The following is a 55,671-nucleotide window of genomic DNA, read 5'->3' as shown; positions in this document are numbered from 1 at the left end:
GGGCAGGCCGGCATCGGCCGCACCGCCGAGCTCCTGCTCGAGGGAATCGCCGGCAGCGTGCCCACCGCCTGGGGCACGGTCGAGCCGGCCACGCTCGCGTGGCGCGTCGACGCCGTCACGGACTTCGCCCGTGGGCGCGCGCCCCGTCCGACCCGGCTCGTCGCCGTCGCCCCGGTCGACGGCGGCGTCGCGGCGGTGCAGCTCCGCATCGAGCGGTCCGCGACGGGCGTCACCGAGGAGACACGACTGGCACTGCCACGGCCAGGGCCCACGCCGCCGGTTCCTGGGCGACGCGTCAGCGGCGGGCCGGCCGTGCCGGTGGGGAGAGGCGCGGTGCCGGTCCCCGGCAACGACGCGCCTCCGGTGGACGGTCCGGTCGTCGACGTCCTGGCCGACCTCGCACGGCGGCAACGGGTGCTGCTCGGCACCGCGTGGCGGTCAGGTGGGCACCCGGACGCGACCCTCGCCGCTCGGCAGCGCGGCATGCCCGTCCCCCTCGGAGCGGTCGTCGGTGCCGCCGCCGTGCGGGACCTCGGCGTCGACACCGGTTCGTTGCCGGTGGGTGCCATGCCGGTCGGGACGCCGCGCGTGCCGTCGCTGCTGCTCGACTTCTCGCCGCCGACCGCAGGGCTGACCGGGGGCGCCGAGGTGGAGGCCCGCTGGCGGGGGCTCGCCGAGCTCGGCACCGTGCTCGGCCCCCGTGCCGTCGAACTGCTCGGGTTCGGGGCGGACCGATGAGCGCCGAGTGGACGATCCTCAGCGCCGAGCACGTGGATGCCGCTGCCGTGCTGACCGGGGCTGCTGCGGTCGACCCGACGCTCGGCATCCGCCAGCTCTGGCTGGGCGATGCGCTACAGCTCGTGTCGGACGACGGAGTGGTGCTCCTCACGCTCTTCCAGTCCCGCCGGCTCGACAGCGTCACCGACGCGGAGCGGCTGCTCGCCGGACCCTTGTCGGTGGCGGGTGATCGGCTATGGTGGACCGAGATCCACACGGCCGCGCAACCCCCGTTCCGGGGGACGGCCGAGCGGATCGTGCACAGCATCGCGGACGCCGCCGGGGGAACGGCTGCGTCCCGAGCCGTGCACTGACCACGCGATCGCTCTGACCGAGCGGGACGACGACCAGGGGGAGCCATGGGGAACGGCTGGCAGATCGAGCCCGCGGGCGTGCAGACGACGCTCACCGACACCGAGACCGCGGCGACGAACCTCTCGACCGCGTTCGACGGTCTCGCCGACGCGCACGCGGCGCTCACGACCGCCGTCGGCGACGACCAGGCGGTTGCCGGCGCCGTCGCGGCACTCATCGAGAGCCACTCGGCCCTCCTGACCCGCGTGGGCAACCACATCACCGCCGGTCTGGCCGGCGCTGCCACCGCGACCCTCGCCTACTACCACGGTGACGAGGAGATGGCCGCGACGGCGCAGACAAACGCGATCCGGGCCTCCAGTACCGGTGATTTGTCGGCCTTCGACCTGGGTGGTGACCAGTGAGCGGCCAGTGCCGCGCCGACGGCCTGATCGACCCGGACGCGATCCCCGGCGCGAACATCGACGCGGCGAAGGTCGAGACCGCCGGCACGGCGTTCTCGACGTCGGCCACCGACGTCGAGACGCGCGGCGGCGAGGTGAAGACCGCCTGGGCGAAGCTCGGCAGCAGCTACACCACGCCGGACTCCACCGAACTGCTCGCGGTCATGGACGGCGTCGAGACCGACACCGCCGCACTCGCCGCGACCCTGCAGAAGGCGTCGACGTTCATCGGCGACTACGCGACGGCGGTCGCGCCCATCGCGAAGCGGCTCGTCGAGCTGAAGGCCGAGGCCGAGAAGTTCGTCGAGAAGGCGCTGAAGGGCAAGACCGTCGGCCCGTGGGACCCGGAGCACCCCGCCAACCAGGGCATCGTCGGGCTCGTCCAGAACTTCGGCGAGGTGCTCGACGACGTGCACCTGCCGTGGGACCAGTACACGCCGTACGTCGACGAGAACAACGAGCTGCTCACCAAGGTCGCCGAGCAGGAGACCAAGCTCTCCGCGGCTTCCGCCGAGTGTGTCAACGCGATCAACGGGCTGCGCACCGACATGTGCCTGGCCCCGGTGCAGGCCGTCGACTACACGGCGGCCGTCAAGGCGAACGAACCGATGCCGTGGGGGAGCACCGGGCGCGGTGACCAGTCGTGCCAGGAATCGTTCGACTCCGGCGTGTACGACGCCGCGAAGGGCACGGTCGAGGGACTCGGCGGACTGATCGGGTACAACTCGCAGACCGGCGAGTGGGGCGACGGCGACTGGGCGGCGCAGTCCTGGAAGGGCTTCGCGGAGTCCCTCGGACTGATCGTCCTGTTGGGCAGCCCGCCGCTGCTGATCGCCGCGGCGCTCCCCAAGGGCGTCCTGCCGGATGTCGTCGGCGACACCGCGCGGAACATCATGGACCAGCAGAAGACCCTCGTCGAGGGCTTCGTCGGGTCGCCAGAGGACTGGCGGGACGACCCCGCACACGCCGCCGGTGGTGCCGCGTTCAACATCGGCACGCTGTTCATCCCCGGCGCGGGCGAGATCGGCGCGGGCGCGAAGATCGCGGCGCTCGGGTCGCGGCTCGCGGTGCTCGGGGCCGACGGCAGCAAGCTCGCGCTCATCGGGTCCAAGGTCGCTGCCGCCGGCACCACGATCGTGCGGGTCGGGGATGCGCTGTCGAGCCTGCCGGGCAAGGCGTTGTCGGGGGTCTCGGACCTGCTGGCGCGCGGGCGTGGCGGGTTCGCGGATGCGCTCCGGGGGCTCGGGGACAAGATCCCGACCGTGAAGGTCAGCGTCGAGCACGCCATGGCGACGCCGGACGGGTTCGGGGTGGGGCTCGGACGGCCGCACATCGAGGTGGGAAACCCGGGTTCGGGTGGGCACTGGTTGCACTCGGTGGCGGATCACGTTGAGCCGTCGGGGACACACAGGGGTGGACACGGTGATCAGGTGGTCGAACCAGCCGCGCCGCCTGCTCGTGACCCCCACACGGCGATCGCTCCGGGGGACCAGCCGGTCATCGGACGCGTGGAACTCCAGTCTGATCACGCGACTGCGACGTGGGAGCTGCTGAAGCGCAACAAGCCCGGAATGGCCGAGCAGCAGTACTTCACCGGGATTCACCAACCAGGTGACGGAACTGTGCCGGAACTCGTGATCCGGACCGATGACGGGAGAAAGGTAGCCCTGGACGGCTTCCGAGTGGAGGCCGGTGAACGCGTCTTCATGGACACGAAGGGCGATCACTCGTTCTGGTACACGTTCAAGAAGTGGACGCCCGAGCAGTTGTTCGCGAAGGACGGCGCTGAGATCGACAAGGTGGTGTCGAACATCCGCCGGCAGCTTCAAGCGATCGAGGACGTCGGTGGCGGCCGACTAGAATACATCGTGACGGACAGACGCTTCGGCGAACTCCTCGATGACACGCTCGTCGACCAACGGCTCGACGTCGATGTGATCATTCGGTCGATGCCATGACGACGGACGGAAAGAATTGACCTCGATCTGGACCACGCAGCAGCCTTCGATCCGGGTCCAGTGGGGAACCCGGTCGTTCGACGCAACTGGGGTGATTGCGGCGTTGCGAGAGTCATTGAAGGTGTTGGCGCTCTGCGGACCGCCATTCGCTGGCCCTTGGACCCTCCTCGACCCCTCCTCCCAAGACGCGGACGGCTCGCGTGTCGACGAGCTCGCCGACTCCGATGTCGAGCTCCTCATCGAACGAGGAGTTGCGCGTAACCATGATGGTCAGCCATTTCCTCAAGACGGTTACGGTGTGACGTTGGTGAGCATGCCGAGCGAGGGTGTCGGGGCCTCCTTGCGACTGCATGTCGGCGCGTCGGTGACTCGGCACATCGTGAACGAAGTTGCAGTGTCACTTCGGGCGCTCGAACCAGGAGCGTCAGTAGACCTCCGGGACTCCTTCGGTAAGCATCAGGCCGAAGTCGTCCGGAGACTCGTCGAACTCTGGCACGCCGATCTCGCGCAGGTCTCCGTGCGCGACGCCAACCGGAGTCAGAAACGATTTGCAACCCTCATCGGTCTGACCAACTTCTTCCGCGGAGACCACAGTCCCGTTTTGTCCGCGATCGACCTGCCGACGGCAGCCAAGACGACGGTCGCGGACGGGGGCACGTGGCTCATGATCGATGACGACTCCGACGACTTGGTGACAACAGTGGCGAGCATCGTGGCGACCGCCGATGTCATCGAGGATGCCGGCGGCCTCATCATCTCTTCTTGATCGCAGTCGTGGACTCGCATGACGGCGCGTAGCGGTGGCCAGACCATTCGGCAGATCGTGTTTCGAGGGACAACGGCCGGCGAGCCGCGGGCGATGATCACCCCGGACCCACGTGCCTGGAATGCGGCGACTCTCCGTCGCACATCCTCGTCGCTGGGCGGTCTGCTCACAGCAGCGTTCTACCCGTCGTGGGGATGAACTACGACGATGCGCCTGCCCCTCTGCGGGACGCACTCGAAGGCTTCTCGGAGGCTTCCGCGATCACAATCCGATCCGAAATCCGGAATATCCTCGATTCCGGTAGCAGCGCATGATCATCGGCGGGAAGATCCGAACACCTCGGTGTACCTGAGCCTGGAGATACAGCATGTTGGTCGCGCTGATCGTGGGTCGATATTCTTGATCCACTGGGGACGGGACGGTGTCGAGCACCTGCATCAAGTCCGCGTCACGAACCACGTCTCGCATGAGGCGGCAACAAGGGCCGGAGGCCTCGCCGATTGAGTTCTGTATCTGACGTCATCGACCAACAGAATGCGCTCGCGATCCTCACGTTCGACCGGCTGGGATCAGGGTGGCAACGTTCGACGAGTGTCTTCGTCAGTCTCGGCGTGACCGCGCGGATCGAGCGGGCCGTCGACACTGGCGTTGCAGTCATTCACACCCCTCCCGCTGACCTCGCGGAATTCGAGGCGTGGAGTCGTCTGCGCGAAGTCATGGCCGAACCAGAACAGGGTGCCTGGTTCACAGGGCGGCTGCGCCTCGATTCAAGTGGTGCTTACCAGTTCGAGTTCTCCTGGGACGACGAGCCCCGATGGCCACTGCTGATCGACATCGATGGACAGCTCGTGGACTCATTGCCGGTGGAGAATTCGGAATTGCGAGAAGACATGGTGATGCATCCGCGGCCTGCGGCTACGACACCACCATGGCTCATCGAGCGTCTCGGCGCATCTCCGCTGCACTTCTCTGACAGGTGGGACGCGCGACTCGAGCCGCTCGGAAGCAGCCCGAACTGGTCGATTGTCCGGGAAATGGTCCGTGACACGATCCAGCTGCTCGGCGATGATCGAGATGCCGTACTGGAACGTGATGTGATCACCGAAGCGGTTTACAGTGAATTGCTGGCATCGACACGGGTGAGTCAGATGATGCGCTTACTCCGAGATGCGGCGGCAGCTGGTGTGGTCGACGAGCCGGCGCAGCTGAATTCGGACGAGGGTGGCCCGTCGCGAGACGCGATCAGCAACGACCAAGCGTTCCATCGCAACGTCGTCGTGCTGCTGTCGCTCATCGACCAGCTCGCGGACCAGGAGATCGCGAACGTCGTGAAGTCTTGAGAAGCGCTCCGGGACCACTCCTCCTGGTACGACTTCAGGAATTGGTCGCTTGAGAAACCTGCTGTCAAGGACCGCGGCGAGATCCTGAGCACTGTCAAGCAAAGACGTCGGCAAATCGAGGCCATCGATCAACTCGGAGGCGGTGAGCCTGACTGCATTGTGACGGACGAGCGCTTTGCCGCACTTCTCGACGATGCCGTCGATCATGCGAACCCCGACCCGGATGTAGGAGATCAAATCGCTGCCCGACGGGCGGACCCGCGAGTACGAGGTGCCGAATCAAGCACATCCGACTCACCCGCTGAAGCTCGATGACTTCAGCAATGTCGATGGGTGCCCGACTGCACCGAGGTGAAGGGCAACTACGGGTGGTTGCAAAGCCTGTCGCCGGCCCGGAAGGCAGAGATGATCGAGGGATGGGCCAAGTCGGCCATGGCCAAACTCACCGCGCTTGAGGACCCAAACGTGCAGTTGGGATGGGTATTCACTCGGGATCCGGATATCGCAGCAGCATTCGCCCACGCGATTCGACGACTGAGGAATGTATCGGTAGAATACATCGAGATGCCTCGCGATTTCAAGGGATGGTGAGCGTGCAGACCAATGTCACCGACTGGTACCTCGTGGCAGACTGGGATGCAAGGCCCGAGTCTGCGGACGTGATCGCTCCGCGTCTGGTTGAGACTTCCGCCGCGATCAAAGTTGCGCTGCGTGTGTTCGATGGAATATGGACGTTCCACGAACGGAACGTCGATAGTGCAGATGAGAGGTCATGGTCGGGACTCGTCGCTTCGTCGCCGTACAAAGTCGACGGCGTTGCGGAACCGGCGCGGGGATTCACGCTTTCATTGGCTTCAGCGATTCCGGGTGGGTCAATGCTGCATGCATCGGTAACGGCTGGTGCGGCGTTCCAGACCATCATCAACAAACCGAACGAGTTCGCCGTAGACTTTCGTGCTCGCCGCTCCGGTGAGGCGGCAGAAATCGATCTGCCGATCCCCGCGGACGAACGGTTCCGAGACCTTGGCTTGAGGATCAAAGACATCTGGGATGCCTCGGATCTCCGCGTCGAGTTCGACTGAAGTAGACGGTGCTGGGACGACTGCTCGTCCGCGGCCGACCACGTCGACGGTTTCAGCGCGGAACAGTTCAACCTGCGACGTTCCGGGATCCGATTGGCGGGTACTACCTTCATGTAGTCGTCGATAGCCACACGGTCACAGTGATCCTCAGACGCGACACCTCTGCACCGCAGGGCTTCTTCATCAAGACCGCATTCCCAACGCCTCCGGAGGTGTGATGCATGCCTGACATCGAAGATCTGGGTGCAGTAGAACTTCGTCGAACCTTTCCTGCGCTTTCGTCTCTTCTCCCTGCGATTTTCTACCCCACCTGGGAGATGGACTATCGTGATGCTTATGAAGCATTCGATGATGCTCTTGAAGGATTTTCTGTGCAGTCCGCAACTGATGTACGAGCAGAGATCGACTCAGTACTCAGTACCGACATGGACGATGCGGCTGTGTCGGCTCTCATCCTCAAGCTGAACGCCAGCGTCGACCCGATGACCCACACCGGATTGGGTGGGCGGGCGTTCCTCGAGGAATTCGCGAACGCAGTCGTAACTCACGTGTTCCGGCCGTCGGCCTAGCGACATCCGCTTCAGCCGCGGTGACAACAACTGCTTGCGTTCACTCCCGGGGACCAGCCGGTGATCGGACACGTCGAACTGCAGTCTGACCACGCCACAGCTCTTGCCAGTCAAGAACTCCTCGATGCGCAGTCGATGATCTGATCATGACCTCGGTCAGCGACCACGTCGAGCGTCGCTGGGGCTCGGTCGACGCGTACCTGCGCGCCTTCGGCCTGCAGGACGACGAGATCGCGCGCCTCTGATGGCGACGCTGGTCGGATTCTGGACGTGACCACGCACTGGAGGCGCGGTGCGGGTCCGACCCGCACCGCGCCTCCAGGCAGATGGTCGCGTCAGCGACCCGCTGGTTCCGTCGGGGACGTCACCAGGCGTAGTCCTCCGGCGAGGTCTCGTGCCCCGGGAAGATCTCGTCGAGCCGGTCCAGCGCACGCTGGTCGAGGCGGATGTCGACGGCGCGGACCGCGGACTCCCACTGCTCCATCGTGCGCGGGCCGGTGATCGGCGCGGTGACGCCGGGCTGGTGCAGCAGCCAGGCGAGGGCCAGCTCGCCCGGCGTGTGGCCGAGCTCCTTCGCGAACGACTCGTACGACTGCAGCTGGTCGCGGTGCGCTTCGACGTACTCGGCGCTGCGGCCGGACAGCCGACGGGAGCCGTTCTCGGTCTTCTCGATGACGCCGCCGAGCAGGCCGCCCTGCAGCGGCGACCAGGGGATCACGCCGAGCCCGTACGCGCGGGCGGCCGGCAGGACCTCGCGCTCGACGTCGCGGACCACGAGGTTGTAGATCGACTGCTCGCTCACCAGGCCGAAGGTGTTCCGGCGCTTCGCGGCCTCCTGCGCCTGGGCGATGTGCCACCCGGCGAAGTTCGACGAGCCGACGTACAGGACCTTGCCCTGCTGCACGGCGACGTCGATCGCCTGCCAGATCTCGTCCCACGGCGTCGCGCGGTCGACGTGGTGGAACTGGTACAGGTCGATGTGGTCGGTCTGCAGTCGCTGCAGGCTCGCGTCGAGCGACTGCCGGATGTTCAGGGCACTGAGCTTGCCGCCGTTCGGCCAGTCGGTCATCTCGCCGTAGACCTTCGTGGCGAGGACCGTCTTCTCGCGGCGACCGCCACCCTTGGCGAACCACCGTCCGATGATCTCCTCGGTGGCACCCTTGCCCACCGAGCCGCCGTAGCCGTTGGCGGTGTCGAAGAAGTTGACGCCGAGCTCGTGCGCCCGGTCCATGATCGCGTGCGAGTCGTCCTCGCTGGTCTCCGGGCCGAAGTTCATCGTGCCGAGCACGGCGCGGGAGACGGACAGACCGGTGCGACCGAGGTGTGTGTAGTCCATGAGACGGGTCTACTCGTGACGCGCTGTCGGCGCCAGGCCCTGTGAGTACCGGTCGGGGCTCGGAGCTGGTTGGTGCTTGGCGCTCGTTGTGCTGGTCGGAGTAGTCAGGGGGGACCACTCGAGAGGAGCAGCCATGCCAGCCAAGGACGAGGTCCCGAGCACCCTGCAGCGGTCTCCGGAGCACGCGCAGGAGATCTTCGAGAAGACTCTGGACTCGGCGAACGAGACGTACGGCCCGGGCGAGCGGGCGCACCGCACGGCCTTCGCCGCCGTGAAGCACGAGTACGAGAAGGTCGGCGACCACTGGGAGGAGAAGGAGTCCTCCGGGCCGTCCGACACCGGTGCCGCCGGCTCCCGCGGTTCCGGGAAGACCGAGGGCGGTGTCGACGCGAACGCCTCGAAGGCGCATCTGATGGACGTCGCGAAGCGGCTCGACGTCAGCGGCCGCTCGAAGATGACCAAGGACGAGCTGGTCGAGGCGATCGGCAAGGCGAACGACCGCGCTACTGCAGCGGCGCGGAAGTGACCGTGGGTGCGGTGCTCCCCATTCCCCGGTCGGCATGCGGCGGTGGAGTGAGGGGGTAACGTGCCGACGATGAACATCCCAGCACTCCGCGGCAGCCGGATCCTCGGATTCGGACACCACCAGCCCGAACGCGTCCTGACCAACGATGAGCTCTCGACGATGGTCGACACGAACGACGAGTGGATCCGCACCCGCACCGGGATCCAGACGCGTCGGATCGCCGGGCCCGACGACACCGTGACGTCGATGGCGATCGAGGCCGGACGTCGTGCCCTCGCCGACGCCGGGGTGTCACCCTCGGCCGTCGGACTCGTCATCGTCGCCTCCACCACCCACCAGGACCGCGCGCCGTACACGGCAGGGCGGGTCGCCGCCGCACTCGGCATGACGAACGGCCCGGCACCGATCGACATCAACACCGCGTGCAGCGGGTTCGAGTACGCGCTCGGGCTCGCCGACCAGTCCATCCGCACCGGTTCGGCCGACGTCGCGCTCGTCATCGGGTCCGAGGTGCTGTCCGGCATCGCCGACTGGACCGACCGGTCGACGTGCGTGCTCGTGGGCGACGGGGCCGGTGCCGCAGTGCTCGGGGTAGCCGAGACGCCCGAGATCGGCCCGGTGTCTTGGGGGAGCGTGCCGCACCTGCTCGACGCCGTCCGTGTCGAGGGGTCGCCGGGGCGCTTCAACCAGGAGGGTCGCTCGATCTACCGGTGGGCCATCACCGAGGCCGAGGGGCACGCCCGCAAGGTCGTCGAGGCCGCCGGGCTCTCGATGGACGACATCGAGGTGTTCGCGTTCCACCAGGCGAACCTGCGGATCATCGAGCCGCTCGTGACCGCGCTCGGCGGGGAGTCGAAGTTCGTCATCCGCGACGTCGTGGAGTCCGGGAACACCTCGGCCGCGAGTGTGCCGCTCGGGCTGTCGAAGGCGTGGGAGCGTGGCGACCTGCCGGAGGGGGTGCCGGCGCTGCTGTTCGGCTTCGGTGGTGGGTTCGCCCACGCCGGGCAGGTCGTGACGACGCCGGTGCGGTCCTTCTAGGGCAATTGCACGAACGGCCCGGGCCCGGCTGCTCAGTCTCCGTGCCCGGGCCCCTCTTCGTCGTCGTGCCGGGACCTTCTCGGTCGTCGCGGTCAGCGCTTCGAGCGGGGGTCGTCCTGTCCCGGCTCGGTCCAGAGGTCCTGGTCCTTGCCCGCGCCGCGCTTCCACGGCAGGGCGCGCCGGGTCTTCTCGGCAGGCGGCGTGACCGTCAACACGATCGGGAACTCCGCCGGCGGCATGCCGAACCCCGTCCGCGACGCCTGGATCACCTTGCGCCCCAGGGCGTGGTTCCCCAGACCGCCGACGGCCGCTCCGATGCCGAACGGGAGCGCGCGGCCGAGGACCGAACCACCCTGCCGGATGGCGAAGCGCTTGATGAACTGGTCACGCACCTGTCCGCCGATGCCGTTGACGACCTGCTTCGGCAGCGAGGATGTCACCATCTCGCCCCAGAACGCCGTCCGGGCCTGACCGCCGGCGGCCTGTCCGGCGAGCTGCTTGATGAGCTGCGTGCCCGGCGCGCCGAGGATCATCGCCATCACCAGCGTGCGGGCGCGCTCCGGGTCGTCCAGTGCGATGCCGTGCACCTCGGTCACCGACTGTGCGAACAGCGCGGTGGTCTCGAGGAACCCGACCGTCTCGGCGCCGCTCAGTCCGAGTGCAGCGGCCATCCCGACTCCGGGGATCACCGCACTCGCACCGACCGCGGCGCCGCCGGTCGTGACGGCGGCCAGGTACTGCCGCTCGAGGATCTGGATCACCTCGGCGGGGGTCGCGTCCGGCTTGCGGCGACGGATCGCGTTGACGTGCGCGACCACGACGGGGCGCTGCACACTGATGACCCGATCGAGCCACTTGGCCCAGCCCGTGGGCTGGACCTGCTGCGTTCGGGGGTCGGAAGAGGTGGGGGAGACCGGTGCGGTCGGCAGGGGCACGATCGACTGGTCCTTCGGGGCACGGGCCATGCGTTCACCGTACGCCGGGCACGTGAGAGGCTCGCTGGGTGGACACCGACCCCGCGCAGCGAGCACTCGACGACGCCCGTCGTGCGGCCGGGTTCCTGACCGTCCGGCAGGTGGCCGCCCTCGCGCCCGAGGTCCGGGTGCTCGATCCCGCGTCCGTCCTGATCGGGGTGGGCGTGTCGGTCCTGCCCGGGGTGGAGCTGTACCCGTCGACGACGCTCGAGACCCGTCACGGTGGGGTGATCACGCTGGCCGCCGGTGCCCGCCTGGGCCCCGGACCCGTGACCGTCGTCGCGTCGGCGGCGACCGTGCACATCGGCGAGGGTGCCGAACTCGGCCCGGGCCCGGTGACCATCGTGGCCGACGGGTCCGACGTCGTGATCGGTGGTCGGGCTCGCCTGATGGCCGGGTGTCTCGTCGAGGGGCCGGCGCGGATCGGCGCGGGCGCGCAGGTGCTCGGGCCGGTGTCCGTGCGCGACGTCGAGCTCGAGGCCGGCGGCGACCACCGCGAACCCGACCCGGACCACCGCGGCGGCGTGGTCAAGGGCACCGGGCAGGTCCGGCGCGTGCGCGTGGGACTCGGCGAGGTCGTGGTCGGTGGGGTGGTGCACGCCGGTGGGCCGTCCGGTCGGCCGAGGATCGAGCGGCAGCGCACGTACCACCCGGATGCGCCGCGTCGTCCGCGCTGATCGTCGAACAGGCACCCTCAGCACCGGACACCAGCGCGCCGGAGGGCAGCCCGCACCCGGTCGGGCTGCATCAGGTCGGCCCAGGAGAGCCGCACGACCGCTCGGACCTCGGGGAACGACCGGATGAAGTCCTCACGCCGCTTCTCGCGCCAGTGCGCGTCCGCCGTCGATCGCCCGTCGAGCAACACCGGGTCCTCGTACTTCGCACGGCCGTCGACCTCGACCACGACGCCCTGGTCGGGGAACCAGAAGTCCACGACCGCCGTGGCTGATCCGGCCCGGGCGAACACGTGCTGCTGCATCGGCTCCGGCACACCGAGTTCGCGGAAGCGCACGCGGCACACCGACTCCGCCGGCGACCCCGACAGCGCCGACCCCATCCCCACGGCGATCCCCGCCTTGGTCCGGGCGAAGGCCAGCGATGCGTGTTCCGCGTCCAACGCCGCACGGTCGGCGAGCCGACGGGAGAGCACGGCATCGACGACGGGGAGTGCTTCGAGCAAGGAGCGTGTCGCAGCGACGTCGATGGCGGTCCTCGCGGCCGTCGTCGTGGGTGTCGCCTGCTGATCGACGAGGACCGCGGGCGGCCGCCCCTGTGCACCGTGCCGGACGAACCACGCCGTGACACGGGTGTGTGTCGTGGTCGGATCGGTGACGTGCACCTTGGGCGGTGCCGCCCCGATCAACGGGAGTCCGAGGACCGCGCACGCAGACTGGTGTGAGACGACATCGGTCGCTCGGAGTCGGTGCGCCGAGGCACGGACGAGCACGTGGTGCTGCTCACCGGGATGCATCCCGTCGAGTGCGTCCGGGCGGACGAGGACGCCGGGGCGGAGGCGTGCGTACCGTCCGCGGTGGACATCGCGCTCGAGTGCGCGGCGTTCGGCGGAGGTCGTACCCGTCGTGCGGATCAGTTCGACGTCGTTCGCTCTGGACATGGCACCAGGCTCGCCGAACCTCGTGGTCCAGCTCGCGCCATCGCCCGATCTGTGGAGAGCCGGGCGGCGACGACGACCTGTGCAGGACTGACCAGCTGCAATGCGTGTGCATCTTGCGACGATCCACGCGTCGAACGACTCGCGTCCTGTCGCTACATGCACACGCAACCTCTGCGTGTACATCTTCCGACGATCCACGCCGGGAACGACTGGTGGAAGGTCGCAGAACCGGTGCGAAGCCGCGCCGCGTAGCCGCGAAGCCGCGCCGCGAAGCCGCGAAGCCGCGAAGCCGCGCCTACACCCGCGCGAGCTCCGCCCGCAGCGGCAGGTCCTGCTCCTCGAGGATGACCTGCGCGCCCACGGCGGTCCGGGCGTTCACGACGATCGGCGCGAGCAGGTTCACCGTGGTGCCGGACGCTCCGGGGTTCGCGACCACGAGCAGCATCGCGTCGGTGGGGTCGGTCAGCCCGAGCCCGGCGGCCTGCTCGTCGGTGAGCTCCGGCGCGTACGACGGCAGGTGCACCGCGGCATCGAGCAGGAACAGCCGCGCGTCGTCGCCGACGAGCGTGAACAGCCCTTCGGCGCCGTCGACCGGCGAGAGCTCGAAGGCCGCGGCGGGAGCGAGCCCGAACGGCGGGACGGCGAAGGTCAGGGAGATGCTCATCGGAGGTAATCCATCAGGGTCGGCTGCAGGACCTTCGCGGTGACGGCGAGGGCTGCCTGGTAGTTGGTCTGCTGCACCTGCAGGTCGAGGACGGCCTTCGCGAGGTCGACGTCCTCGATGCCGGCGCGGCGGCTCTCGAGCGAGACGGTCGCGGACTTCAGCGAGTCCTGTGCCGCGAGGGCGGCTGCGTGCCGGACGCCGACGTCGGCCTGGGCGCCGCGGACGGTCCCGAGCGCCGTGTCGACGTCCCCGATGCGAGCGTTCACGTTCACCCCGTTCTGCAGGTCACTGACGATGGAGTCGATCATGCCGAACACCGAGTCGTCGCCGGATCCGAAGACCGCGGTGCCGGTGGTGTCGACCCGCACCGTGGTGCCGTCGCCGACCCGACGGGACACGTCGGTGCCCGATGCCGCCCAACCCGTCGCGGGGTCGTAGGCGACAGCGGCGGTCGACGATCCCGCGAACACCGAACGGGTGCCGTAGGTGGTGTTCGCACGGGCCTCGAGGTCGGCTTTGAGCGACCGGAACTGCGTGACGAACGCGTCGCGGTCGGTGTCGCTCATGGTGCCGGAGTTCGCGGCCCGCACCGTGAGGTCGCGGACGTTGTTGAGCACCGAGTACACGCCGGACAGCGCACTGTCGGTGGTCGCGAGCCACGCCGCGGCGTCGTTCGCGTTCCGCGAGTACTGCGAGGCTGCGGCCTGCTCCTTGCGCACCTGCATCGACGACGCGGTGCCGACCGGGTCGTCCGAGGGCTTCTGGATCGCACGCAGCGTCGTGGCCTGGTCGGTGAGCTCGGCGACCCGCGCGGCACCGGCCTGCAGCCGGGCCGAGGCGGCCGCCATCGACATCTGGGTGGTCACACGGGTGATCACGATCAGCCCCTCCCGACGAGTCCGACGCGGTTGATGATGGTGTCGAGCATCTCGTCGACCGCGGTCAGGACGCGCGCCGCGCCCTGGTACGCGTGCTGGTAGCTCAGCAGGTTGACGTTCTCCTCGTCGAGGTCGACGCCGGCGCTCGACTGCTGCTGGTTGCGCGCGTTGGTGAGCGCGAGTCCGGTCATCGTCGATTCCGACGTGGCCGACCTGGAGGCGGTGCCCACCCCCGCCACGAACGTCGCCCAGACCTGGTCGGCACCGTCCGACGACGCCCCGAGTCGCGCGAGCGCGTCGGCGAACGAGTCGTCGAGTTCCCCCGCCGCGTTCCGCGTCGCCAGCCCACTGGCGTCCGTGGGGACGACACCGAGTGCCTGGGCGGCGGGGACGCCGGCCGCCAGGGAGAAGAAGGGTGCGCCGGTGGTGCCGGCCGGGGTGGTCCCGGCGGCGTGCAGGGTGTTCACGGTCGTGGCGAGCCGCGTGGCCACGGCGTCGTAGGACGCGGAGGCCTCGGCGAGTGCGCCGCCGGTGCCGGTGCCGGACGCGGGTGCGAGGACCGTGAGGGCGCCACCGATCGAACCGCCGCTCAGTCCGACCGCCCCGGCCGTGCCGGTGGTCCAGGTCAGGGTGACCGCGGTGCCGTCGGCGAGACGTTCGCCGCCGCCGAGGGCGACCGAGCGTGCGTCGGTGCCCTGCACGAGCGGGTTGCCGCCGAGGAGCACGTCGACCGTGCCGTCGGCGTTCGTCCGGGTGGTGCCGCCGGCGAGCGTGGCGATCTGCTGCGTGAGCTGGTCGCGCTGGTCGAGCAGCTCGTTGGCGTTGCCGCCCGAGGCGAGCGCGGTGCGGATCCGGCCGTTCAGGTCGGCGACCTGCTCCGCGGCGCCGTTCAGCTGGGCGACCTGCCCGGTCAGGGTGCCGCGCACCGAGGACCACTGCGCGTCGACGGCCTTCGAGCCGGCGGCCAGGGCGGCGACGACGGTGCCGGCGGCCCCGAGCACGGCACTGGCGGCACCCGGGTCGTCGGGGTGGCTGGCGAGCTCGCTCCAGGACGACCAGAACGCGTCGAGCTTGGCGCTCAGGCCGTCCTTGCCGGGCTCGTGCAACCCGGTCTCGAGGGCGGAGAGCGCCGTGGCGCGGGCATCGGCGTAGGCCGACGAACCGGCGGCGACGCGGACACCGGCGTCGAGCGTCAGGGACGCCAGGCGGGCGATGCCGTCGACCGAGACGCCCTGGCCGGCGAGGGCCGCGGTGCCCCGCATGAACCCGGTCTGGGTCGCGGGGATCGAGTTCTGCGTGACGCGCTGGCGGGTGTAGCCCGCGGTGCCGGCGTTCGCGATGTTCTGGCCGGTGACGTCGATGCCGGCACGGGCGGCTGCGAGGCCGGAGTAGGCGGTCGCGAGGGATCCGAAGGTGCTGACCACGGTGCTACAGCGTCCCCTCGAACAGGCGGGCGCCGTCCTGGCCTGCGCCGGACGTCCCACTGGCGTCGTAGGTGGCGGCGCCGGTGACGGTCCCCGCCAGGGTCTCCTCGGTGGCCTGGGCGGCGACACGCAGGAACCGGTCGTTCTCGTCGCGCAGGGCGCCGATCTGGGTGGTCAGCTCGACCATCGCGGTGAGGTGCGACGACAGGATCTCGCCCCACGGCCCGTTCGGTGCCGCGGCGACGACGTCGCGCAGGGGAGCGTCGGCGGCCACGCCCCACTCCTCGGCGACCTCGGCGCTCTGCGCGGCGCGCTCGAGCCCGGTGCTGCGGAGCCGGTCGAGGACCTGCTCGACCTCGCGGCTGGCGTGCGACACCCAGCGGGAGCGGCCCGCGGTGAGCAGGAGCTGTTCCTCCTCGAGCTTGAAGGTGAGCAGTTCGAGCAGCTCGCGTTCGCGCCAGAGCACGGCGGACAGGTCGTTCACGCTCATCAGCTCCTCCCAGGTGGTGGTTCGTCGGGGTGGTCCCCGGTCCGTCATCCTGCGGACACCGGGACCTATCGACTCGGTGACCGCGACCGTAAGCCCCGGCGGCCGAGTGCCGTCCCCCGTACTCGTCGACTCTGTGACCCGATGACCCCCGTCGGGGGACAAGAACGAGCGTTCCCAACCCTGAGTCCCCCCAAATGCCGACCGGAAAGGGGGCCTGACACCCCCGCACTGGGGACGGTTGAGCACCTGTTCAGCGCATTGCCAGCCGATACATTCAGAACGCACCCCGGGGGACACCCGGAACCGCTCGGCAACGATGCGGGGTGCACCGCTCGGAGGGACCCGGGCGGGTCTTCGGCGTACGCACCGGCCATCCGAGGCCGGCGTCCGTCGCGCCCACGGACGGGTGAGCCGACACACGTCAGGTCGACCAGGGGAACAGCATGGACCGCACCGAACGCAACGCGATGATCGTGGAGCACCTCCCGCTCGTGGGCTACATCGTGGCCGACGTCCGCTCCCGGGCGACGCACCTGGACCGCGACGACCTCGCCGCCGTCGGATCGCTCGCACTCGTCGCAGCCGCCGAGGCCTTCGACCCCACCCTCGGCGTGCCGTTCGGCGCCTACGCACGCACCCGGGTCGCCGGTGCGCTGGCCGACGACATGCGCTCGGCCGACTGGGCCTCCCGCGGCACCCGGAAGCGGATCCGCGAGACCCTGGCCACGCAGGAGGCCCTGTCCGCACGCCTCGGCCGGAGCGTCGGTGCGCAGGAGATCGCCGATGCCATGGGCGTCGACAAGCAGACCGCCGTCGACGCGATGAGCGACGCCGCCCGAACCGTCGCGCCGCTCGACGAGACCGTGCACGACCTCGTCGCCGCGGACCTGCCGCTCCCCGGGGACGACCTGCTCGAGACCGAGAAGCGCCGGTACCTCCGCGCCGCGGTCGAGGCCCTGCCGGAACGGATGCGCTTCATCGTCGAGGCCGTGTACTTCGGCGACCGCTCGGTCACCGACGTCGCCGCCGAGCTCGGCATCACGCACTCGGCCGTCTCGCAGCAGCGCTCCGAGGCGATGCGCCTGCTCCACGACGGTCTCGCCGCCCACTACGGCGACGGCACGACCGTCGAGCCCGCGAGCCGCACCACCGCGGCCCGCCGCAGCGCCTACCTCGCCCGTGTCGCCACGAACGCCGCCGCCGGTGTCGCCCGTGCCGTGCACGACGCCGCGTCCGGCCCGGCCGTCGCGGCGAGTTGAGACGTCGGCGGAAACTTCTCCGCCGATCCCCTAACGACTCCCGGCAACCGGTCGAGAGTCATCCATGTCAGCCCACGGACGGGCCGACGCACGACCCACATTCACGGAGGAAACCACCATGGGTATGTCCATCAACACCAACCTCTCGGCACTCAACACGTACCGGAACCTCAACGCGACGCAGAACGACCTGTCGAAGTCCCTCGAGAAGCTCTCGTCGGGTCTCCGCATCAACCGTGCTGCCGACGACGCTGCCGGTCTGTCGATCTCCGAGGGGCTGAAGTCCCAGGTCGGTGGCCTCACGGTCGCCGCCCGCAACGCGCAGGACGGCATCTCCGTCGTGCAGACCGCTGAAGGTGGCCTCACCGAGACCCACTCGATCCTCCAGCGCATGCGCGACCTGGCAGTGCAGGCCGGCAACGACTCGAACAACGAGGACTCCCGCAAGGCGATCACCACCGAGGTCGGCGAGCTCACCAAGGAGCTCACCCGCATCTCGGAGTCGACCAACTTCAACGGCATCAACCTGCTCGACGGCTCCGCCGGCACCGCAGGCGTCCTGAAGTTCCAGGTCGGCGCGAACGGCGACGCGGCGAGCCAGATCGACGTGGACCTGTCGAAGTCGAACGTGGAGTCCGTGTCGACCGCGGTCGGCGCGCTCACCTTCGACTCGGCGACGAACGCTCAGGCCGCCATCACCGCGATCGACGAGCAGATCAAGTACGTCTCCTCGGCTCGTTCGAGCATCGGTGCCGTCCAGAACCGCTTCGACCACGCCATCAACGTGACGAACGTGGCCAAGGAGAACCTCACCGCTGCCTCCTCGCGCATCACCGACGTCGACATGGCGGAGGAGATGGTCAAGTACACGCGCGACAACATCCTCAGCCAGGCCGGCACCTCGATGCTCGCACAGGCGAACCAGAGCACCCAGGGCGTGCTCTCGCTCCTGCGCTAGCCATCACGACGTCCGTCCTCCGGGCCCGATCGGGTGTCCCGGAGGACGGACGTCGCCATCCTGACCACCTCCACGACGCCAGGGAGTGTCGACGATGTCCTCGTCCGTGTCCTCGAGCACCAGCCTCGCGATCGACGGTCTGGTCAGCGGTCTCAAGACGACCGACCTCATCAACTCGCTGATGAGCGTCGAGGGGGTCCCGCAGACCCTGCTCAAGAACAAGCTCACCACCACCAACTCGTTCATCTCGTCACTGCAGACGCTCAACGGGTTGATCCAGGGGCTCGCCACGAAGGCCGCGGACGCCGCGAAGGCCTCGTCGCTCGACCTCTTCGCCGCGACGAGCACCGCGCCGAGTGTCACCGCCGTGACCGGTACCGGCGCGACCGCGGGCTCCATCAGTTTCACCGTCGGTTCGACCGCCTCGGCCCAGGTCGGGGTCACGGCCGCGATGTCGACGTGGGCGACCGGTGCGCAGCCGATCACGATCGTCGGTGCGGACGGCAAGTCGACCACCGTGACGCCGGCGTCCGGTTCGCTCGACGACGCCGTGTCCGCCCTGAACAAGTCCGGTGCGGGTGTCACCGCGACGAAGGTCTCCGCCGGCACCGACGCCGACGGAAGCAAGCTCTACCGCCTGCAACTCACGTCCGCCAAGACCGGAGCGGCCGGCGGCTTCCAGGTGTACCGGGGCGGCGCCGACGACGTGGCAGCGGGCACCGCGACGAACGTCCTCACCGAGACCGGTGCCGCCGTCGTCACCGCGGCGACCGACGCCAGCGTCACCCTCTGGGCCGGCACCGCCGCCGCGCATACGGTCACGAGCGCCACGAACACCTTCACCGGGCTCGTTCCCGGGCTCGACGTCACCGTGTCGAAGGCCACCACCGAACCCGTCACGGTGACGGTCGCGCAGGACACCACGAAGGCCCAGTCCGTGGCCTCCGGGCTCGTCGACGCGATGAACGCGATCGCCGCCTACTACAAGACGAACACCGCGGTGTCGAGCTCGACCAGTGCGACGTCCGGCACCACGACGACGAAGGCCGGCGTCCTGCTCGGCGACGGTGCGTCCCGCGACGCCGTGCAGCGGCTCACGAGCACGATGTCCGCCCCGGTCGACGGCAGGTCGCCGTCGACGATCGGCATCGTGATCACGAAGGACGGCAGCTTCACCTTCGACCCCGAGGTCTTCCAGAAGGCACTCGCCGCGGACCCGAAGGCCACCCAGGCAATGCTCTCCGGGGTCGCCGCGAACGTCGGCGCCGCGGCCACCGCCGCGTCCGACAAGTACGACGGCTCGGTCACCACGTCCATCACCGGGCAGCAGGCCGTCGCCAAGGACCTCAACACCCAGATCGACAGCTGGACCGACCGTTTGACGATGCGCCGGGCCGCCCTGCAGACCCTCTACTCATCCCTCGAGACCAGCCTCAGCAAGCTCCAGTCGCAGTCGAGCTGGCTCGCCAGCCAGCTGGCCTCGACGTCGAGCTGACGGGAACGACCATGACCTTCGACTTCCAGGCAGCCGCCTTCCGCCAGGCCGCCCAGCCGCGCACCGTCACCGACCAGCGTCGTGCCCAGTACACGAACGAGGCGGTGCTGTCGGCGACGCCGGCCCAGCTCGTGACGATGCTCTACGACCGGCTGCTGCTCGACCTGCACCGTGCCGAGGCAGCGCAGGTCGCCGCCGACTGGGAGGCGGCCCGCGAGCAGCTCCTGCACGCCCAGGCGATCGTCGGCGAGCTCTCGAGCACCCTCCGGATCGACGTCTGGGACGGCGGCGAGGGCCTCCTCGCCGTCTACAACTACGCCTCCACCTCGCTCATCACGGCGAACGTGCACCGCGACGTGCAGGCCACCCGGGACTGCATCCGGATCCTCGAGCCGCTGCGTCAGTCGTGGCACGAGGCGGCCGCGTCGCTGCCCGCGACGCCCGCCGCGCAAGCGCCGACCGGGGGAGCCCTCGGTGTCGCCTGAGCAGACGGCGGAGCGGCTCGCCTGGGAGGCCCTGCTCACGTCCCTGGAGCACGACGCCGCCGGGCAGGCGGCCGACGCCAAGGCCGTGGCGGGGTGGTCGGAGCCGACCGGGCTGGGACCGCTGCCGCGTGACCTGGTGGGACGGGCCTCCCGGCTGCTCGCCGCGCAGCGGGACCGCATGACGGTGCTCGAGGCGGACCGCCGCTCGACGCTGGAGCACCTCGGTGCCCTGCGCGCCGTCGACGCCACGCGCGAGCCCCGCGGCTCCGTGTACCTCGACGCTTCCGCCTGACCCGCGCCCCAGCACCAGTTCTGCGACAGAGCACCCGTCGATCGACGGGTGCTCTGTCGCGTCTCGGGCGCCCCGCCCCGCCCCCCGTTCGGGGCGACGCCTAACGTGCCGCACGACGGGCACCGATAGCGCCACTCGAGCACGGATCGCTCACCAGTTCGGCCAGGGATCGGCCACCACCGCACGGCGACGTCGCACCGACGACGCCTGACGAGGGGACCCTTCGTGTTCGATTCCGTGACGAGCGTCGCGCTGCAGAGCGCACTCGACGGTCTGTCGATGCGCCAGAAGGTGATCGCGAACAACATCGCGAACATCAACACGACGAACTACCACGCCGAGAAGGTCCAGTTCGAGGACGCCCTGGCGAAGTCGATCGTGGACGGCGACGGTGCCACCACGCCGACGATGGCGCGCAGCCTCGAGCCGACGAACACGAACGGCAACAACGTCAACCTCGACGAGGAGACGCTGTCGAACATCGACACCGTGCTCCGTTACCAGTTCGCCACGCAGGCGATGAACTCCGAGCTCACCAGTGTCCGTGCGGCGATGCGGACGAACTCGTGACGACCTTCGACGCGATCGGCATCGCGAGCACCGGCCTGACCGTGCACCGGAAGTGGCTCGACGCCGTCTCGGACAACATCGCCAACGCGAACACCGTGAAGTCGATGGACGACACCGCGTTCCAGGCGCGCTACGTCGAGGTGCAGGAGGGCAACGGCGTCTCCGGCGCCTACGTCAAGGGCGCAGCGTTCGGCAGCGCCGCCGGCCGTGTGACCTACGACCCGGACAACCCGCTCGCGAACGAGGAGGGCTACGTCCGCATGCCCGACATCGACCTCGGCACGCAGATGGCGGACCTCATCATGGCCCAGCGCGGCTACCAGGCGAACGCCGCCGTGGTCGACCGTGCCAAGACCGCCTACGAGGCGGCACTGCAGATCGGGAAGAACTGATGCCCATCGACGCCGTCAACGGTGTGACCACCAACGCGATGACGAACGCCCTGACGAGTGTGTCGGGGACGTCCAGCGACAGCACGAACGCGACCGCAGCCGCCGGCGCGACCACCGACGGCAGCGGGTTCGCCGCGAGCCTCGGCAACGCCGTCGACGGGCTGCAGTCGCTGCAGAGCGACTCGAAGACCCTCGCGCTCAAGGCCGTGACCGGCAACCTCGACGACATCCACGACGCCACGATCGCCGCCACCCGCGCGCAGGTCACGCTCGAGCTCGTCTCCGCCGTCCGCAACAAGGGCGTCGACGCCTTCAACGAGATCATGAGGATGCAGGCCTGATGCCCGTCGCCGTCAAGAACGTCTTCGCGCGCCTCAGCGCCTACGTGAAGGGCTTCTCCGCCGCTCAGCGCACCATCGCGATCCTGGCGATCGCGGCGCTCGTGCTCGGTGGGATCGCCCTCGCGTCCTGGCTCGGCAAGGCGTCCTACGCCCCGCTCTTCACCGGCCTCGCCGCGGCCGACGCGAGCTCCATCACGGACCAGCTGCAGACCGACGGCGTGCCGTTCCAGCTCACCGACGGCGGCGCGACGATCCTCGTGCCGCAGGCGCAGGTGTACTCGGAGCGGCTCAAGGCGGCGTCGAACGGCCTGCCGTCGTCGAACGAGGGCGGCTACTCGCTGCTCGACGAGATGGGCGTGACGAGCTCGGAGTTCCAGCAGGACGTCACCTACAAGCGCGCGATGGAGGGCGAGCTCGCCAAGACCATCGGCGCGATGGACGGCGTGCAGACCGCCACCGTGCAGCTCGCGATCCCCGAGAAGTCGGTGTTCGTCTCCGAGGAGAAGGACCCGACCGCGTCGGTGTTCATCGCGACCGACAACGGCACGCAGCTGAGCACCGACCAGGTGCAGGCCATCGTGCACCTGACGAGCGCCTCGGTCGAGGGCATGCAGCCCACCGACGTGTCCGTCGTCGACGCGAAGGGCCAGACCCTGTCCGCTGTCGGCACCGGTGCGACCGGGAGCGGCGCGGACCAGGCCGCCGACTACGACGCGGCGACGAGCAAGAAGATCCAGGACCTGCTCGACACCACGCTCGGCGTCGGCAACGCGACCGTCGTGGTCTCCGGGACGATGAACCAGGAGTCCGGCACCCGGACGTCCGAGAGCTACACCAGCCCGACCTCGGGCCCGGTCGCGCTGAACGAGTCGAGCACCACCGAGGAGTACGGCGCCGGCGCCGGTGCGGGGACCGGCGCGACCGGGGTGCTCGGTCCGGACAACATCGCCGTCCCGAACGGCACCGCGACCAGCGGCGCCGGCGACGACGGGTACAAGAACGAGTCGGCGACGAAGAACAACGCCGTCGACCACACCACCGAGACCACGCAGATCCCCTCGGGCGGGCTCGACCGGCAGACCATCTCGGTCGCGCTGAACTCGAAGGCCGACGCCGTGCAGAACGCGAACCTGCAGAGCATCAACGACCTGGTGTCCGCCGCCGCCGGGGTCGACCAGAACCGTGGCGACCAGGTCAAGGTCGCGATGATGGACTTCGACACGAGCGCTTCCGACCAGGCCGCCAAGGCCCTCGAAGCCCAGCAGAAGGCCGACCAGCAGGAAGCACTGTGGTCGTCGATCCGCACCGCCGGCATCGTGATCGGCATCGTCCTCGCCGTCATCGCGATCATGCTCTTCGTCGCCCGTCGCAACCGGAAGCAGGAGCGCGAGGCCGTCGACCTCGGCGAGCTCGACGCCTTCGCCGGTGAGACGTTCCAGCTGCCCCTCGCGATGGACGGTGTCGACGACCGGGCGACGCTCGGTGCCGGCGACGCCCCGACCGCCGTCCTGTCGGCGATGCCCGGCGGCGACGCCCCCACCGAGGTGCTGACGACCGAGGAGATCACGGCCGAACGCCGCCGTCAGGACATCTCCGCCCTGGCCGAGCGCGACCCGAAGCGCACCGCCGAGCTCCTGCGCGGGCTCCTGGACGACCGGGCACCGGTGTGAGCGCCCTGGTGCCGAGCCCCGGCGGTGGGACCGGTCCGAGCGACCGTGCGCTGACCGGCGCGCAGAAGGTCGCGCTCATCCTCATGCAGATGGAGACCGACCGCGCCGCCGAGGTGATGAAGCAGTTCACCGAGATGGAGGCCGAGGAGATCTCCGCCGAGATCGTCCGGATGCGCCGCGTCGAGGACACCGTCGTCGACCAGACGCTGTCGGAGTTCCACCGGATCACGATGAGCGGCCGGCTGCAGAAGCGCGGCGGCAAGGAGACCGCCCTCGGGCTGCTCGAGGCGTCGTTCGGCGCCGAGCGCGCCGCCGGCGTGATGGACCGTCTGGCCTCGAACCTCGCCGGCCAGTCGTTCGACTTCCTCGACGACGCCGAACCCGGCCAGGTCATCTCCCTGCTCGAGGGCGAGCTGCCGCAGACGATCGCCCTCGTGCTCGCCCACCTGGGCCCCGGGCAGGCCAGCGCCGTGCTCGCCGGCATCGACGAGCGGGTCCGCACCGACGTCGCCCAGGCCTTCGCCACCATGGGCAGCGCGACCCCCGAGGCCGTCGGCATCGTCGCCGGTGTGCTGCGCCAGCGCGCCGGGGCCGTCGTGTCGCCGCGCGAGAGCGTCGAGGTCGTTGGTGGCATCGCGCCCCTGGTCGACATCATCAACCGCTCGGACGTCGCGACCGAGAAGGCCGTGCTCGAGGGACTCGAGGCCCGCGACCCGGAGCTCGCCGAGGACATCCGCTCCCGCATGCTCACCTTCGAGGACATCGTGAAGCTCGAGTCCCGCGACATCCAGCAGGTGCTGCGCGGCATCGACTCGAAGATCCTCGCGACCGCCATGAAGGGCGCAGCCGGGCCGGTCGTCGAGACCATCCGCGCGAACGTGTCCGAGCGCAACCGCGAACTGCTCGACGACGAACTGCAGGCCATGGGCCCGGTCCGCGTCTCGCAGGTCGAGGAAGCCCGTGCCGAGGTCGTCCGCTCCGTGCGCGAGCTCGAGGCCCAGGGCGTCGTCACCGTGCACCGTGCCGAGGAGGACGAGCTCGTTGACTGACACCGTCGTGCACCGCGTCGCCTTCCCGGTGCTCGCCGACCCCGCCGGGCGCGAGCGTGCGTCGAGCGCGGACGTCCGCGGGCACGCGGCCGGGTACACCGCCGGCCTGCGGGCGGCGCAGGCCGAGACCGACGCCCTGCGCGCCCGGCTGGAGACCGAGCACGCCGCGCGGATCGCCGCGCTGCAGGCCGACACGGCACGCCGGATCGCGGTCCTCGACGCCGCCACGAACGCCATGCTGTCCACGGTCGCACCCGTCCTGGCGGACGCCGAGGCGTCGGTCGCGAGCGCGGCGGTCGACCTGGCCGAGGCGATCGTCGGGAACGTGGTCCGCGCCTCCAGGCCCGCACACGACGCGACCGTCGTCGACGGTCCGGACGGACAGGGCAGCCGGGAGGCCCGGATCGCGTCCGGCGCCGAGGCCACCGTCCGGCGGGCGCTCGCGTCCGCCGACCGCACGGTCCCGGTGGCCGTCCGGCTGAGCCCGGCGGACGCCGCGCGCGTCGCCGGCCTCGACCTGCCGGTGCCGGTCGTCGCCGACGGCGCCCTGCGCGACGGCGACGCCGTCGTCGACCTGCCGGACGGCATGCTCGACGCGCGCATCGCCACGGCGCTCGACCGCGCCCGCACCGCTCTGGGTGTCGACGCGACGGGAGCCGACCGGTGACCGCCACGCTGCTCCGTCCCCGCGGTCTCGACGAGGCGCTGCTGCGGGCCGCACCCCAGCGGGTCGGTGTCGTCACGAGCGCCGTCGGCCTGGGGCTGACGATCGCCGGGCTCGACGCCCGCGTCGGCGAGGTCGTCACGGTCGGCGCCGAGGACGGCGAACAGACCGCGGTCGAGGTCGTCGCCACCGATGCCTCTGGCGTCCGCTGCATGCCGCTCGGCCGCCTGACCGGCGTGACCGCGGGCACCCCGGCGCGCCCGACCGGCCGCCCGGTGCTCGTGCCGACCGGATCCGGTCTGTTCGGCCGCGTGCTCGACGGGCTCGGCCGACCGATCGACGACCGCGGTCCGCTCGAGGGCCCCGGCGGCGAACCGGTCACCTGGGTCCCGCTCGACCACGACACCCCGAGCGCGATGGCCCGGACCCGCATCGACACCCCGATGCAGCTCGGCGTCCGCGTGCTCGACACCCTGACCACCGTCGGCCGCGGGCAGCGCATGGGCCTGTTCGCCGGGTCCGGCGTGGGCAAGTCGTCGCTCCTGTCGATGATCGCGCGCGGCAGCGACGCGGCCGTCAACGTCATCGCCCTGGTGGGGGAGCGCGGCCGTGAGGTGCGCGAGTTCCTGGAGGACGACCTCGGACCCGAGGGGCTCGCCCGCTCGATCGTCGTCGTGTCGACCTCCGACGAGCCCGCGCTCATGCGCCTGCGCGCCGCGTTCGTGGCCACCCGCATCGCCGAGTCGTTCCGCGACGCCGGTCAGGACGTCGTGCTCATGATGGACTCGCTCACCCGCGTCGCGATGGCGCAGCGCGAGATCGGTCTGTCGGTGGGGGAACCGCCGGCCACCCGGGGCTACCCGCCGTCGACGTTCTCGGTGCTCGCGGGACTGCTCGAGCGCGCCGGGACCGACCGGGTCGGCAGCATCACCGGCATGTACACCGTGCTGGTCGACGGGGACGATCACAACGAGCCGATCGCCGACGCGGCCCGCAGCATCCTCGACGGCCACGTCGTGCTCGACCGCAAGCTCGCGATCACCGGGCACTTCCCGTCGGTCGATGCCCTCGGCTCGGTGTCCCGCGTCGCTTCGAAGGTCACCCGACCCGAGCAGCGTGCCGCCGCCACCGTGCTGCGGAAGGTGATGGCCGCCCGAGCCGGCGCCCAGGACCTGCTCGACGTCGGTGCGTACCAGCGCGGGTCGAACCCGCTCGTGGACGCCGCCGTCGACCACCAGGGATCGATCGACGCGTTCCTGCGCCAGGGCATGGACGAGCGGGCGACCGCCGACGCGTCCTGGCAGCGCCTCGGCGGCCTCGTGCAGCAGCTGGGGGTGTCGTGATGGCCCGCCGTTTCCCGCTCGCCGGACTCCTGCGCCTGCGCCACACCGAACAGGACCGTGCGGCCGCCACGCTGGCCACCGCGAACGAGCGCGTCCGTGACGCGGCCGACGCCCGGATCGCCGCACGACGCAGCCTCGCTGACAGCGAGGACGCCCAGCCCATCCGGGACGCCGCCACCCTGAGCGCCGTCGCCGCGGCCCGTGCCGCGACCCGCGGGATGCTCGAGGAGCTCGACGCCGTGGTGCAGAACCGCCGTGCCGACGCCGACCGGGCACAGCAGGACTACACCGCCGCCCGTCGTGCCGCCGTCGGCCTCGAGAAGCTCGAGGGCAAGCACACCGAGCTGCAGGCGGCCGAGGATCTCCGGACCGAACAGAACGCCCTCGACGAGATCGCGGCACGACGCCGCACGGAAGGTGGTGCCCGATGAGCGTCGAAGCGGTGCTCTCCCGGATCTCGGAGATCCGGTCCCAGATCGACACGCTGCGCGGCGGGACGGCCACGGCTGCCCCGAGCGCGTCCACCACCAGCGGTGCCGCGGGGTCGGCCGCCTTCGCCGACGCCCTCGCCACCGCCGACGGCACGACCGGCGCGGCGACCGCTGCCGGTGCGACCGCCGCAGCGACCCCGACGGCCACCCGTGCGCCCGGGACCTCGGTCGACGCCGGGGCCGGCACCCTCGCCACCGGCAGCGGTGCCACCGGGGCCGACGTCGTGGCCGACGCGAAGAAGTACCTCGGCGTGCCGTACGTGTTCGGCGGGGAGACGACCGCGGGCATGGACTGCTCGGGCCTGGTGCAGACGGTGTTCAAGGACCTCGGGGTCACCATGCCCCGGGTCGTGCCGGACCAGGCGAAGATGGGCGTCGAGGTCGGTTCCCTGAAGGACGCGCAGCCCGGCGACCTGATCATCCCGAAGGGCGAGGGCCACGTCGTCATCTACGTCGGCGACGGCAAGGTGCTGCACGCGCCACGCCCCGGCAAGGACGTCCGGATCGTCGACAACTGGTACTCCGACGCCGACATCGCGACCATCCGCCGGATCGTTCCCGCACACGCGGCACCGGCGGCCATCACCGCGCCGACCGCCTCGGCAGCGCGTTCCGCGACCGACCTGCAGACCGCCGCGCTGCTGTCCATGATGCAGTCCGGGAGCGCCGCATGAGCCTGACCATCGCCACCCAGCCGTCCGTGCCCGCCGCACCGGGCCCCAGCCGGAGTGCGGCGTCCGACCCAGCGGCCGCCGGGTCCTTCGGTGCCGCACTGACCGCCGCCGTCGCGACCGAGCGACGCCCCGGAGACGGTGCCGCCGGGCGGGACGACGCCGACGGCCGCACGGCGGACGGCTCGGCCGCGACGCCGAGCACCGCCGCCACGCCGGCTGCGTCCGTGTCCACGTCGGACCAGTCGGTGCCCGCGAACGATTCCCCGTCGGTCGACGCGCAGGCGCTGCTCGCCGCCGGACTCGTGGCCGTGGCCGCACCCGTCGCGCCGGCGGGCCTCGCGAGCAACACGGGGGACCAGTCGGCCACCAGCGCTGCCGAGACGCCCGCCGGCGACCCACACGTCGTCGTGGCCGCCGCAGGGGCGACCGTCGGAACGACCACGACTCCGCCGTCGGTGGAGGGGGACGCCTCCACGCCGGTCCCGTCGACCCCGGCGCCGACCACCGCCCCCGCCACGGCGACCCCGCAGCAGGCACCCGCGACGAACGCGGCACGGGAGACCGCTGCCGCAGCGACGACGGGCCCGGCGACCACCGCCGCGGCGACCCCCGCCGTGGCGCCCGTCGGCACCGCGTCTCCGGCCACTGCCGCGACGACCGTCGCAGGCGCCACCCCCGCGGCGACCGCTGCCGTGGCGACCGCTGCTGCGACCGACCCGGCGACGACCGCCTCGACGGCCGCTGCGGCGATCGCAGCCCCCGCCGCCGGCCGCACCGCCGACGGTGACACCGCCACCGTGACCCCGGCCCAGGCGCCGGTCGTCGCGACCGTCGCTGCCCCGGCAGCCGGCACCGGCTCCCGAGCCGGCCAGGGGACGGAGCAGCAGGCGTCGACGCCGGGTGATCCGGGCCTCCCGGCCGTCGCCCCCAGCCGCGGTGGCGAGACGCCGTTCGTCATGTCGACGACGCCGACCACCGCGCCCGCCGCGGCGACCGCGCCGGCCCCGGCACCGCTCGCCCAGCAGCTGGCGCGACCGGTGTTCTCGCTCGCCCAGGCCGGGCCAGGCGAGCACGTCGTCACCGTGCAGGTCGTGCCGGACAGCCTCGGCCCGGTCACGGTCCGCGCACACGTCACCGCGCACGGCATGCACGTCGAGCTGTTCGCCGCGTCGGACGCCGGCCGCGAGGCCGTCCGCCAGGTCCTGCCGGACCTGCGACGCGACGCGGCCGGCACCGGTGTGAGCACCACGCTCGACCTGTCGTCCCAGAACCAGCCGCACGACGCGCCGGGTCGCGACGAGCGACCGGCCGCGCGTGCGCTGCCTGGCGACCCCGGCCTGGAGGCGCGGGTCACCCCGCGTACGCAGCCCGCCGCCCACACGCCCTCCATCCGCACCGCGGGACTCGACGTCCTCGCCTGATCCGGCTCACGAACAGGAACTCACCATGCCCATCGACGGCATCACCGGCAGCGTGGACCCGACCGCGCAGGCGGCGGCCCTGGCCGCCAACTCGACGGCCCAGAAGTCCCAGACGATGGACTCCGAGGTCTTCATGAAGCTGCTCGTCACGCAGTTGCGCAACCAGGACCCGTCCTCGCCGATGGACACCAACCAGATGATCAGCCAGCAGACGCAGCTCGCGATGATGGAGCAGATCACCAACCAGACCACGACGGGGAACGAGAACTTCTCGCTCCAGATGCGCATCGCCGCAGCGAACCTCGTCGGCAAGCAGGTCAGCTACACCGACGCCGACTCGGGCAAGTCCGTCACCGGGACCGCCTCGGCCGTGTCGTACGCGAACAGCGTCCCCACGGTCACCGTGAACGGGAAGGAGGTCGCTCTCGACGTGATCTCCGGCATCACCACCACCGCTCCGGCTCCCTGACGCCCAGGCCTGCCTTCCCCGTTCTTCCTCGTTCTTCCTCGTTCTTCCTCGTTCTTCCTCGCTCTTCCTGCCTCTCCGAAAGGACGCACCATGCTCCGCTCGCTCTACTCCGGGATCTCCGGCCTCCGCTCCCACCAGCAGATGCTCGACGTCACCGGCAACAACATCGCCAACGTCAACACCGTGGGCTTCAAGTCGTCGACCACCGTGTTCCAGGACACCCTGTCGCAGATGACCCAGGGTGCCGGCGGACCGCAGACCGGCATCGGCGGCACGAACCCGGCCCAGATCGGCCTCGGCGTGCAGGTCGCCGGGGTCTCCACGAACTTCTCCCAGGGCTCGGCGCAGGCCACCGGCAAGGCGACCGACCTGATGATCTCGGGCGACGGCTTCTTCGTCACCCGCCTGGGCAACGACACCGTCTACACCCGCGCCGGTGCGTTCGACTTCGACGCGGACGGCCGCCTGGTCACCGCCGACGGCAAGATCGTGCAGGGCTACCCGGCCACGAACGGCGTCGTCAACGAGAACGGCCAGCTGTCCGACATCACGCTGCCGCTCGACGCCGCGGCCCCGGCGGTCCGCACCACCGCCGCCACGGTCGCCGGAAACCTGCCGTCCGAGACCGCGGTCGGCCAGACCATCACGCGCGAGGCCACCGTGTACGACGCCTCGGGTGCCAAGCACACGATGTCGCTCGCCTACACGCGCACCGCCGACGGCTGGGACGTCACCGGGCGCAACGGCCAAGGCACCACGGCGACGACCTCGCTGACCTTCGGCACCGACGGCAAGCTGACCGCCGGCGGGACCCTCGCCGTCGGTGGGATCCGGGTCGACATGGGCGACCTGACCGGGTTCGCCTCGCTCAACACCGCGGCGATCGGTTCACAGAACGGCCGCGAGGCCGGCGCACTGCAGGGCTACTCGATCTCGAAGGACGGCACCGTCACCGGCACGTTCTCGAACGGCGCGTCGCTCGCGCTCGGCCGCATCGCCCTGGCCACGTTCGCGAACCCGGCCGGCCTCGAGAAGACCGGGGCGTCGGGCTACCGTGCCACCGCGAACTCGGGCGGTGCGACGGTCGGCGGTCCCGGCTCGGCGGGCGTCGGGTCGCTCGCGGCGGGGACGCTCGAGATGTCGAACGTCGACCTGTCGCAGGAGTTCACGAACCTGATCGTGGCGCAGCGCGGGTTCCAGGCGAACGCCCGCATCATCACCACCTCGGACGAGGTGCTGCAGGAGCTCACGAACCTGAAGCGCTAACGGCGGGCTGCGCTCGCGTCGCTGGCGCTCGCGTCGCTGGCGCTCGCGTCGCGGGCGCTTGCGTCGGCGGGCGCTTGGTGAGCAGGATCGGTCGGGTGCTGAAGGGGGACTCGACCGTTCCTGCTCACCATCGTTCGTGGTGCAGGGAGTTCGGCGCCGGGTCGTGACGAAACGACGCGTCGTGACGTCTCATCGGTGCGATGTGCGAGAACCACGACACCGACCACCAGTCCGACCACCGCTGCCGCAGCGTCTTCGACCGCTGGTGGTGCGATCGACCACGCGGCCACGACGGCGTGCACGAGTCGCGTGGTCCCGGCGGCCGCACGAGCTGGAACGACGCGCTGACCGGGCGGCGGCTCGGGGACGTCTGAGCTCGGGTATGGTCAGTACATGCTGACCATTGCCTCGCGGCACGACGTGTTGAACCGCCTCGGGCGGGCGCTCTCCGACCCCACGCGTGCGCGGATCCTGCTCCGGCTGCTCGACGAACCCGGCTACCCGGCGCGGCTCGCCGAGGAACTCGAGCTGACGCGGACGAACGTGTCGAACCACCTGGCGTGCCTGCGCGGCTGCGGGATCGTCGTCGCCGTGCCCGAGGGGCGTCGGACCCGGTACGAGATCGCGGACCGCAACCTCACCCGCGCGCTCGAGTCCCTGGTCGACGTGGTGCTGGCGGTGGACGTCGCCGATGACGGCTGGGTCGCGGACGCCGGCTGCGAGGTCGAGCGGTGAGCACGGTATCGGTGTCGCTCGCACCGGTCCGTGGCGGCGTGCTCCGGCGACGGATCAGGTGGATCGTCGCAGCGACCATCGCCTACAACGTGATCGAGGCCGTCGTGGCGATCGCCGCCGGCTCGGTTGCTTCCTCCACCGCGCTGATCGGTTTCGGGCTCGACTCGATCGTCGAGGTCCTGTCGGCAGCGGCCGTCGCGTGGCAGTTCGCCGGGCGTGACCCGGAGGCCCGGGAGCGAACGGCACTGCGGGTGATCGCGGTCTCGTTCTTCGGGCTCGCCGTCGTGGTGAGTGTCGATGCCGTCCTGACCTTCACGGGTGTCCGGTCGCCGGAGCACAGTCCGGTCGGCATCGTCCTGGCCGCGGTGAGCCTGGCGGTCATGCCGTTCCTGAGCCTCGTCGAACGGCGGACCGGACGCGAACTCGGTTCGGCGTCGGCGATCGCCGACTCGAAGCAGACGCTGATCTGCAGCTACCTGTCGGCGGCGGTGCTGCTCGGCCTGCTGGCGAACACCCTGTTCGGCTGGTGGTGGGCCGATCCGCTCGCCGGACTCGTCGTGGTGGTGTTCGCCGTACGCGAGGGACTCGAGGCCTGGCGCGGTGACGCGTGCAAGCAGCCGGTGTCGGCGCTGACGGGGGAGCGGGAAGGCGACGGCTGTGACTGCTGCTGACGTGTGTCAGGCGCAGTCGGTGATCAGCCGGCTTCGGCCTCGCGCACGTGGCTGACAGCATCGCCGACGATGTGCGCGATGTGCTCGTCGTGCAGCGAGTACACGGCGTTCCGCCCGATGCGTTCGACCTGCACGATGCCCGCGAGCCGCAGCGTGCGAAGGTGCTGGGACACCAGGGGCTGCGACAGTTCGGTCGCTTCGGCGAGGGAGCCGACGTCGGACGACCGGGAGATCAGCGCGGACAGGATCCGCAGTCGGGCGGGCGAGGACAGCGCCTTGAAGAGGTCCGCCGCTGCTTCGATCCCGTCTGACATGGACTCATGTAAGCGCACGCGCATACGTGCATGCAACACGACGGCCCCGACGCGGTGCGTCGGGGCCGTCGTGTCGGTGCTGGTGATCAGCGCTGTCGATCAGTGCTCGTCGTAGTGGTCGCCGTGCTGGGCGTGCTTGTGTCCGTCGTGGACGAAGTCGACGTGGTCGTCGTGCTGGACCGTCTCGTGGCCGCAGCCGTCCTGGTGTGCGTGCTCGGCGACGGTGTGCTCGGCGCTGTTCTCGTGCTCGGCCATGGTGACCTCCTGCTGATCGTCGGTTGGGATGCCCTCAGCGTAGGTCACACATGCAGAAGTTGCAATACATTTATAGATGAGAACCGATGTCAGCCCGGGAACCGCTGGGTCCCCGCGAGAGCCGACGTCGGCAGCGCGTCCCTGGGGATCGCGACTCCGGCGGTGAGTGCCGACGTCCACTCCGAGGTCGGTGCGACGGCGGCGAGGTTCGACTGCAACAACGCCATCAGCGTCCGGTGCACCGTCTCGGCGGACACGGCCCCGCCGGCGTTGACGATGTTGATCGCGCCCGTCGCGTCGGACAGCACCTCGACCGAGACGCCGAGCGCCTCCGCCTCGGCCGCCGAGGCGATGATGCAGTTGTTCGTCATGAAGCCGACCAGGGTGACCGTGTCGATCGACCGCTCCTGCAGCCAGGCGAGCAGGTCCGTGTGGGCGAAGACGGAGCTGAACTGCTTCGTGACCTGATGCCACTCGGGCGTCCGTCGCCGCTCGATCTCGGGGTGCAGGGCGAACGCCTCCGTCGTCGGGTTGAACACGGGAGCAGCATCGCCGGCGGTGTGCTGGACGACGACGATCGGCGTGTCGGCAGCCGTCGCGGCGTCGATCGCGTTCGTGATCTGCGCGAGCGCGTCGCGGACGGGCGGGAACCGGACCTCGAGTGGACCGCTGAAGTACTCCAGCTGGATGTCGACGAGGACGAGGGCGCGCTGGGGATCGGACACGGGAGCTCCTTGGGTCGGTGGGCGTACTCGACGATCCTCGTCCGTCGATGCCCTCGGTGCGATTGGCACGCGTGCATCGGTACGATGGATCCAGGCCAAACCGGAGGAGTCCCGCGTGCGGATCGCCATCTACGCCTTCGACGGCATCACGATGTTCCACCTGTCGGTCCCGCAGATGGTGTTCGACGAGGTCACCCGACTCGGGCTCGCCGACTGGGAGACTGTCGTCTTCTCCGACCGGCCCGGTTCGGTCCGGACCGCCGAGGGGCTGACGCTCGGTCCGGTTCAGGGGCTCGCCGCCGCGGCGGACGCCGACCTGGTCGTGGTGCCGTCCTGGACCGACGACGGCACCCGCCTGCCGACACCGACCGAGCGGGCGGTCGTCGAAGCACACGCGCGTGGATCGGTCGTGGTCGGTCTGTGCCTCGGGTCGATCGCGGTCGCCGGTGCCGGGCTCCTCGCGGGACGCAGCGCTGTGACGCACTGGCGCGAGGTCGACCGGCTCGCCGCCGCGCACCCCGACGTCACCGTGGACCCCGACGTGCTCTACGTCGACCACGGTGACGTGCTGACGTCGGCGGGCACGGCGTCCGGGCTGGACGCGTGCCTGCACGTCGTGCGGACGCGGCTGGGCGCCGAGGCTGCGAACCGGGTCGCGCGGAGCCTGGTCGTCGCGCCGCACCGCGAAGGCGGCCAGGCCCAGTACATCGAGCGGCCGGTCGTGCAGCGTCGCGACGACGACCCGGTGGCGACGGCATCGGCCTGGGCGGTGGAGCACCTGGACGAGGAGCTCGGCGTCGACCGACTCGCTGCGGCGGCCCACATGAGCCGCCGCAGCTTCGTCCGGGCCTTCAGGGTGTCGACCGGCACCACCCCCGCGGCCTGGGTACGGAGTCGCCGTCTGGACGAGGCCCGTCGACTGCTCGAGACCACCGGCCTGCCCGTCGACCGGATCGCCGCAGCGTGCGGGTTCGGCAACCCGGTCACACTGCGGCAGAACTTCGCCGTGGCGTTCGGCAGCACACCCTCGAGCTACCGCCGACGGTTCGACGCGCGGCCCTGACCAGGCGGCCGGGCGAGTGCGTTCCTTCCCATGACGGCTGTGTTGGGAACTGGAAACGGGCGTACCTGGTCAGAACGACAGACCGGGTACGCCCGGTTCGACCAGGTGTGCCCGGAGCCGCCCTACGACGACGTGGGCGGTGACGCCACCGACTCCATGCCGTCCAGCCGCGCCTCTTCCGCGTCGTACCCGGCGCGGACCTGACGCAGCACCAGGTCGTCGATCTCGTCGGCGTCGCGCAGGCGCAACAGCGTGTTCGCCTTGTGCTGGACGAGCGCCAGCTCGAGGGCGACCGCGTTGTCGTGCCGCTGCAGCGCGGGGTGGTCGTCATCGTCCCCCTCGCGGGCCTCGATCACGTCGAGGTGCGCCTCGTAGTCCTTCCGCAGGCGATCGACGGTGGCACGATCCGCTCCGGTCGACCGTGCCAGACGGGGGAGCGCATCGAGCGCCTCCTCGATCGCGGTGCGTTCGGCGTAGCGACGTTCCTCGCTGACGGACTCGTCCTCGGGCAGCGCGGCGCGACGCAGGACGGCCGGCAGTACGAGGGCCTGCCCGACGATCGTGACGATGACCACCCCGGCGGTGACGAAGACGATGAGGTCGCGCTCGGGGAAGTCGCCGCCGGACTCGAGGGTGCGCGGCACGGCGACGGCCATGGCGAGCGACACCGCGCCCCGGAACCCGGCGAACCCGCTGACGAGCCGGTCGCGGTGCCCCTCGCGCGGTTCCCCGCCGGTGCGTCGGGTGACGAGCCAGATGGTCCCGCCCGCGGCGTTGAGGAAGGCGAACCGCACGATGACGAGCAGCACCGCGACCGCGAAGACGATCCCGGTCCCGCGCAGCAGGTCGGCGGGGTCGAGTGCGCGTGCGGCGACCATCGCCTCGATGCCGACCAGGACGAACAGTGCGCCGTTGAGCAGGAAGGTCAGGAACGACCAGAACGCACGCACCTGCTGGCGGGTCTCGGCGCGGTCGAGCTTGGGGCCGACCTGGCTGACGACGATGCCGGCCGCCACGACGGCGAGCACGCCGGAGGCGCCGATGGCCTCGGCGGCCAGGAAGGCCGCGAAGGGCACGAGCAGGGTGACGAGGTTCTCGAGCACGACGGTGTCCACGCGCCGCAGCACCATCGTCCCGATCCAGGCGGCGACGAGACCGGCGGCGACCCCGCCGATGTACGACAGGACGAGCATGCCCGACACACCCCAGAAGGTGAGCTCCTGCGTACCGACGGTGACGGCCACCGCGATGCCGTAGACGACCAGGGTGGTGCCGTCGTTCACCAGGCTCTCGGCGCGGAGCACCGTGACGTTCCGCCGCGGCAGCATCTTCGTGAGCACGCCGACCGCGGTCGCGTCGGTCGGGGCGACCGCGGCGCCGAGCACCCAGGCCGGCCCCCACGGGATCCCGAGCAGGTGCAGCAGCACGGCGACGGCACCGGCGGTCACCACGACGAGCAGGGTGCCCATCAGGACGATGCCGCGCAGGTTCTTCCGGATCTCGCGGAGCGACGTCGTCAGACTCTCCCAGTAGAGCAGCGCCGGCAGGAACAGCAGCAGCACGGCCTCGGCGGGGAGCTCGACGTCCGCGAACTGGGGCACGAACGCCAGCAGCGCGCCGAAGACCAGGAGCAGCACGGGTGGAGCGATCCGGATCCGATCGGCCACGGCCGCCGTCAGTGCGATGGCGAGGCCGAGCACGACCACCAGTTCCGGTCCCAGCACGTGCACTCCGATCGTCGTCCGACCCGCCAGTCAACGCCGATCCACGGTGGATCCTTCCAGAACAGCCGAACGACGCGCCGCACCACGGCCGAACGACGCGCCGCACCACACCGCACGACGCCTCACGAACCGCCGCTCACACCGCCCGCGGCCGCCGCACCACCCGCCGCCACCACGCACGCCACGGCAGGGAACCCATCAGCGCCGACCCGATCACGACGGTCCTGAAGCACCCCACGACGACGCCCGGGATCGGCACGAGCAGACTCGCCCACAGCAGCACCGACAGGCTGTACACGCCGTCGAGGATCTCGAAGAGCATGAACACCACGAGCCCCCGCTCGACCACGACGGTCGACGCGGAGAGGTGGATCCGCCAGGCACCGCGGCCGACCCCGATCGACGCCGTGTCCGAGGCGCCGCCTCCGGCACCCGGACCAAGTGCCCACGACGCGGTCCGCTTCGACACGAGGTACGCGGCGATGCCGGCCGCCCCGCCGAGCGCGACCGGCAGCAAGGCACCGGCGGCCCACCCGGAACGCGACCCGACGAGCACGGAGGACACCACGACCCCCGTCGCAGCGGTGACCAGCGACCAGACGCGGGGTCGCGCGACGGAGGCGAGCCGCGCCTCCAGGCTGCCCAGCCACGACCTGCGGGACGCGCGGTCGGTGTGGAACAGGTACTCGGCGAAGACCTGCCGGATGAACGCGGCGCCGAAGGCGGCGAGGGCGGGACGCACCTCGGCCAGGTGCGCGGAGAACGAGCCGGCGCGAACACCGCCTGTTCGAAGGAGCTGGCCGGGTCGGTCGCGTCACCGACCGCGACGGCGGCCGGCGGCAGGAGCATCGCGAGCACGCCCGCGACGATCCCGAGCGACAGGAACAGCCGCCGGGCGGGGGAGTGCAGCCGCCGTCAGGGAGGGAGCGCACAACACCGGTGTTCGCGTGCTGAACCGCGGTCTGCACGTGTTCAACCGGCGAACACCGGTGGCTTGCGGGGGCCTTGCTCGCCGGAGCGTCAGTCGTGGAACGTCTCGATGGACGCGCCGAGCGAGTTGAGGCGCTCCTGGAGCTGCTCGTAGCCACGGGCGATGATGCCGACGTTGCGCAGGACGCTCTCGCCCTTCGCCGCGAGCATCGCCAGCAGGATCACCACGGCGGGCCGCAGCGCCGGCGGGCAGCTGATCTCGGCACCGGAGAAGTGCGTCGGGCCGGTGACGTCGAGGCGGTGCGGGTCACGCAGGGTGACGCTCGCGCCCAGGCGGGTGAGGTCGAGCAGGTGGATCGCCCGGCCCTCGTAGACCCAGTCGTGCACGAGCGTGGTGCCCTCGGCCATGGCTGCGATGACGACGAAGAACGGCAGGTTGTCGATGTTCAGGCCGGGGAACGGCATCGCGTGGATCTTGTCGATCGGCGCGTGCAGCTCGGACGGGTGCACCGTGATGTCGACGAGGCGGGTGCGGCCGTTGGCCGCGGCGTACTCCTCGCTGACGTCGAAGCGCAGGCCCATCTCGGCCAGGGTCGCGAGCTCGATCTCGAGGAACTCGATCGGTGCACGGGTCACGGTGAGGGTCGACGCTGTGACGATGCCGGCGGTCAGCAGGCTCATCGCCTCGACCGGGTCCTCGCTCGGCCAGTAGTCCACGACCTCGTCGATGCGGCTCTTGCCGGTGATGCGGAGCGTGGTGGTGCCGATGCCCTCGATCTGCACCCCGAGCAGCTCGAGGAAGAAGCAGAGGTCCTGCACCATGTAGTTGGGGCTGGCGTTCCGGATGACGGTCTCGCCGTCGCGGGCCGCGGCGGCCAGGATCGCGTTCTCGGTCACGGTGTCACCGCGCTCGGTGAGCACGACCGACTTGGTGGGGACGGCCTGGTTCGCGACGTCGACCTCGTACCAGCCGGAGGTCGCCTCGACGTCCACGCCGAACGGACGGAGCGCGATGAGGTGCGGCTCGACCGTGCGGGTGCCGAGGTCGCAGCCGCCGGCGTAGGGCAGGCGGAAGGACTCGTACCGGCCGCTGAGCGGGCCGAGGAACATGAGCACGCTGCGGGTGCGGCGGGCGGCGTCGGCGTCGATCGCGTCGAGGTGCAGGTCGTCGGGGGCGACGATCTCGAGGGTCTCGCCGTCCTCCGACCACGTGACGCTCGCGCCGAGGCTGCGGAGCACGTCGATGATGCGGTCGACCTCGACGATCCGGGCGACCTTGTGCAGACGGGTCACGCCGCGGTTGAGCAGCGAGGCGCAGAGCAGCGCCACGGCGGCGTTCTTGCTCGAGTTCACCGCGATGGAGCCGCTGAGCTTCCGGCCGCCCTGCACGCGCAGGTGGGCGCGCTGCGGCGCACCGCCGATCGAGACGATCTGCTGGTCGAGGGCGTCGCTGATGCGGGTGAGCATCTCGAGGGACAGGTTCTGCCCGCCCTGCTCGATGCGGTTGATCGCGCTCTGGCTGGTGCCGACGCGTTCGGCGAGCTGGGCCTGCGTCATGCTGCGGCCCTTGCGGGCGCCCCGGATCAGGGCGCCGACCTCACGGAGGGGTGCTGCGGTCGCCGGAGATGCCGGCGAGACGACGGTGGTGGTGTCGGTCATGCGCGCCACGCTAACACGCTCATGAGATAAACCGGTGGAAGATGGACACCCATTGCGCGTCCGGAGGTCTCGAATACGTCACAGTTGGGAATTTCGGGGACGAAACTGCTCAGGGATCGGTCAGGGTGCCCCGGACGATCGAGTTGCCGGAGTGCGCCGGATCGCCGTCGTCGGCCTCGGCCGAGACGTCGACGACCGGGAACTCCGCGGTGTCGACGCCGTCGGGCACCGTGAAGCGGCCCTGGTCGCCGTCGAGGTAGCCGACGCTCACCAGTCCGCCGAGGTCCGACCGCATCATCCAGACCTCGCGCAGCGGACCGGTGCCGGAGCGACCGCGCTCACCGTGCAGGTCGACGACGAGGGTCACCCGGCCGTCCTGGTCACGTTCGAGTTCGGCACGGCCGGTCGTCCCCGACCAACCGGGCAGTGCTGCGAGCTCGGTGTTCGCCAGGACGGTCTCGGTGTCGCCGCGGGGGAGTCCTGGGACGATCCCCGATGCCACACCGATGCCGAGGACGACGGCGAGGACACCGACGCCGGCGATCGCAACGGCGAGGGCTCGGCGACGACGGGGACGGGATCGGGTTCGGCGGGCCACGGCGTGGTGCTGCGCGTCGGACCGGGTGCCGGCGGGCGCCCCTTCGGATGCGCGTTCGGCCGCTCGTTCGGGTTCGGTCGCCGGCGCCGCAGCCTGCTGTGGCGTCCGGGCGATCTCGGCCGCGATCCGCTCCCACACGTGCTCCGGGGGCGCGGCCAACGTCACGTCCTCGGACGCGCGGGTCACCGCGGCGACCCGCTGCAGTGCGGCCACCTCGTCGCGGCACCGGTCGCAGGACACCAGGTGCTCGGCGACGTCGTCCGTCGCGACCTGGTCGGAGACCGCGAGCATCGCCAGCGTCTCGTCGTCGACGTGCTTCATTCGATCACCTCCAGACGTGTTCGGAGCCGAGCCAGACTTCGGTGGATGTGGCTCTTGACGGTGCCCAGCGGCAGTTCGAGCCGTTCGGCGATCTCACGATGGCTGAGGTCGTCGTAGAACGCCAGTCGCATCACGCGTCGTGGGACCTCGTCGAGCCGCTCGAGCTCGTCGGCGACGAGTGCGCGCTCGGCCAGGTCGAAGGCCGGTTCCGGCGCCGGGGTGGTCTCCTCGACCACGTCCGGGTCAGCGGCGCTGGCGTGCCGTCGACGCTCGTTCTGCGCGTCGGCGATGCAGTTCCGGGTGATGCCGACCAGCCACGCGCCGAGCGGGGCGCGGCCGGGGTCGTAACTCGTGCTGCGCTGCCAGGCCTTCACGAACACCTGCTGCGTGACGTCCTCGGCGGCGGCCGGGTCGGCCAGGGCGCGCAGGGCCAGCGAGTAGACGAGCGACGACCACCGTTCGTAGACGGCTCGCAGGGCGTGCTCGCCCCCGGCGCGGAACGCGTCCGAGAGCTCGCTGTCGTCCGGGAGGATGGTCGTCACGTCTTCCTGTCGCTGGCGCGGTCGTCGTCGACCACGATCCGATCGTAGGGGGCGGATCGTCGCCACGGTCAGGCCGGGACCGCGGTGACGACGAGGTTGCTCTCGTAGTGTCCGGTGGCTCCGTCGAACGTCCCGCCGCAGGTCACCAGGACGAGCCGTCGTGGTCCGTCGTCACGGAACACCTCGCCCCAGGGGAGTCCCCGCTTCTCGAGCATGCTGACGGAGTCGATCCGCCACGCGGTCTCGGCACCGTCCGCGTCCGTCAGGGTGATCCGGGTACCGGAGGGGGCGTCGCCGAGGCGTGAGAACGGGCCGGTGCCGTAGCCGACCGCGTCGACGTGGGCCGCGATGACGACGGTGCCCCCGGTGGACGACGGGGCGGCACCGAACCGGTACCAGCCCGCGGTCGCCGGGTCGGGCGGGAGCGCCATCGCGCCGTCCTCGTCGACCCCCTCGGGACGGACCGGCGCGCTGATGCCGGCGTGGTCGACGGTGATGGTGGTCGGGGCGGGGGCGTTCCGGATCGGCGGGATCGTGGCGGCCTGCTGCGGCACCTCGGTCGAGAACGCCGACGGGACCGGTGTGGGGGTGGTGGTCGGCAGGACGGACGGCTGCCCGCCGGGGGTGGTCCCGGCCGACGAGCACCCGGTCAGGGCGGCGGCCGCCACGGCGACGACGAGCGTCACCGTGGCGGACCGCACGGGGCGTGGCACGTTCAGCGGCGGGGCGCTGCGTGCCGGCGGCGGAGCACCACGGCCCCGATCGCGGCAGCGGCGGCCAGTGCGGCCGCCGCTGCGCCGACCAGGGGCAGGGGGCCCTGGTCGTTCGTGGCCACGAGACCGGCGTTCCCGGCGGGGACGCCGTTCGGCGTGCCACCGAGGTCAGCGATGGTCTGCGTGGCGAGGGCGAGGTCGTCGTCCAGGCTGCCCCAGGCGTAGACGATGGTCGACGAACCCGCGGTGACCGCGACGTCCGCCGGGCCGATCACGGGGTCGGTGGTACCGGTCGCTGCAACGCTCGCCGAGACGGTGCCGGCCGGCAGCTCGAGTGCCTGCTCGTCGGGGTTCGACAGGTTCGACACGACTGCCTGCCCACCGGCGAGGACGTCGACGGCCGGTGCGGCGGCGACGTGGCGGACGACCAGGCGTCCCTGGCCTGCCGCGACGGCCGAGGTGTCGTTGGTGAACACCGTGGCGGTCGGCGACCCGTCCGTGGCGTCGTGGGCGACGGCGGTGTAGTTGCCCCCCGCGTCGAACGAGACGTCCGCCGGACCGATGATCGGCTTCGAGGCGTCGGTGGCGTCCGAGGCGGTGATCGCGAGCTGGTGCGCACCTGCCGGCACCATCATCGGGCCGGCGAGGGTGCCCGGGGTGAAGTCGTCGATGGCACGCTCGCCGTCGAGGTAGACGTCGACGGTGACGTCCGGGACGGCGTGGAGGACCGAGAGCGTCGCCTCGCCGGTGGCGGCGGTCGCAGCGGTCGCGGGCAGTACGGCCGCGGCGGCGGCGAACAGGACACCGGCGCTGAGGCCGGTGGCGAGTGTCTTGCGCATGACGTGCTCCTTCGGGCCTGTCCGGGCCGGTGCGGACGACGTCGTCCTCGACCTCGTACCCCCACTACCGTCGGAGCACCCCGATCGGATGCAGTGACTTCCTGGGGATCAGCTGAGACGACCCGAACGCGTCGCTAACGCACCCGCCGCGTCCGCCGATAGTCCTCCGTGCAGGCCCACGGACGGGCCCGCATCCTGCCCCACGGACGGCGGCGGGACGATCGAGAACCAGGACGGGCCATGATCGTCGTCACACGACTGAACGGCAGCGGATTCGCTGTGAACCCCGATCTCGTGGAGCGCATCCAGGAGACGCCGGACACGACGCTCATCATGGTCGACGGCGCGAAGTACATCGTGCGGGAGTCAATGGCCGACGTCATCGACCTGATCGCGGCGTACCGCGCACGGATCGTCGGCATGGCCTACGGCACCGACCAGGCCTCCCGCTCGAGCACGAACACCGGCCCGCAGCCCACGCTCGCCCCGGTCGCCGCACTCCGCTCCACGCAGCACGGCCGCGCGCTGGACGGGGGTCGCTGACGTGGACATCGCAACGATCGTCGGCATCCTGCTCGCCTTCGGCGCCCTGTTCGGCATGGTCCAGATGGAGCACGTCGAGCTCGGTGGACTCTTCCTGCCCGCCCCGATGCTGCTCGTGTTCGGCGCCACCATCGGCTGCGGCATCGCCAGCACCACCCTCAAGGACGCGATCGCCAGCTTCAAGGCGGTCCCGAAGGCGTTCACCGGCAAGGTCACCCCGCCGGCGTCGGTCATCGACGACGTCGTCGGGCTCGCCGAGACCGCCCGCGCCAACGGCCTGCTCGCCCTCGAGCAGGAGGCCGACAAGCACGACGACCCGTTCATGAAGAAGGCGCTGCAGAACATCGCGGACGGCACCGACGGCGACGAGCTGCGGATCCTGCTCGAGGACGAGATCGAGTCGAACGCGGCCCCGACCCGGAGCGCGAGCGCGTTCTTCATGGGCCTCGGCGGGTTCGCGCCGACCGTCGGCATCATCGGCACCGTGGTCTCGCTCACCCACGTGCTCGCGAACCTCGGCAAGCCCGACGAGCTCGGACCGCTGATCGCCAGCGCGTTCGTCGCCACCCTGTGGGGCCTGCTGACCGCGAACTTCATGTGGCTGCCGATCGGCGGCAAGCTCCGCAAGCTCGCCCAGCTCGAGTCGGACCGCCAGACGCTCCTGATGGAGGGGCTGCTCGCGGTGCAGGCCGGCAGCCAGCCCCGTCTGCTCGGTGAGCGGCTGAAGGCCATGGTCCCGCCCGCTGCCCGCGCCGACACGGGCGGCAAGGGTGGCAAGGGCGGCAAGAAGGCCGACGCGGCCGACGACCAGCAGCTGGCGGCCTGACCGTGAGCGCCAACCCCCGAGGCCGCGGCCGCGGTCGCGCGAAGAAGTCCCACGACGAGGCTGAGCACCCCGACGAGCGCTGGATGGCGTCGTACATGGACATGATCACGGTGCTGATGTGCATGTTCCTCGTGCTCTTCGCGATGTCCACCGTCGACCAGGAGAAGTACATCCAGCTGAAGCAGTCGCTCGCCACCGGCTTCGGCGAGGTCGACTCGCAGAAGATCGACACCGCGAGCGGCACCGTCGTGACGAAGGACCAGGTCGAGGACGGCTCCGGCTACTCGACGGACAAGTCCCAGGCCGACCACTCGACCGCCTCGTCGGGCACGAAGGACACCAACGTCGACCCCGCGTCGACGGTGGTGCCGACGACGGCGACGAAGCAGGACCTCGCCGAGGCGAAGCGCGAGCTCGACGACCTGACGAAGCTCGAGCGTGCGATCCAGCGCAACCTGGCGAAGGCGGGCCAGACCGAGAACGTCCAGTTCACGGTGGACGCCCGCGGCCTGATCGTCCGGTTGATCGGCAGCGAGACGTACTTCGGCACGAACAGCGCGGACCTGTCCGACCAGGCGCGGTCGATCATGGACGCCATCGCGCCGGTGCTGAAGACCTCCGACCACGACGTCAGCGTCGAGGGGCACGCCGACCAGCGGAACTCGACCGCGCCGTACGCCACCAACTGGGAGCTCAGCGCCGCGCGGGCGACCGGGGTCCTGCGCGACCTGGTCGAGCGGGGCGGGATGCCCGGCGACCACGTGCAGAGCGTCGGGTTCGGGTCGAGCCGGCCACTGGCGAAGGGCGGCACGGACCGGGACCTCGCCCTGAACCGGCGGGTCGACATCGTGGTCCTGTCGAACGCCGACCAGGACGTCAGCGCCCTCATGCCGGCGCTGGCGAAGGCACAGGACGGAGCGCAGCAGGGCTGACACACACACAGGACGGAGCCCGGACGGCCTGACGCACGGACGACGCCACCGCCCCACTACGGGGTACAGCACTGACGGGTGCCCCACAGGTGACCGATAGACGCACCCGTGACCGAGACCCTGCCAGCACCCGAGGTGTACGACTTCGCGCGCCCGTCGACGCTGGCCCGTGAGCACGCCCGGGTCCTCGAGCTCGCCTTCGAGACGTTCGCGCGCCAGTGGGGCACGCAGCTGACGGCGAAGGTCCGCGCGGTCAGCCAGGTCACCTGCGAGCAGGTGCAGATGACGACGTACGACGAGTACGCCGCGTCGCTGCCCGCGCTCACCGGCATGGTGCTGCTGCCGATCACCGGCCTGACCCCGAAGGGCGTGCTGCAGGTCCCGCTCGACGCCGCGCTGACGTGGGTGTCGCACGCGCTGGGCGCCTCGAAGCCGCTGCCGACGCCGGACCGCACCTTCACGCCGATCGAGCAGGCCCTGGTCCGCAAGATCGTCGAGGACGCCCTCGAAGACCTCCGCTACTCGTTCGGCGGGCTGCTCGCGCAGGACGTCACGGTCGGCGGGTTCCAGTTCAACAGCCAGTTCGCCCAGGCCGCGCAGAAGGGCGACCTGATGATCGTCGCCTCGTTCTCGATCCGGGTCGGCGACCGCATCGCCCCGGGCACGCTGGCCCTGCCGGCCGAGGCCGTCCTGCCGCAGCTCGGCGAGGCCGCCGCGCACGTGTCGCCCGCCGACGCCCGAGCCCTGCTCGACGCGCAGCTCGAGAGCGTGCCCGTGGGCGTCAGCCTGCGCTTCGCCCCGGCCGCGGTCCTGCCGACGCAGGTCCTGCGGCTCGCCGTCGGCGACGTCCTGCCGCTGCCGCACCCGCAGCACCGGCCCCTCACCATCGCGGTCGACGGCGAACCCGTCGGCACCGCCGCGGTCGGCGCGAACGGCTCGCGCCTCGCCGGCATCGTCGTCACCACCACGAGCACGGAGCAGCACTGATGACCGAAACGACCACCCTCCACACCGCAGCGGCCGAGTCGCTCGCGGCGCAGCTCCCGACGGCCGCCCCGCTGAGCGCACTGCTCCTGCCCGGAGGCGCGACACCGGTCGTGCTCGACGCGGCGACGGACGCCGTCGTCGCCTCGTTCGTCGGCGGCCTGTCGGCCGACCTGGCGCTCGTGCTCACCGACCTCGAGGCGATCACGGCCGCCGGAGGCACCGACCACGGCATCGTGGCCGTCACGGACGTGCTGCGCCCGTCGCTCGAGGCCGCGGCCGGGGTCCTCGGCGTCGGTGTGCTCGGCGAGGCGAACCGCGAGTCGGCCGCGTCACTGCTGGCCGACCCGGACACCGTCGTGTTCGAACTGACCGCCGGTGGCCTGCCCGCCGGGTGGTTCGGCATCCGGATCCGCGAGAACGGCACGGTGTCCGCGCCCGTCGTGGCGAACCTGCCGGCCGGCAACCTCGGCCGGATCAACAACGTCGAGATGACCCTGACGGTCGAGATCGGCCGCACCCGGATGTCGGTCCGCGACGTGCTCGGCATGGAGCCCGGCGCCGTCGTCGAGCTCGACCGCAGTGCCGGTGCCCCCGCAGACGTCCTGCTGAACGGCCGGCTCATCGCGCACGGAGAGGTCGTCGTCGTCGACCAGGACTACGCGGTCCGGATCACCCGCATCCTCGACGTCGCCGAAACGGTCTGACCCGCACGTGGACACCCTCGTCGTCACCCTCCGCGTCGCGCTCTCGCTCGGCGTCGTGCTCGCCCTCATGTGGGTGCTGCACCGCGCGAGCCGCAAGCGCTTCTCGGGCAAGCCGTCGGGCCGTCGTGCGGCGACCGTCGAGGTCGTCGGCCGGCAGGGCATCGGCGGCAAGGCGAGCGTCGTCGTGGTCGACGTCGAGGGGGAGCGGCTCGTGCTCGGCGTGTCCGAGCACGGCGTCAACCTGCTCACCAGCGGGCAGGCACCCGCGCCGGAACTCACCATCGTCACCGGCCCGGTGGCGCTGCCGGTGCGTCCCGCCCCGTCGGCCGACGCGTTCGGTCGGGAACTCGCGCAGCAGTCGGACGCCACCCCGGGCCTCCCGGCAGGCACGGACGACGTGACCCGGGCGACCGACGCGACCAGCGCCGTCGCGCCGCTGCCGATGCGCCCGCGCAACCGTCGTCCGCAGCGCGCGGTGCCGAGCGCGCAGCAGCTGCAGGGCTCGATCCTGTCGGTCGACACCTGGCGCCAGGCCGCGGCCGCGCTGCGGAACCGGCGGGCCGGGTGACCGTGGCAGGGCCGCACCGGCTGGCACGGTCGGGTCGACTCGTCGCCCTCGTCCTGCTCGGCCTGGCGGTCGTGGCCGGGTTCCTGATGCTCACGACGACCGGCGCGCACGCCGCCGGTGTCGTCGAACCGACCGCCCCGGCGACCCCGACCGCCCCCGCGACCGGTGACTTCAGCGTCAGCGTGAACGGCCCGGACGGCACGCCGTCGTCGGCCGTGGTGACGCTCATCGGCATCACGTTGCTGAGCGTCGCACCCGCGCTGATGCTCATGATGACGTCGTTCACGAAGATCTTCGTCGTGCTCGCGATGACCCGGAACGCGCTCGGGCTGCAGTCGATCCCGCCGAACCAGGTGATCGCCGGACTGGCACTGTTCCTGTCGCTGTTCGTGATGGCACCGGTGCTCGGGCACATCAACGACGACGCCCTGCAGCCCTACCTGGCCGGGCACCTCGACTTCAACCAGGCCGTCGAGATCGGCACGAAACCCCTGCGGACCTTCATGCTCCACCAGACCCGCGACGAGGACGTCGCCCTGATCACCCGCGCCGCCGGGCTCGACAACCCGAAGTCGATGGCGGACGTGCCGATGACGACCGTGATCCCGGCGTTCATCATCTCGGAGCTCCGCAGCGCGTTCATCATCGGGTTCGTCATCTTCATCCCGTTCCTGGTGATCGACCTCGTCGTCTCCGCGGCCCTGATGTCGATGGGCATGATGATGCTCCCGCCGGTCATGATCTCGCTGCCGTTCAAGATCCTGCTCTTCGTGCTGGTCGACGGCTGGGGCCTCATCATCACCTCGCTCATCGAGAGCTACCACGTTGTCTAGGGGGCACGCATGAACCAGCAGGCCGTCATCGACCTCGTGCTCCAGGCGCTCCTGGTGTCCGGCAAGCTCGCCGCCCCGGTGCTCATCACCTCGCTCGTCGTCGGCTTCGCGATCTCGCTGTTCCAGTCGGTGACGCAGATCCAGGAGGTCACGCTCTCGTTCGTGCCGAAGGCCGTCGCCGTCGCGATCGCCCTGGTGGTCTGCGGCAACTGGATGATCTCGGAGATGATCGCGTTCACGCACGTCGCCTTCGACATGATCCCGAAGCTGCTCGGGGCCGGTTGATGGAGCTCAGCATCGACGCCGACCGTCTGGAGGCGACCATGCTCGCCGGCGTCCGGCTCGTCGCGTTCTTCGTCATCGCGCCGCCGTTCTCGTACCGGGCGTTCCCCGGCACGGTCAAGGTGATCCTCGGGCTGGGGCTCGCCATCGGCGTCGCCCCGCGCGTCGCCGCCGGCTACGAGCAGCTCGACACGGGCCCGTTCCTGCTCGCCCTGCTCACCCAGCTCGTCGTCGGGCTGTCCCTCGGGTTCCTGGTGTTCCTGGTGTTCGCCGCCGTGCAGTCGGCGGGCGCGCTCATCGACCTGTTCGGCGGGTTCACGCTCGCGCAGGCGTTCGACCCGCAGTCCCAGGTCAACGGCGCCCAGTTCACCCGCCTGTTCCAGATGACCGCGCTCGCGCTGCTCTTCACCTCGGGCGGCTACCAGCTCATCGTCGGTGGTCTGGTGCGGTCCTTCGACGCCGTGCCGCTCACCGGCGCCTTCGCCGTGGACGGGCTCGCGTCGATGCTCGTGACCGCGATGTCGCAGATGTTCCTCGCCACCCTGCAGATCGCCGGTCCGCTCGTCGTCGTGCTGTTCCTGGCCGACGTCGGCCTCGGGCTGCTGACCCGCGTGGCACCGGCGCTCAACGCGTTCCAGATGGGCTTCCCGATCAAGATCGGCCTGACCGTCCTGTTCGCCGGCGCGCTCTTCATGGCCCTGCCCTCGGTGGTGTCGTCGCTGACCGGCGACGCCGTCGAGGCGATCACGGGACGGGGGTGACGACGTGTCCGACAGCGGAGAACGTTCCGAACAGGCAACCCAGCAGCGGATGCGCGAGGTCCACGAAAAGGGCCAGATCGGTCGCTCGCAGGACCTCGGCGCGTGGATCGGGATCGCCGTCGCGGCGCTCATGATCCCGGCGGCGATCGGCAACGCCGCGGCCGCCGGGCAGGACCAGCTGCTCGCCGTGCAGCGGGTCATCGAGGACCCCGAGCTCGGTGCCGTGCAGGCCCTGCTCGCCGACGCCCTCGGATCGATGGGTGCGACCCTCGGCCCGATGCTCGCGGTCGTCGCGGTCGCGGTGCTCGCCGCCGCCGTCACTCAGGGCGGGGTGCACTTCCGCAAGATGACGCCGCAGCCCGACCACTTCGATCCCGTCGCCGGGCTGAAGCGCGTGTTCGGCACCCAGGCGCTCTGGAACGGCGCGAAGGCGCTGCTCAAGACCGCCGTCGTCGGGCTCGTCCTCTGGTTCGCGGTGCAGGGGCTCATGCCGGTCCTGATGACGAGCGGCTCGCTGCCGCTGTCGGCCGTGCTCGAGGCCGCCGCCGCCGGGTCGGGCACCCTGCTGCGCGCCGCGATCGTCGCCGGGCTCGTCCTCGCAGCCCTCGACGTGTTCGTCATGATCCGCCGCAACCGGAAGCGCACGATGATGACCAAGCGCGAGGTCAAGGACGAGAACAAGCGGAGCGACGGCGACCCCTTGGTGAAGTCGCAGCGCCGCTCCCGTCAGCTCGCGATGAGCCGCAACCGGATGATCCAGGCCATCGGCACCGCGGACGTCGTGATGACGAACCCGACCCACTACGCCGTCGCGATCAAGTACGAGCCGGGAAAGTCCGCGCCCCGGGTGGTGGCGAAGGGGGCCGGACCGGTCGCCGACGTCATCCGTGCGCGTGCCGAAGAAGAGCGGGTGCCGATCGTCCGTGACGTCCCGCTCACCCGGGCGCTGCACGCCGCGTGCGAGCTCGGGCACGAGATCCCGGTCGACCTGTACACCCCGGTGGCCCGCGTCCTGTCCTTCGTGATGGCGCTCAAGGCCCGCGGCACCGCGGCCGGCACGCACGCGCCGCCGCGGCCGACCACCCAGGACGAGGTCGCGAGCGTCATCGACCCCGCCACCCTGACCGGCGACCTCCGCCCCCGCAAGCTCCGCACACCGCGCATCGCAGAGAACCAGACCGAAGGACTCCCCGCATGAACCGCAAGGACCTGCCGAAGCTCGTCGTCCCGGTGTTCATCGTCGGCATCATCCTGCTGCTGATCCTGCCGGTGCCGTCGTTCCTGCTCGACTTCCTGATCATCATCAACATCCTGCTGGCGCTGGTGATCCTGCTCACGACGCTGTTCGTGAAGAAGCCGCTCGACTTCTCGGTGTTCCCGTCCCTGCTGCTCGTCGCGACGCTGTTCCGGCTCGGCCTGAACGTCGCGTCCACCCGGCTGGTGCTCGGCGAGGGCTTCGCCGGCGACGTCATCCAGGCGTTCGGCCACGTCGCCGTCTCCGGGTCGATCATCATCGGCGCGGTCATCTTCCTGATCCTCATCGTCATCCAGTTCGTCGTGGTGACGAAGGGTGCCGAGCGCGTCGCCGAGGTCGGGGCACGCTTCACCCTCGACGCGATGCCGGGCAAGCAGATGGCGATCGACGCCGACCTGAACGCCGGGCTGATCACCGACCAGGAAGCCAAGGAGCGCCGCGCCGCGGTGTCCGCCGAGGCCGACTTCTACGGCGCGATGGACGGTGCGTCGAAGTTCGTCAAGGGCGACGCGATCGCCGGCATCCTGATCATCATCATCAACCTGATCGGCGGCATCGCCATTGGCATGCTGCAGAACGGACTGTCCGCCACCGACGCCCTGTCGAAGTACGGCATCCTCACGATCGGCGACGGCCTGGTCACGCAGATCCCGGCGCTGTTGATGGCGGTGTCGACGGGCATGATCGTCACCCGGTCCGGCGCGGAGTCCGAGATGGGTTCCTCGGCCGCGACCCAGCTGTCGCAGTCGCGGAACGCCCTGATGATCGCCGGTGTCGCCGCGATCGCGATGGGGTTCATCCCCGGCATGCCGATCCTGCCCTTCCTGCTCGTCGGCGCGACCCTGCTCTTCACGGGCTGGCGCATCGGCCGGAACGCCGCCCGGGCCGAGGCCGACGCCGCCCAGCAGCAGGCACTCGCGGCGGCGGCACCGACCGGCGACACCCCGGAGGACCTGCTCGAGCAGATGCGCGTGCACGCCCTCGAGATCCTGCTCGCCCCCGACCTGGTCGACATGGTGTCCGGCGCCTCCGACGACCTGCTCGGCCGGGTGCGAGCCCTCCGCCGCAAGATCGCGATCGACATGGGGATCGTCGTCCCGCCGGTGCGCACCCGCGACTCGATCGACCTGCCGCCGTCGACGTACGCCATCCGGATCGCCGGCGTCGAGGCCGGTCGGGGCACCGCGCCCGCCCGCAGCGTCCTGGCGCTCGGCGACCACCTGGACGGCCTGCCCGGCACCTCGACCGTCGAGCCGGTGTTCGGCCTGACCGGCAAGTGGGTGCCCGCCGAGCTCCGGCACGCCGCCGAGATGACCGGCGCGACCGTGATCGACCGGGTCTCCGTGCTCGTCACCCACCTGCAGGCGGTCATCGGCGACAACGCGGCACGCCTGCTCACCCGCGAGGACGTCAAGGTCCTGACCGAGGGCGTCAAGCAGGTCAACCCCGCGGCGGTCGAGGAACTCGTCCCCGGCATGCTCTCGATGGCCGAACTGCAGCGGGTGCTGCAGGGCCTGCTCGCCGAGCGCGTGCCGATCAACGACCTCGGCCGGATCTGCGAGGCCCTCACGCTCCGCGCCAAGGTGTCGACCGACCCCGAGGGGCTCGTCGAGTCCGCCCGTGCGGCCCTCGGCCCGGCCCTCGCCGCCCGGCACACCGACGCCGGCACCCTGCGCGTCATCATGATCGACCCGATGCTCGAGCAGTCGATGCTCGAGGGGCTCCGGCCGTCCGAGCAGGGCAGCCAGATCGTGCTCGACGCACACCGCATCGAGCAGGTCCTGGGCTCCGTCCGCGACGCCGTGCGCTCCGTGGAGGACCAGGGGCTCTCCGCCGTCCTGGTCTGCGCCCCGCAGCTCCGCCCGGCCGTGCACCGCATGGTCGCCGCCCAGTCGAACGGGCTCCCGGTGCTGTCGTACCAGGAGGCCACCGCCGCGGGCTCCACCATCGAGACCGTGGGAGTGGTCCGTGCCGCCGACCCGATTGCAGCGTAGCGGCGCCACGCTCGAGTCGGTCCGCGACGCGGTCCGGACCGAGTTCGGCGCGGGTGCGCGGATCGTCGCGGCCGAACGCGTGACCACGCCGGGCTTCGGCGGGCTGTTCCGCAAGGCGCACGTCGAGGCCACCGTCGAGGTGCCGGAACCGGGGGACCAGCCCACCGCCCGGGTGGTCATCGCCGACTCGCCCGTGCAGCGCGTCGGCATCGCCGCGCTGCTCGCCGACGCCGAGGCGGCCGAGGCCCGCATCGCCGGCACCGACGGCACCGCGACGACGCGGGCCGACGCCTTCGCGTCGGTGCTCGACGGATTCCAGGCGGACGGGATCACGCCGAGCGCCCCGCGCCCGACGCGCGCCCCGGGTGAGCCGGACGTGCCCACGGGGGTCGACCCGCGCCTCCAGGCCGCCGTCGACGCGCAGCCGGTGGCCGACGCGCAGGCGGTGGCCGTCGCGCAGCCGGTCGTCGAGACCCGGTCGGGAGGCCCGTCCCGCGTCCTCGGCTCGCCCTCGCTGGCAGCGGTGGCCCGGTCCACCGCCCCGGCCGTGCGGTCCGCTGACGGTGACCTGGTGCTCCTGGTCGGGCGGCCGAACGACGTCGACGCGGCCGCCGGGCTCTTCGCGGTGCGGCACGTGCTCCGGCCGACGGACGCCGCCGACCGCCGTGCGGCGATCCTGGCGCGGGCCGACGGTGTCCGCGACGGTCACGCCGTGCTCGCCGTCGCCGCGTGGGACGACCGGGCGACCGGCGACGCGCTGCAGGCCGACCAGGTGTGGGTCGTGGTCGACGTCGGGCGGAAGCCGGCGGACTCGGCCGCGATGGTGTCGGCGGTGGCCTCGAGGCTGCCCGTGGTCGGTGTCGTAGCCATCGGTGCGGGCGAGACCGCCACGCCCGAGTCGGTGGACCTGCTGGGGCTCCCCGTCGTGTCGCTAGGCTGAACGCGTGCTGGTACTCACGCGGAAGGTCGGCGAGCGGATCCTCGTCGGCGACGACATCGTCATCACGGTGCTCGACTCCCGGGGCGACGGCGTCCGGATCGGCATCGACGCCCCACGCGGCGTGAAGATCCAGCGCGAAGAGGTCGTGCGTGCGGTCGCCGAGGCGAACGCCGAGGCCGCCGCTGCCGGTGACGACGCCGAGGCGCAGCTGCGCGCGGCGCTCGGGGCCCGCGGCGGGGCTGCGCCGGAACCGACCGACTCCTAGCTCCCGACACGGCCACGCCCGTCACGGGCGCGGCCGCGTGTCCGTGACGGACGGGGCTGCACGTCCGTCACGGACGGGGCTTCTTCTCCTGTTCGGGCAGACGGCCGGCAGCAGCCTCGGCGGCGAACCAGGCACGTGCCTCGTCCTGTCGGGCCTGCTCGGCACCGAGCGCGATCGGCGCCCGGACGTGACCGGGCTCGTAGCCGAAGGTCTCGATCAACTGCGGCACGATGGGCCGGACCCGGGCGACGAGCCGGTCGATGTACGCCGACACCGCACGGGCACGCTGCGCCGACAGCCGGCCGTGCAGCAGGTACCAGTCCAGGTGCTGCTCGAGCAGGCCGAGTGCGAACAGGTCGCGCAGCCAGACGAGCACACGGCGGGTGTCGCCCTCGGTCACCTCGTCGAGCGCCTCGGTGAAGGCGTCCCACTGCATGAGCTCGGCGTGCGCCTTCGACGCCTCGATGAGCTCGTGCTGCGAGCGGTTCAGCAGTCGGGCGGCGCGTGCTCGGTCCTTGCCGGCCGACGCCAGGCGCATGCCGATCTCGGCGACCATGGTGTCGACCCGGCCGGCGAGCAGTTCGCGCTGCGTGCGGGGGTCCTGCAGGTCGGCGACGCTGGCGGCCAGCGAGCCGCGGTCGGCCACGGTCTGGCCGAGGCGACGGATGCCGGACGCGTCGGCCAGCTTCGACGCCGCGACGGCCGCCACGAACTTCGCGGTGGACGCCGGGTCCTTCGGGGCCCTCGCGCGGAACTCGGTGAGCAGGCGCTTGCCGACGAGCTGCAGCAGCACGGTGTTGTCGCCCTCGAACGTCACGTAGACGTCGAGGTCGGCGCGGAGCCCGGTCAGACGGTTCTCGGCGAGGAACCCGGCACCGCCGCACGACTCGCGGGCCTCCTGCAGGGTGTCGAGCGCCGACCAGGTCGACATCGACTTGAACGCCGCGGCCTGGGTCTCCAGGTCCTCCCGGCGCTCCGGGGTGTCCTCGCGCCCGCTGAAGACGTCGTCGAAGGTGCGCAGGAGCTTCTCGTGCGCGAACGACTGCGCGAACACCGTCGCCAGGCGCGGGATGAGACGGCGCTGGTGCCGGCCGTAGTCGAGCAGCACGCCCTCGGTGCCGTCACCGGTGGGGAACTGACGGCGCTGCATCGCGTAGGTCAGGGCGATCTGCAGCGCGATCTTCTGTGCGACGACCGCGGCGCCGTCGAGCGATACCCGGCCCTGCACCAGGGTGCCGAGCATCGTGAAGAACCGACGGCCGGGCGACGCGATCGGCGACGAGTAGGTGCCGTCCGCGGCGACGTCGCCGTAGCGGTTCAACAGGTTCGTGCGGGGGACCCGGACGTGGTCGAAGGCGAGCCGGCCGTTGTCGATGCCGTTCAGGCCGCCCTTGGGGCCGTCGTCCTCACCGCTCACGCCGGGCAGGAACGCCCCCTCGGCGTCGCGGAGCGGGACGTAGAACGCGTGCACGCCGTGGTCGACACCCGCGGTCACGAGCTTCGCGAACACGACGGCGGCGTGACCGTGCAGGGCCGCGTTGCCGATGTAGTCCTTCCACGCACCGCGGAACGGCGTGTGGATCTCGAACTCCTCGGTCGCGGGGTCGTACGTGGCCGTCGTGGCGATGCTCTGCACGTCCGAGCCGTGGCCGGTCTCGGTCATCGCGAAGCAGCCGGGGACCTCGAACGAGACGATGCCCGGCAGGAACTCGCGGTGGTTCGCCTCGGTTCCCAGGTGGTGCACGGCGGACCCGAACAGTCCCCACTGCACCCCGGCCTTGATCTGCATCGACGGGTCGGCGGTGACGAGCTCCTCGAACGCCGCCAGGTTGCCACCGTGGTTGCTCTGGCCGCCGAACTCGGCGGGGTAGGGGCGCTGGATGGCCCCGGCGTCGACCAGGGTCCGGAGCTGCTCGAGCACGCGTGCCCGGTGCTCGGGGATCGGCTGGCCCTCGATCTTCTGCATCGCGGGGTCGAGCGCGAGCCGTCGGGAGATCCGGCGGTCCTCGGCCCAGCGTCCGAGCAGGAGCTCCTGCACCAGCTCGACGTCGATGCGGACGTCGGTGTCCGTGCCGGCGGTCGGGGTGCCCGCTGCCGGGTCGCCGGCGGCGTCGGCGTTCGGCGCGGCGTGCTGCGCGTCGACGTCCGGCGCGGTGTCGCTGCCGCTGGCGGGGGTGGTGCGCTGGGCGGGTGCGGTGTCGACCATGGGCGGAGTCCTCCTGAACTGCGGTGTCCGTGTTGCACCGTCCACGCTAGACACCCGTGCCGACAGTGGCGGGAACGCCGTGCGCGCCGCACAACACCGTGTCGTCGATGCCGTCACGAGGTCGTGGGAACCCTCCAAAGACATGAGCGGTGTTCGACGATTGGGCGTGCCCACCCGGCCAGGGGCAGACTGGCCGCCATGTCACGTACCACCCCCGCGGACCGCGAAGGCCGTCCCGGACGCACCTTCTTCGGGCAACCGTTCGAGCTCTCGACACCGTTCGCCGTGGAGCTCTGGGAGCGGTTCTCGTTCTACGGCATGCAGGGCATTGTCCTCATCTACATGTACTACACGGTCACGCAGGGTGGCCTGGGGATCGACAAGGGCATCGCCGCCGGCATCATGGGTGCCTACGGCGGCGCGGTCTACCTGTTCACGATCATCGGGGCGTG

General features: G+C 70.9%; 64 protein-coding genes and 2 pseudogenes (2 of these 66 cut by a window edge). 48 read left to right on the top strand and 18 right to left on the bottom strand.

Annotated features, from left to right (window positions below):
- The 10 genes and pseudogenes from DEJ27_RS17505 to DEJ27_RS10210 all read left to right on the top strand — a co-directional run.
- Positions 1-738, top strand: the 3' portion of a protein-coding gene (locus DEJ27_RS17505) for a DUF6177 family protein (protein ID WP_146244684.1). Its footprint begins 384 nt before the window's first position; the window shows 738 of its 1,122 coding nt (coding positions 385-1,122); its start codon lies beyond the left edge, outside the window; it ends in the stop codon at positions 736-738.
- The gene (locus DEJ27_RS10235; protein ID WP_110859598.1) at positions 735-1,091 is read left to right on the top strand and encodes a hypothetical protein; all 357 of its coding nucleotides are present in this window, start codon (positions 735-737) and stop codon (positions 1,089-1,091) included. The genes DEJ27_RS17505 and DEJ27_RS10235 overlap by 4 nt, the downstream gene beginning before the upstream one ends.
- Positions 1,092-1,136: 45 nt before the next feature.
- Positions 1,137-1,496 (top strand): DUF6507 family protein, encoded by a 360-nt coding sequence (locus DEJ27_RS10230; protein WP_110859599.1) that lies wholly within the window; start codon positions 1,137-1,139, stop codon positions 1,494-1,496.
- Positions 1,493-3,493, top strand: a complete 2,001-nt coding sequence (locus DEJ27_RS10225) for a hypothetical protein (RefSeq protein ID WP_111090867.1) — start codon at positions 1,493-1,495, stop codon at positions 3,491-3,493. Before DEJ27_RS10230 ends, DEJ27_RS10225 begins: the two co-directional genes overlap by 4 nt.
- A 16-nt stretch (positions 3,494-3,509) precedes the next feature.
- A complete protein-coding gene (locus DEJ27_RS10220) occupies positions 3,510-4,259 on the top strand; it encodes a hypothetical protein (RefSeq protein WP_111090866.1) in 750 nt (249 codons plus the stop codon).
- A 500-nt stretch (positions 4,260-4,759) separates the two neighbouring features.
- Positions 4,760-5,599, top strand: a complete 840-nt coding sequence (locus DEJ27_RS17500; protein ID WP_146238512.1) for a hypothetical protein — start codon at positions 4,760-4,762, stop codon at positions 5,597-5,599.
- Between the two features lie 333 nt (positions 5,600-5,932).
- Positions 5,933-6,190: a hypothetical protein gene (locus DEJ27_RS17495; RefSeq protein ID WP_146238513.1), complete on the top strand. Its 258-nt coding sequence runs from the start codon at positions 5,933-5,935 to the stop codon at positions 6,188-6,190.
- Positions 6,191-6,192: 2 nt separating this feature from the next.
- Complete coding sequence (locus tag DEJ27_RS17490) at positions 6,193-6,681, top strand: hypothetical protein (protein ID WP_146244683.1); 489 nt, start codon at positions 6,193-6,195, stop codon at positions 6,679-6,681.
- A gap of 221 nt (positions 6,682-6,902) precedes the next feature.
- Positions 6,903-7,250, top strand: coding sequence for a hypothetical protein (locus DEJ27_RS17485; protein WP_146238515.1), 348 nt, complete (start codon positions 6,903-6,905; stop codon positions 7,248-7,250).
- Between the two features lie 137 nt (positions 7,251-7,387).
- Positions 7,388-7,495 (top strand): annotated as a pseudogene (locus tag DEJ27_RS10210) (hypothetical protein); the annotation flags it as partial.
- 119 nt (positions 7,496-7,614) lie between these two features.
- On the opposite strand, the gene DEJ27_RS10205 reads toward DEJ27_RS10210, so the two are convergent.
- The gene (locus DEJ27_RS10205) at positions 7,615-8,586 is read right to left on the bottom strand and encodes an aldo/keto reductase (protein WP_111046145.1); all 972 of its coding nucleotides are present in this window, start codon (positions 8,584-8,586) and stop codon (positions 7,615-7,617) included.
- A 133-nt stretch (positions 8,587-8,719) separates the two neighbouring features.
- Here DEJ27_RS10205 and DEJ27_RS10200 point away from each other — a divergent pair, with 133 nt between their 5' ends.
- Entirely contained in the window at positions 8,720-9,112 is a 393-nt protein-coding gene (locus DEJ27_RS10200) for a ChaB family protein (RefSeq protein ID WP_111090864.1), read from the top strand.
- Between the two features lie 69 nt (positions 9,113-9,181).
- Complete coding sequence (locus DEJ27_RS10195; RefSeq protein WP_027465501.1) at positions 9,182-10,150, top strand: beta-ketoacyl-ACP synthase III; 969 nt, start codon at positions 9,182-9,184, stop codon at positions 10,148-10,150.
- Positions 10,151-10,242: 92 nt separating this feature from the next.
- Here the strand turns inward: DEJ27_RS10195 and DEJ27_RS10190 are convergent, their stop codons facing one another.
- Positions 10,243-11,115: a hypothetical protein gene (locus DEJ27_RS10190; RefSeq protein WP_181420033.1), complete on the bottom strand. Its 873-nt coding sequence runs from the start codon at positions 11,113-11,115 to the stop codon at positions 10,243-10,245.
- Between the two features lie 38 nt (positions 11,116-11,153).
- On the opposite strand from DEJ27_RS10190, the gene DEJ27_RS10185 reads away from it, so the two are divergent.
- Positions 11,154-11,801 (top strand): hypothetical protein, encoded by a 648-nt coding sequence (locus DEJ27_RS10185; protein ID WP_110859606.1) that lies wholly within the window; start codon positions 11,154-11,156, stop codon positions 11,799-11,801.
- 17 nt (positions 11,802-11,818) lie between these two features.
- Here DEJ27_RS10185 and DEJ27_RS10180 read toward each other — a convergent pair whose 3' ends face one another.
- The 5 genes from DEJ27_RS10180 to DEJ27_RS10160 form a co-directional block, all read right to left on the bottom strand.
- Complete coding sequence (locus DEJ27_RS10180) at positions 11,819-12,739, bottom strand: hypothetical protein (RefSeq protein WP_110859607.1); 921 nt, start codon at positions 12,737-12,739, stop codon at positions 11,819-11,821.
- 295 nt (positions 12,740-13,034) lie between these two features.
- Positions 13,035-13,403, bottom strand: coding sequence for a flagellar assembly protein FliW (gene fliW / locus DEJ27_RS10175; protein WP_111090863.1), 369 nt, complete (start codon positions 13,401-13,403; stop codon positions 13,035-13,037).
- Positions 13,400-14,281: a flagellin gene (locus tag DEJ27_RS10170; RefSeq protein WP_110859820.1), complete on the bottom strand. Its 882-nt coding sequence runs from the start codon at positions 14,279-14,281 to the stop codon at positions 13,400-13,402. Before DEJ27_RS10170 ends, fliW begins: the two co-directional genes overlap by 4 nt.
- Positions 14,282-14,283: 2 nt before the next feature.
- Entirely contained in the window at positions 14,284-15,705 is a 1,422-nt protein-coding gene (gene flgK / locus DEJ27_RS10165) for a flagellar hook-associated protein FlgK (protein WP_110859822.1), read from the bottom strand.
- Between the two features lie 4 nt (positions 15,706-15,709).
- On the bottom strand, positions 15,710-16,195 hold the full coding sequence (locus tag DEJ27_RS10160; protein ID WP_111090862.1) for a flagellar protein FlgN: 486 nt from the start codon (positions 16,193-16,195) through the stop codon (positions 15,710-15,712).
- Between the two features lie 443 nt (positions 16,196-16,638).
- Between DEJ27_RS10160 and DEJ27_RS10155 the strand changes: the two genes are divergently transcribed.
- The 20 genes from DEJ27_RS10155 (at position 16,639) to DEJ27_RS10065 (ending at position 32,440) form a co-directional block, all read left to right on the top strand.
- The gene (locus DEJ27_RS10155) at positions 16,639-17,454 is read left to right on the top strand and encodes a sigma-70 family RNA polymerase sigma factor (protein ID WP_111090861.1); all 816 of its coding nucleotides are present in this window, start codon (positions 16,639-16,641) and stop codon (positions 17,452-17,454) included.
- Positions 17,455-17,572: 118 nt separating this feature from the next.
- Positions 17,573-18,412, top strand: a complete 840-nt coding sequence (locus DEJ27_RS10150; protein ID WP_181420034.1) for a flagellin — start codon at positions 17,573-17,575, stop codon at positions 18,410-18,412.
- A gap of 106 nt (positions 18,413-18,518) precedes the next feature.
- Positions 18,519-19,907, top strand: coding sequence for a flagellar filament capping protein FliD (gene fliD, locus DEJ27_RS10145; protein ID WP_258370336.1), 1,389 nt, complete (start codon positions 18,519-18,521; stop codon positions 19,905-19,907).
- Between the two features lie 11 nt (positions 19,908-19,918).
- Positions 19,919-20,392, top strand: a complete 474-nt coding sequence (gene fliS, locus DEJ27_RS10140; protein WP_110859827.1) for a flagellar export chaperone FliS — start codon at positions 19,919-19,921, stop codon at positions 20,390-20,392.
- Positions 20,382-20,684 (top strand): hypothetical protein, encoded by a 303-nt coding sequence (locus DEJ27_RS10135; protein ID WP_111090860.1) that lies wholly within the window; start codon positions 20,382-20,384, stop codon positions 20,682-20,684. The genes fliS and DEJ27_RS10135 overlap by 11 nt, the downstream gene beginning before the upstream one ends.
- 225 nt (positions 20,685-20,909) lie before the next feature.
- Complete coding sequence (locus tag DEJ27_RS10130; RefSeq protein ID WP_017886135.1) at positions 20,910-21,254, top strand: flagellar basal body protein; 345 nt, start codon at positions 20,910-20,912, stop codon at positions 21,252-21,254.
- A complete protein-coding gene (locus tag DEJ27_RS10125) occupies positions 21,251-21,646 on the top strand; it encodes a flagellar basal body rod protein FlgC (protein ID WP_071244596.1) in 396 nt (131 codons plus the stop codon). The genes DEJ27_RS10130 and DEJ27_RS10125 overlap by 4 nt, the downstream gene beginning before the upstream one ends.
- Entirely contained in the window at positions 21,646-21,987 is a 342-nt protein-coding gene (fliE, locus tag DEJ27_RS10120) for a flagellar hook-basal body complex protein FliE (protein WP_071244597.1), read from the top strand. The genes DEJ27_RS10125 and fliE overlap by 1 nt, the downstream gene beginning before the upstream one ends.
- Positions 21,987-23,657: a flagellar basal-body MS-ring/collar protein FliF gene (fliF, locus tag DEJ27_RS10115; RefSeq protein WP_111090859.1), complete on the top strand. Its 1,671-nt coding sequence runs from the start codon at positions 21,987-21,989 to the stop codon at positions 23,655-23,657. The genes fliE and fliF overlap by 1 nt, the downstream gene beginning before the upstream one ends.
- Complete coding sequence (gene fliG, locus DEJ27_RS10110) at positions 23,654-24,706, top strand: flagellar motor switch protein FliG (RefSeq protein WP_111090858.1); 1,053 nt, start codon at positions 23,654-23,656, stop codon at positions 24,704-24,706. Before fliF ends, fliG begins: the two co-directional genes overlap by 4 nt.
- Positions 24,699-25,373 carry a hypothetical protein gene (locus DEJ27_RS10105; protein ID WP_111090857.1) on the top strand — a complete coding sequence of 225 codons (675 nt, stop codon included), beginning with the start codon at positions 24,699-24,701 and terminating at the stop codon, positions 25,371-25,373. The genes fliG and DEJ27_RS10105 overlap by 8 nt, the downstream gene beginning before the upstream one ends.
- Positions 25,370-26,713: a FliI/YscN family ATPase gene (locus DEJ27_RS10100; protein WP_110863829.1), complete on the top strand. Its 1,344-nt coding sequence runs from the start codon at positions 25,370-25,372 to the stop codon at positions 26,711-26,713. Before DEJ27_RS10105 ends, DEJ27_RS10100 begins: the two co-directional genes overlap by 4 nt.
- Positions 26,713-27,144 carry a flagellar FliJ family protein gene (locus tag DEJ27_RS10095; RefSeq protein WP_110859838.1) on the top strand — a complete coding sequence of 144 codons (432 nt, stop codon included), beginning with the start codon at positions 26,713-26,715 and terminating at the stop codon, positions 27,142-27,144. Before DEJ27_RS10100 ends, DEJ27_RS10095 begins: the two co-directional genes overlap by 1 nt.
- Positions 27,141-27,878 carry a C40 family peptidase gene (locus DEJ27_RS10090; RefSeq protein WP_110859840.1) on the top strand — a complete coding sequence of 246 codons (738 nt, stop codon included), beginning with the start codon at positions 27,141-27,143 and terminating at the stop codon, positions 27,876-27,878. Before DEJ27_RS10095 ends, DEJ27_RS10090 begins: the two co-directional genes overlap by 4 nt.
- Entirely contained in the window at positions 27,875-29,299 is a 1,425-nt protein-coding gene (locus tag DEJ27_RS10085) for a flagellar hook-length control protein FliK (protein WP_110859842.1), read from the top strand. The genes DEJ27_RS10090 and DEJ27_RS10085 overlap by 4 nt, the downstream gene beginning before the upstream one ends.
- Before the next feature lie 25 nt (positions 29,300-29,324).
- Complete coding sequence (locus DEJ27_RS10080) at positions 29,325-29,768, top strand: flagellar hook assembly protein FlgD (protein WP_110859844.1); 444 nt, start codon at positions 29,325-29,327, stop codon at positions 29,766-29,768.
- A 90-nt stretch (positions 29,769-29,858) separates the two neighbouring features.
- Positions 29,859-31,034: a flagellar hook protein FlgE gene (locus DEJ27_RS10075; RefSeq protein ID WP_110859846.1), complete on the top strand. Its 1,176-nt coding sequence runs from the start codon at positions 29,859-29,861 to the stop codon at positions 31,032-31,034.
- 200 nt (positions 31,035-31,234) lie between these two features.
- Complete coding sequence (locus DEJ27_RS17755; RefSeq protein WP_181420035.1) at positions 31,235-31,408, top strand: hypothetical protein; 174 nt, start codon at positions 31,235-31,237, stop codon at positions 31,406-31,408.
- A gap of 19 nt (positions 31,409-31,427) precedes the next feature.
- Positions 31,428-31,769 (top strand): helix-turn-helix transcriptional regulator, encoded by a 342-nt coding sequence (locus DEJ27_RS10070; RefSeq protein WP_110859848.1) that lies wholly within the window; start codon positions 31,428-31,430, stop codon positions 31,767-31,769.
- Complete coding sequence (locus DEJ27_RS10065) at positions 31,766-32,440, top strand: cation diffusion facilitator family transporter (RefSeq protein ID WP_110859850.1); 675 nt, start codon at positions 31,766-31,768, stop codon at positions 32,438-32,440. The genes DEJ27_RS10070 and DEJ27_RS10065 overlap by 4 nt, the downstream gene beginning before the upstream one ends.
- Positions 32,441-32,463: 23 nt before the next feature.
- Here DEJ27_RS10065 and DEJ27_RS10060 read toward each other — a convergent pair whose 3' ends face one another.
- The 3 genes from DEJ27_RS10060 to DEJ27_RS10050 form a co-directional block, all read right to left on the bottom strand.
- Positions 32,464-32,754 carry a helix-turn-helix transcriptional regulator gene (locus tag DEJ27_RS10060; RefSeq protein ID WP_110859852.1) on the bottom strand — a complete coding sequence of 97 codons (291 nt, stop codon included), beginning with the start codon at positions 32,752-32,754 and terminating at the stop codon, positions 32,464-32,466.
- Positions 32,755-32,853: 99 nt separating this feature from the next.
- Positions 32,854-33,009, bottom strand: coding sequence for a zinc transporter permease (locus DEJ27_RS10055; protein ID WP_110860088.1), 156 nt, complete (start codon positions 33,007-33,009; stop codon positions 32,854-32,856).
- An 89-nt stretch (positions 33,010-33,098) separates the two neighbouring features.
- Entirely contained in the window at positions 33,099-33,734 is a 636-nt protein-coding gene (locus DEJ27_RS10050) for an isochorismatase family protein (RefSeq protein WP_110859854.1), read from the bottom strand.
- A gap of 115 nt (positions 33,735-33,849) precedes the next feature.
- Between DEJ27_RS10050 and DEJ27_RS10045 the strand changes: the two genes are divergently transcribed.
- Positions 33,850-34,797, top strand: coding sequence for a GlxA family transcriptional regulator (locus tag DEJ27_RS10045; RefSeq protein ID WP_111090856.1), 948 nt, complete (start codon positions 33,850-33,852; stop codon positions 34,795-34,797).
- Between the two features lie 122 nt (positions 34,798-34,919).
- Here DEJ27_RS10045 and DEJ27_RS10040 read toward each other — a convergent pair whose 3' ends face one another.
- The 7 genes and pseudogenes from DEJ27_RS10040 to DEJ27_RS10010 form a co-directional block, all read right to left on the bottom strand.
- Positions 34,920-36,521, bottom strand: coding sequence for a Na+/H+ antiporter (locus DEJ27_RS10040; RefSeq protein WP_110860090.1), 1,602 nt, complete (start codon positions 36,519-36,521; stop codon positions 34,920-34,922).
- A gap of 136 nt (positions 36,522-36,657) precedes the next feature.
- Positions 36,658-37,278: pseudogene (locus tag DEJ27_RS10035) on the bottom strand (DUF475 domain-containing protein); the annotation flags it as partial.
- Positions 37,279-37,541: 263 nt separating this feature from the next.
- Entirely contained in the window at positions 37,542-39,110 is a 1,569-nt protein-coding gene (locus tag DEJ27_RS10030; protein ID WP_176708770.1) for a UDP-N-acetylglucosamine 1-carboxyvinyltransferase, read from the bottom strand.
- A gap of 109 nt (positions 39,111-39,219) precedes the next feature.
- Positions 39,220-40,029: an anti-sigma factor gene (locus DEJ27_RS10025; protein ID WP_110859860.1), complete on the bottom strand. Its 810-nt coding sequence runs from the start codon at positions 40,027-40,029 to the stop codon at positions 39,220-39,222.
- A complete protein-coding gene (locus tag DEJ27_RS10020; protein WP_110859862.1) occupies positions 40,026-40,571 on the bottom strand; it encodes an RNA polymerase sigma factor in 546 nt (181 codons plus the stop codon). Before DEJ27_RS10020 ends, DEJ27_RS10025 begins: the two co-directional genes overlap by 4 nt.
- 68 nt (positions 40,572-40,639) lie before the next feature.
- Positions 40,640-41,272 carry a class F sortase gene (locus DEJ27_RS10015; protein ID WP_146238516.1) on the bottom strand — a complete coding sequence of 211 codons (633 nt, stop codon included), beginning with the start codon at positions 41,270-41,272 and terminating at the stop codon, positions 40,640-40,642.
- Positions 41,273-41,286: 14 nt separating this feature from the next.
- Positions 41,287-42,123, bottom strand: coding sequence for a DUF4397 domain-containing protein (locus DEJ27_RS10010; RefSeq protein ID WP_110859866.1), 837 nt, complete (start codon positions 42,121-42,123; stop codon positions 41,287-41,289).
- Positions 42,124-42,363: 240 nt separating this feature from the next.
- On the opposite strand from DEJ27_RS10010, the gene DEJ27_RS10005 reads away from it, so the two are divergent.
- The 13 genes from DEJ27_RS10005 (at position 42,364) to csrA (ending at position 53,013) form a co-directional block, all read left to right on the top strand.
- The gene (locus DEJ27_RS10005; protein WP_110859868.1) at positions 42,364-42,666 is read left to right on the top strand and encodes a flagellar FlbD family protein; all 303 of its coding nucleotides are present in this window, start codon (positions 42,364-42,366) and stop codon (positions 42,664-42,666) included.
- A 1-nt stretch (position 42,667) separates the two neighbouring features.
- Positions 42,668-43,492: a motility protein A gene (locus DEJ27_RS10000; RefSeq protein WP_110859870.1), complete on the top strand. Its 825-nt coding sequence runs from the start codon at positions 42,668-42,670 to the stop codon at positions 43,490-43,492.
- Between the two features lie 2 nt (positions 43,493-43,494).
- Positions 43,495-44,424, top strand: coding sequence for a flagellar motor protein MotB (locus DEJ27_RS09995; RefSeq protein ID WP_110859872.1), 930 nt, complete (start codon positions 43,495-43,497; stop codon positions 44,422-44,424).
- A gap of 108 nt (positions 44,425-44,532) precedes the next feature.
- Positions 44,533-45,411 carry a flagellar motor switch protein FliM gene (locus DEJ27_RS09990; RefSeq protein WP_110859874.1) on the top strand — a complete coding sequence of 293 codons (879 nt, stop codon included), beginning with the start codon at positions 44,533-44,535 and terminating at the stop codon, positions 45,409-45,411.
- The gene (gene fliN, locus DEJ27_RS09985; protein ID WP_110859876.1) at positions 45,411-46,115 is read left to right on the top strand and encodes a flagellar motor switch protein FliN; all 705 of its coding nucleotides are present in this window, start codon (positions 45,411-45,413) and stop codon (positions 46,113-46,115) included. Before DEJ27_RS09990 ends, fliN begins: the two co-directional genes overlap by 1 nt.
- Before the next feature lie 7 nt (positions 46,116-46,122).
- The gene (locus DEJ27_RS09980; protein ID WP_110859878.1) at positions 46,123-46,683 is read left to right on the top strand and encodes a flagellar biosynthetic protein FliO; all 561 of its coding nucleotides are present in this window, start codon (positions 46,123-46,125) and stop codon (positions 46,681-46,683) included.
- Positions 46,680-47,516: a flagellar type III secretion system pore protein FliP gene (gene fliP, locus DEJ27_RS09975; protein WP_110859880.1), complete on the top strand. Its 837-nt coding sequence runs from the start codon at positions 46,680-46,682 to the stop codon at positions 47,514-47,516. The genes DEJ27_RS09980 and fliP overlap by 4 nt, the downstream gene beginning before the upstream one ends.
- Before the next feature lie 9 nt (positions 47,517-47,525).
- A complete protein-coding gene (locus DEJ27_RS09970) occupies positions 47,526-47,801 on the top strand; it encodes a flagellar biosynthetic protein FliQ (RefSeq protein ID WP_027465541.1) in 276 nt (91 codons plus the stop codon).
- Positions 47,801-48,559 (top strand): flagellar biosynthetic protein FliR, encoded by a 759-nt coding sequence (locus DEJ27_RS09965; RefSeq protein ID WP_111090855.1) that lies wholly within the window; start codon positions 47,801-47,803, stop codon positions 48,557-48,559. The genes DEJ27_RS09970 and DEJ27_RS09965 overlap by 1 nt, the downstream gene beginning before the upstream one ends.
- A gap of 4 nt (positions 48,560-48,563) precedes the next feature.
- Positions 48,564-49,757 (top strand): flagellar biosynthesis protein FlhB, encoded by a 1,194-nt coding sequence (locus DEJ27_RS09960; protein ID WP_111090854.1) that lies wholly within the window; start codon positions 48,564-48,566, stop codon positions 49,755-49,757.
- Positions 49,754-51,808: a flagellar biosynthesis protein FlhA gene (locus tag DEJ27_RS09955; protein WP_027465543.1), complete on the top strand. Its 2,055-nt coding sequence runs from the start codon at positions 49,754-49,756 to the stop codon at positions 51,806-51,808. Before DEJ27_RS09960 ends, DEJ27_RS09955 begins: the two co-directional genes overlap by 4 nt.
- Entirely contained in the window at positions 51,783-52,748 is a 966-nt protein-coding gene (locus DEJ27_RS09950; RefSeq protein ID WP_111090853.1) for a hypothetical protein, read from the top strand. Before DEJ27_RS09955 ends, DEJ27_RS09950 begins: the two co-directional genes overlap by 26 nt.
- 4 nt (positions 52,749-52,752) lie before the next feature.
- Entirely contained in the window at positions 52,753-53,013 is a 261-nt protein-coding gene (gene csrA / locus DEJ27_RS09945; protein WP_111090852.1) for a carbon storage regulator CsrA, read from the top strand.
- A 67-nt stretch (positions 53,014-53,080) separates the two neighbouring features.
- On the opposite strand, the gene DEJ27_RS09940 is transcribed toward csrA, so the two are convergent.
- The gene (locus DEJ27_RS09940; protein ID WP_111090851.1) at positions 53,081-55,219 is read right to left on the bottom strand and encodes an acyl-CoA dehydrogenase; all 2,139 of its coding nucleotides are present in this window, start codon (positions 55,217-55,219) and stop codon (positions 53,081-53,083) included.
- A gap of 198 nt (positions 55,220-55,417) precedes the next feature.
- Here DEJ27_RS09940 and DEJ27_RS09935 point away from each other — a divergent pair, with 198 nt between their 5' ends.
- Positions 55,418-55,671, top strand: the 5' end (the start) of a protein-coding gene (locus DEJ27_RS09935; RefSeq protein WP_181430132.1) for a peptide MFS transporter. It continues 1,213 nt past the right edge of the window; the window shows 254 of its 1,467 coding nt (coding positions 1-254); the start codon lies at positions 55,418-55,420; the stop codon falls past the right edge of the window.

The organism is Curtobacterium sp. MCPF17_018, assembly GCF_003234135.1.
Taxonomy (GTDB): Bacteria; Actinomycetota; Actinomycetes; order Actinomycetales; family Microbacteriaceae; genus Curtobacterium; species Curtobacterium flaccumfaciens.
Note: the sequence above shows the minus strand (reverse complement) of the source record. Positions and strands in the feature narration are given on the sequence as shown.

What these genes read in the sequence shown, in the direction of transcription:
- DEJ27_RS10235 (WP_110859598.1), top strand. Translation starts at nt 735, where the DNA reads ATGAGCGCCGAGTGGACGATCCTCAGCGCCGAGCACGTGGATGCCGCT.
- DEJ27_RS10230 (WP_110859599.1), top strand. Translation starts at nt 1,137, where the DNA reads ATGGGGAACGGCTGGCAGATCGAGCCCGCGGGCGTGCAGACGACGCTC.
- DEJ27_RS17485 (WP_146238515.1), top strand. Translation starts at nt 6,903, where the DNA reads ATGCCTGACATCGAAGATCTGGGTGCAGTAGAACTTCGTCGAACCTTT.
- DEJ27_RS10205 (WP_111046145.1), bottom strand. Translation starts at nt 8,586, where the DNA reads ATGGACTACACACACCTCGGTCGCACCGGTCTGTCCGTCTCCCGCGCC.
- DEJ27_RS10200 (WP_111090864.1), top strand. Translation starts at nt 8,720, where the DNA reads ATGCCAGCCAAGGACGAGGTCCCGAGCACCCTGCAGCGGTCTCCGGAG.
- DEJ27_RS10195 (WP_027465501.1), top strand. Translation starts at nt 9,182, where the DNA reads ATGAACATCCCAGCACTCCGCGGCAGCCGGATCCTCGGATTCGGACAC.
- DEJ27_RS10190 (WP_181420033.1), bottom strand. Translation starts at nt 11,115, where the DNA reads ATGGCCCGTGCCCCGAAGGACCAGTCGATCGTGCCCCTGCCGACCGCA.
- DEJ27_RS10180 (WP_110859607.1), bottom strand. Translation starts at nt 12,739, where the DNA reads ATGTCCAGAGCGAACGACGTCGAACTGATCCGCACGACGGGTACGACC.
- fliW (WP_111090863.1), bottom strand. Translation starts at nt 13,403, where the DNA reads ATGAGCATCTCCCTGACCTTCGCCGTCCCGCCGTTCGGGCTCGCTCCC.
- DEJ27_RS10160 (WP_111090862.1), bottom strand. Translation starts at nt 16,195, where the DNA reads ATGAGCGTGAACGACCTGTCCGCCGTGCTCTGGCGCGAACGCGAGCTG.
- DEJ27_RS10155 (WP_111090861.1), top strand. Translation starts at nt 16,639, where the DNA reads ATGGACCGCACCGAACGCAACGCGATGATCGTGGAGCACCTCCCGCTC.
- DEJ27_RS10150 (WP_181420034.1), top strand. Translation starts at nt 17,573, where the DNA reads ATGGGTATGTCCATCAACACCAACCTCTCGGCACTCAACACGTACCGG.
- fliS (WP_110859827.1), top strand. Translation starts at nt 19,919, where the DNA reads ATGACCTTCGACTTCCAGGCAGCCGCCTTCCGCCAGGCCGCCCAGCCG.
- fliE (WP_071244597.1), top strand. Translation starts at nt 21,646, where the DNA reads ATGCCCATCGACGCCGTCAACGGTGTGACCACCAACGCGATGACGAAC.
- fliF (WP_111090859.1), top strand. Translation starts at nt 21,987, where the DNA reads ATGCCCGTCGCCGTCAAGAACGTCTTCGCGCGCCTCAGCGCCTACGTG.
- DEJ27_RS10095 (WP_110859838.1), top strand. Translation starts at nt 26,713, where the DNA reads ATGGCCCGCCGTTTCCCGCTCGCCGGACTCCTGCGCCTGCGCCACACC.
- DEJ27_RS10090 (WP_110859840.1), top strand. Translation starts at nt 27,141, where the DNA reads ATGAGCGTCGAAGCGGTGCTCTCCCGGATCTCGGAGATCCGGTCCCAG.
- DEJ27_RS10085 (WP_110859842.1), top strand. Translation starts at nt 27,875, where the DNA reads ATGAGCCTGACCATCGCCACCCAGCCGTCCGTGCCCGCCGCACCGGGC.
- DEJ27_RS10080 (WP_110859844.1), top strand. Translation starts at nt 29,325, where the DNA reads ATGCCCATCGACGGCATCACCGGCAGCGTGGACCCGACCGCGCAGGCG.
- DEJ27_RS10075 (WP_110859846.1), top strand. Translation starts at nt 29,859, where the DNA reads ATGCTCCGCTCGCTCTACTCCGGGATCTCCGGCCTCCGCTCCCACCAG.
- DEJ27_RS17755 (WP_181420035.1), top strand. Translation starts at nt 31,235, where the DNA reads ATGTGCGAGAACCACGACACCGACCACCAGTCCGACCACCGCTGCCGC.
- DEJ27_RS10070 (WP_110859848.1), top strand. Translation starts at nt 31,428, where the DNA reads ATGCTGACCATTGCCTCGCGGCACGACGTGTTGAACCGCCTCGGGCGG.
- DEJ27_RS10060 (WP_110859852.1), bottom strand. Translation starts at nt 32,754, where the DNA reads ATGTCAGACGGGATCGAAGCAGCGGCGGACCTCTTCAAGGCGCTGTCC.
- DEJ27_RS10055 (WP_110860088.1), bottom strand. Translation starts at nt 33,009, where the DNA reads ATGGCCGAGCACGAGAACAGCGCCGAGCACACCGTCGCCGAGCACGCA.
- DEJ27_RS10030 (WP_176708770.1), bottom strand. Translation starts at nt 39,110, where the DNA reads ATGACCGACACCACCACCGTCGTCTCGCCGGCATCTCCGGCGACCGCA.
- DEJ27_RS10025 (WP_110859860.1), bottom strand. Translation starts at nt 40,029, where the DNA reads ATGAAGCACGTCGACGACGAGACGCTGGCGATGCTCGCGGTCTCCGAC.
- DEJ27_RS10010 (WP_110859866.1), bottom strand. Translation starts at nt 42,123, where the DNA reads ATGCGCAAGACACTCGCCACCGGCCTCAGCGCCGGTGTCCTGTTCGCC.
- DEJ27_RS10005 (WP_110859868.1), top strand. Translation starts at nt 42,364, where the DNA reads ATGATCGTCGTCACACGACTGAACGGCAGCGGATTCGCTGTGAACCCC.
- fliN (WP_110859876.1), top strand. Translation starts at nt 45,411, where the DNA reads ATGACCGAAACGACCACCCTCCACACCGCAGCGGCCGAGTCGCTCGCG.
- DEJ27_RS09970 (WP_027465541.1), top strand. Translation starts at nt 47,526, where the DNA reads ATGAACCAGCAGGCCGTCATCGACCTCGTGCTCCAGGCGCTCCTGGTG.
- DEJ27_RS09965 (WP_111090855.1), top strand. Translation starts at nt 47,801, where the DNA reads ATGGAGCTCAGCATCGACGCCGACCGTCTGGAGGCGACCATGCTCGCC.
- DEJ27_RS09955 (WP_027465543.1), top strand. Translation starts at nt 49,754, where the DNA reads ATGAACCGCAAGGACCTGCCGAAGCTCGTCGTCCCGGTGTTCATCGTC.
- DEJ27_RS09940 (WP_111090851.1), bottom strand. Translation starts at nt 55,219, where the DNA reads ATGGTCGACACCGCACCCGCCCAGCGCACCACCCCCGCCAGCGGCAGC.